The 54558-nt window shown below is 69.1% G+C and carries 58 protein-coding genes and 1 tRNA gene (2 of these 59 only partly in view); 20 read left to right on the top strand and 39 right to left on the bottom strand.

Features of this window, described 5'->3' with window-relative positions; all coding sequences use genetic code 11:
* On the top strand, positions 1 to 155 hold the 3' portion of the coding sequence (locus AC07M8_RS05020) for a transglycosylase domain-containing protein (protein WP_495173294.1). Its footprint begins 2023 nt before the window's first position; 155 of the gene's 2178 nt are visible here — the last part of the coding sequence; its start codon lies beyond the left edge, outside the window; its stop codon occupies positions 153 to 155.
* Here the strand turns inward: AC07M8_RS05020 and AC07M8_RS05015 are convergent.
* Genes AC07M8_RS05015 through AC07M8_RS05005 form a run of 3 tightly spaced genes read right to left on the bottom strand, consistent with a single transcriptional unit; the run spans position 131 to position 1828 of the window.
* Positions 131 to 802, bottom strand: a complete 672-nt coding sequence (locus tag AC07M8_RS05015) for a M48 family metallopeptidase (RefSeq protein ID WP_495173293.1) — start codon at positions 800 to 802, stop codon at positions 131 to 133. The genes AC07M8_RS05020 and AC07M8_RS05015 overlap by 25 nt on opposite strands.
* Before the next feature lie 10 nt (positions 803 to 812).
* Complete coding sequence (locus AC07M8_RS05010; protein ID WP_267394871.1) at positions 813 to 1241, bottom strand: YcgN family cysteine cluster protein; 429 nt, start codon at positions 1239 to 1241, stop codon at positions 813 to 815.
* Positions 1238 to 1828 carry an SCO family protein gene (locus AC07M8_RS05005; protein WP_495173292.1) on the bottom strand — a complete coding sequence of 197 codons (591 nt, stop codon included), beginning with the start codon at positions 1826 to 1828 and terminating at the stop codon, positions 1238 to 1240. Before AC07M8_RS05005 ends, AC07M8_RS05010 begins: the two co-directional genes overlap by 4 nt.
* 65 nt (positions 1829 to 1893) lie before the next feature.
* On the opposite strand from AC07M8_RS05005, the gene AC07M8_RS05000 reads away from it, so the two are divergent.
* A complete protein-coding gene (locus tag AC07M8_RS05000; protein WP_495173291.1) occupies positions 1894 to 2505 on the top strand; it encodes an ankyrin repeat domain-containing protein in 612 nt (203 codons plus the stop codon).
* A gap of 6 nt (positions 2506 to 2511) precedes the next feature.
* Here AC07M8_RS05000 and AC07M8_RS04995 read toward each other — a convergent pair whose 3' ends face one another.
* The 11 genes from AC07M8_RS04995 to AC07M8_RS04945 all read right to left on the bottom strand — a co-directional run bounded on the left by AC07M8_RS04995 (position 2512) and on the right by AC07M8_RS04945 (position 9454).
* The gene (locus AC07M8_RS04995; protein ID WP_495173290.1) at positions 2512 to 3003 is read right to left on the bottom strand and encodes an MmcB family DNA repair protein; all 492 of its coding nucleotides are present in this window, start codon (positions 3001 to 3003) and stop codon (positions 2512 to 2514) included.
* 50 nt (positions 3004 to 3053) lie between these two features.
* The gene (locus AC07M8_RS04990; RefSeq protein WP_495173289.1) at positions 3054 to 3722 is read right to left on the bottom strand and encodes a cell wall hydrolase; all 669 of its coding nucleotides are present in this window, start codon (positions 3720 to 3722) and stop codon (positions 3054 to 3056) included.
* A 153-nt stretch (positions 3723 to 3875) separates the two neighbouring features.
* On the bottom strand, positions 3876 to 4211 hold the full coding sequence (locus AC07M8_RS04985) for a DUF1491 family protein (RefSeq protein WP_495173288.1): 336 nt from the start codon (positions 4209 to 4211) through the stop codon (positions 3876 to 3878).
* Positions 4208 to 4684: a PaaI family thioesterase gene (locus tag AC07M8_RS04980; protein ID WP_495173287.1), complete on the bottom strand. Its 477-nt coding sequence runs from the start codon at positions 4682 to 4684 to the stop codon at positions 4208 to 4210. Before AC07M8_RS04980 ends, AC07M8_RS04985 begins: the two co-directional genes overlap by 4 nt.
* Positions 4674 to 5141, bottom strand: coding sequence for a PTS sugar transporter subunit IIA (locus AC07M8_RS04975; RefSeq protein WP_495173286.1), 468 nt, complete (start codon positions 5139 to 5141; stop codon positions 4674 to 4676). The genes AC07M8_RS04980 and AC07M8_RS04975 overlap by 11 nt, the downstream gene beginning before the upstream one ends.
* Before the next feature lie 54 nt (positions 5142 to 5195).
* Entirely contained in the window at positions 5196 to 5789 is a 594-nt protein-coding gene (hpf, locus tag AC07M8_RS04970; RefSeq protein WP_267394863.1) for a ribosome hibernation-promoting factor, HPF/YfiA family, read from the bottom strand.
* A 50-nt stretch (positions 5790 to 5839) separates the two neighbouring features.
* On the bottom strand, positions 5840 to 6535 hold the full coding sequence (gene dnaQ, locus AC07M8_RS04965) for a DNA polymerase III subunit epsilon (protein WP_495173285.1): 696 nt from the start codon (positions 6533 to 6535) through the stop codon (positions 5840 to 5842).
* 7 nt (positions 6536 to 6542) lie between these two features.
* Entirely contained in the window at positions 6543 to 7145 is a 603-nt protein-coding gene (gene coaE / locus AC07M8_RS04960) for a dephospho-CoA kinase (RefSeq protein WP_495173284.1), read from the bottom strand.
* The gene (locus tag AC07M8_RS04955) at positions 7142 to 7966 is read right to left on the bottom strand and encodes a shikimate dehydrogenase family protein (protein ID WP_495173283.1); all 825 of its coding nucleotides are present in this window, start codon (positions 7964 to 7966) and stop codon (positions 7142 to 7144) included. Before AC07M8_RS04955 ends, coaE begins: the two co-directional genes overlap by 4 nt.
* Positions 7963 to 8559: a Maf family protein gene (locus tag AC07M8_RS04950; protein WP_495173282.1), complete on the bottom strand. Its 597-nt coding sequence runs from the start codon at positions 8557 to 8559 to the stop codon at positions 7963 to 7965. The genes AC07M8_RS04955 and AC07M8_RS04950 overlap by 4 nt, the downstream gene beginning before the upstream one ends.
* A gap of 70 nt (positions 8560 to 8629) precedes the next feature.
* Positions 8630 to 9454, bottom strand: coding sequence for a pyruvate, water dikinase regulatory protein (locus tag AC07M8_RS04945; protein WP_495173281.1), 825 nt, complete (start codon positions 9452 to 9454; stop codon positions 8630 to 8632).
* 404 nt (positions 9455 to 9858) lie between these two features.
* On the opposite strand from AC07M8_RS04945, the gene hemE reads away from it, so the two are divergent.
* From hemE to AC07M8_RS04900, 9 genes are all read left to right on the top strand, one after another.
* On the top strand, positions 9859 to 10920 hold the full coding sequence (gene hemE / locus AC07M8_RS04940) for a uroporphyrinogen decarboxylase (protein WP_495173280.1): 1062 nt from the start codon (positions 9859 to 9861) through the stop codon (positions 10918 to 10920).
* Positions 10920 to 11366, top strand: a complete 447-nt coding sequence (locus AC07M8_RS04935; protein WP_495173279.1) for a CopD family protein — start codon at positions 10920 to 10922, stop codon at positions 11364 to 11366. The genes hemE and AC07M8_RS04935 overlap by 1 nt, the downstream gene beginning before the upstream one ends.
* Before the next feature lie 313 nt (positions 11367 to 11679).
* Entirely contained in the window at positions 11680 to 12936 is a 1257-nt protein-coding gene (gene rho, locus AC07M8_RS04930; RefSeq protein ID WP_267394855.1) for a transcription termination factor Rho, read from the top strand.
* A 167-nt stretch (positions 12937 to 13103) separates the two neighbouring features.
* The gene (locus AC07M8_RS04925; RefSeq protein WP_495173768.1) at positions 13104 to 13823 is read left to right on the top strand and encodes a TerC family protein; all 720 of its coding nucleotides are present in this window, start codon (positions 13104 to 13106) and stop codon (positions 13821 to 13823) included.
* A gap of 129 nt (positions 13824 to 13952) precedes the next feature.
* Positions 13953 to 15230 carry a tRNA uridine-5-carboxymethylaminomethyl(34) synthesis GTPase MnmE gene (gene mnmE / locus AC07M8_RS04920; RefSeq protein WP_495173278.1) on the top strand — a complete coding sequence of 426 codons (1278 nt, stop codon included), beginning with the start codon at positions 13953 to 13955 and terminating at the stop codon, positions 15228 to 15230.
* Between the two features lie 81 nt (positions 15231 to 15311).
* On the top strand, positions 15312 to 17150 hold the full coding sequence (gene mnmG, locus AC07M8_RS04915) for a tRNA uridine-5-carboxymethylaminomethyl(34) synthesis enzyme MnmG (RefSeq protein ID WP_495173277.1): 1839 nt from the start codon (positions 15312 to 15314) through the stop codon (positions 17148 to 17150).
* A complete protein-coding gene (gene rsmG, locus AC07M8_RS04910; RefSeq protein WP_495173276.1) occupies positions 17147 to 17752 on the top strand; it encodes a 16S rRNA (guanine(527)-N(7))-methyltransferase RsmG in 606 nt (201 codons plus the stop codon). Before mnmG ends, rsmG begins: the two co-directional genes overlap by 4 nt.
* Entirely contained in the window at positions 17749 to 18531 is a 783-nt protein-coding gene (locus AC07M8_RS04905; RefSeq protein ID WP_267394851.1) for a ParA family protein, read from the top strand. The genes rsmG and AC07M8_RS04905 overlap by 4 nt, the downstream gene beginning before the upstream one ends.
* Positions 18528 to 19424 carry a ParB/RepB/Spo0J family partition protein gene (locus tag AC07M8_RS04900; RefSeq protein ID WP_267394850.1) on the top strand — a complete coding sequence of 299 codons (897 nt, stop codon included), beginning with the start codon at positions 18528 to 18530 and terminating at the stop codon, positions 19422 to 19424. The genes AC07M8_RS04905 and AC07M8_RS04900 overlap by 4 nt, the downstream gene beginning before the upstream one ends.
* 158 nt (positions 19425 to 19582) lie before the next feature.
* Here AC07M8_RS04900 and holA read toward each other — a convergent pair whose 3' ends face one another.
* Genes holA through AC07M8_RS04880 form a run of 4 tightly spaced genes read right to left on the bottom strand, consistent with a single transcriptional unit; the run spans position 19583 to position 24113 of the window.
* Positions 19583 to 20602, bottom strand: coding sequence for a DNA polymerase III subunit delta (gene holA / locus AC07M8_RS04895; RefSeq protein ID WP_495173275.1), 1020 nt, complete (start codon positions 20600 to 20602; stop codon positions 19583 to 19585).
* Positions 20603 to 20620: 18 nt separating this feature from the next.
* The gene (lptE, locus tag AC07M8_RS04890) at positions 20621 to 21178 is read right to left on the bottom strand and encodes an LPS assembly lipoprotein LptE (protein WP_495173274.1); all 558 of its coding nucleotides are present in this window, start codon (positions 21176 to 21178) and stop codon (positions 20621 to 20623) included.
* A complete protein-coding gene (leuS, locus tag AC07M8_RS04885; RefSeq protein WP_495173273.1) occupies positions 21175 to 23667 on the bottom strand; it encodes a leucine--tRNA ligase in 2493 nt (830 codons plus the stop codon). The genes lptE and leuS overlap by 4 nt, the downstream gene beginning before the upstream one ends.
* An 8-nt stretch (positions 23668 to 23675) precedes the next feature.
* Positions 23676 to 24113, bottom strand: a complete 438-nt coding sequence (locus tag AC07M8_RS04880) for a DUF3576 domain-containing protein (protein ID WP_495173272.1) — start codon at positions 24111 to 24113, stop codon at positions 23676 to 23678.
* A 202-nt stretch (positions 24114 to 24315) separates the two neighbouring features.
* On the opposite strand from AC07M8_RS04880, the gene AC07M8_RS04875 reads away from it, so the two are divergent.
* Entirely contained in the window at positions 24316 to 25041 is a 726-nt protein-coding gene (locus AC07M8_RS04875; RefSeq protein ID WP_495173271.1) for a hypothetical protein, read from the top strand.
* 176 nt (positions 25042 to 25217) lie between these two features.
* On the opposite strand, the gene AC07M8_RS04870 is transcribed toward AC07M8_RS04875, so the two are convergent.
* On the bottom strand, positions 25218 to 25679 hold the full coding sequence (locus AC07M8_RS04870) for a thiamine phosphate synthase (protein ID WP_495173270.1): 462 nt from the start codon (positions 25677 to 25679) through the stop codon (positions 25218 to 25220).
* A 45-nt stretch (positions 25680 to 25724) separates the two neighbouring features.
* On the opposite strand from AC07M8_RS04870, the gene AC07M8_RS04865 reads away from it, so the two are divergent.
* The gene (locus AC07M8_RS04865) at positions 25725 to 26396 is read left to right on the top strand and encodes a YggS family pyridoxal phosphate-dependent enzyme (RefSeq protein WP_495173269.1); all 672 of its coding nucleotides are present in this window, start codon (positions 25725 to 25727) and stop codon (positions 26394 to 26396) included.
* On the top strand, positions 26393 to 27055 hold the full coding sequence (locus AC07M8_RS04860; RefSeq protein WP_495173268.1) for an HAD family hydrolase: 663 nt from the start codon (positions 26393 to 26395) through the stop codon (positions 27053 to 27055). The genes AC07M8_RS04865 and AC07M8_RS04860 overlap by 4 nt, the downstream gene beginning before the upstream one ends.
* On the opposite strand, the gene AC07M8_RS04855 is transcribed toward AC07M8_RS04860, so the two are convergent.
* From AC07M8_RS04855 to AC07M8_RS04825, 7 genes are all read right to left on the bottom strand, one after another.
* On the bottom strand, positions 27044 to 27592 hold the full coding sequence (locus AC07M8_RS04855) for a YdcF family protein (RefSeq protein WP_495173267.1): 549 nt from the start codon (positions 27590 to 27592) through the stop codon (positions 27044 to 27046). The two genes, AC07M8_RS04860 and AC07M8_RS04855, sit on opposite strands and share 12 nt — an antisense overlap.
* A gap of 16 nt (positions 27593 to 27608) precedes the next feature.
* Entirely contained in the window at positions 27609 to 28658 is a 1050-nt protein-coding gene (ribA, locus tag AC07M8_RS04850) for a GTP cyclohydrolase II (RefSeq protein ID WP_495173266.1), read from the bottom strand.
* Positions 28655 to 29446, bottom strand: a complete 792-nt coding sequence (locus tag AC07M8_RS04845) for an exodeoxyribonuclease III (RefSeq protein WP_495173767.1) — start codon at positions 29444 to 29446, stop codon at positions 28655 to 28657. Before AC07M8_RS04845 ends, ribA begins: the two co-directional genes overlap by 4 nt.
* A 244-nt stretch (positions 29447 to 29690) precedes the next feature.
* The gene (locus tag AC07M8_RS04840; RefSeq protein ID WP_495173265.1) at positions 29691 to 30326 is read right to left on the bottom strand and encodes a LolA family protein; all 636 of its coding nucleotides are present in this window, start codon (positions 30324 to 30326) and stop codon (positions 29691 to 29693) included.
* A 66-nt stretch (positions 30327 to 30392) separates the two neighbouring features.
* Positions 30393 to 32021: a Na+/H+ antiporter gene (locus tag AC07M8_RS04835; RefSeq protein ID WP_495173264.1), complete on the bottom strand. Its 1629-nt coding sequence runs from the start codon at positions 32019 to 32021 to the stop codon at positions 30393 to 30395.
* Between the two features lie 213 nt (positions 32022 to 32234).
* Positions 32235 to 32615, bottom strand: coding sequence for a glycine zipper 2TM domain-containing protein (locus AC07M8_RS04830; protein WP_495173263.1), 381 nt, complete (start codon positions 32613 to 32615; stop codon positions 32235 to 32237).
* A 272-nt stretch (positions 32616 to 32887) separates the two neighbouring features.
* On the bottom strand, positions 32888 to 35248 hold the full coding sequence (locus tag AC07M8_RS04825; protein ID WP_495173262.1) for an FtsK/SpoIIIE family DNA translocase: 2361 nt from the start codon (positions 35246 to 35248) through the stop codon (positions 32888 to 32890).
* Between the two features lie 271 nt (positions 35249 to 35519).
* Between AC07M8_RS04825 and AC07M8_RS04820 the strand changes: the two genes are divergently transcribed.
* The gene (locus AC07M8_RS04820) at positions 35520 to 36734 is read left to right on the top strand and encodes a UbiH/UbiF/VisC/COQ6 family ubiquinone biosynthesis hydroxylase (protein WP_495173261.1); all 1215 of its coding nucleotides are present in this window, start codon (positions 35520 to 35522) and stop codon (positions 36732 to 36734) included.
* A 59-nt stretch (positions 36735 to 36793) separates the two neighbouring features.
* Here AC07M8_RS04820 and AC07M8_RS04815 read toward each other — a convergent pair whose 3' ends face one another.
* The 7 genes from AC07M8_RS04815 to AC07M8_RS04785 form a co-directional block, all read right to left on the bottom strand.
* Entirely contained in the window at positions 36794 to 36964 is a 171-nt protein-coding gene (locus tag AC07M8_RS04815) for a Trm112 family protein (protein ID WP_267394832.1), read from the bottom strand.
* Between the two features lie 2 nt (positions 36965 to 36966).
* Positions 36967 to 37164: a hypothetical protein gene (locus AC07M8_RS04810; protein WP_495173260.1), complete on the bottom strand. Its 198-nt coding sequence runs from the start codon at positions 37162 to 37164 to the stop codon at positions 36967 to 36969.
* Positions 37161 to 37826: an LON peptidase substrate-binding domain-containing protein gene (locus tag AC07M8_RS04805; protein ID WP_495173259.1), complete on the bottom strand. Its 666-nt coding sequence runs from the start codon at positions 37824 to 37826 to the stop codon at positions 37161 to 37163. The genes AC07M8_RS04810 and AC07M8_RS04805 overlap by 4 nt, the downstream gene beginning before the upstream one ends.
* On the bottom strand, positions 37823 to 38716 hold the full coding sequence (locus AC07M8_RS04800; protein ID WP_495173766.1) for a tetratricopeptide repeat protein: 894 nt from the start codon (positions 38714 to 38716) through the stop codon (positions 37823 to 37825). Before AC07M8_RS04800 ends, AC07M8_RS04805 begins: the two co-directional genes overlap by 4 nt.
* Positions 38717 to 38813: 97 nt before the next feature.
* Entirely contained in the window at positions 38814 to 42224 is a 3411-nt protein-coding gene (locus tag AC07M8_RS04795) for an error-prone DNA polymerase (protein WP_495173258.1), read from the bottom strand.
* Positions 42221 to 43768 carry a Y-family DNA polymerase gene (locus tag AC07M8_RS04790; protein WP_495173257.1) on the bottom strand — a complete coding sequence of 516 codons (1548 nt, stop codon included), beginning with the start codon at positions 43766 to 43768 and terminating at the stop codon, positions 42221 to 42223. The genes AC07M8_RS04795 and AC07M8_RS04790 overlap by 4 nt, the downstream gene beginning before the upstream one ends.
* A complete protein-coding gene (locus AC07M8_RS04785; RefSeq protein ID WP_495173256.1) occupies positions 43677 to 44438 on the bottom strand; it encodes a hypothetical protein in 762 nt (253 codons plus the stop codon). Before AC07M8_RS04785 ends, AC07M8_RS04790 begins: the two co-directional genes overlap by 92 nt.
* 142 nt (positions 44439 to 44580) lie before the next feature.
* Here AC07M8_RS04785 and AC07M8_RS04780 point away from each other — a divergent pair.
* Positions 44581 to 44655, top strand: a tRNA-Gly gene (locus AC07M8_RS04780).
* An 86-nt stretch (positions 44656 to 44741) separates the two neighbouring features.
* Positions 44742 to 45533, top strand: a complete 792-nt coding sequence (locus AC07M8_RS04775) for a DUF72 domain-containing protein (RefSeq protein ID WP_495173255.1) — start codon at positions 44742 to 44744, stop codon at positions 45531 to 45533.
* A 26-nt stretch (positions 45534 to 45559) separates the two neighbouring features.
* Here the strand turns inward: AC07M8_RS04775 and AC07M8_RS04770 are convergent, their stop codons facing one another.
* The 5 genes from AC07M8_RS04770 to hemC all read right to left on the bottom strand — a co-directional run bounded on the left by AC07M8_RS04770 (position 45560) and on the right by hemC (position 50104).
* On the bottom strand, positions 45560 to 46321 hold the full coding sequence (locus tag AC07M8_RS04770) for a hypothetical protein (protein WP_495173254.1): 762 nt from the start codon (positions 46319 to 46321) through the stop codon (positions 45560 to 45562).
* Between the two features lie 203 nt (positions 46322 to 46524).
* Entirely contained in the window at positions 46525 to 47229 is a 705-nt protein-coding gene (locus AC07M8_RS04765) for a hypothetical protein (RefSeq protein ID WP_495173253.1), read from the bottom strand.
* A 280-nt stretch (positions 47230 to 47509) separates the two neighbouring features.
* Positions 47510 to 48457 carry a hypothetical protein gene (locus AC07M8_RS04760; protein WP_495173252.1) on the bottom strand — a complete coding sequence of 316 codons (948 nt, stop codon included), beginning with the start codon at positions 48455 to 48457 and terminating at the stop codon, positions 47510 to 47512.
* A complete protein-coding gene (locus AC07M8_RS04755) occupies positions 48454 to 49182 on the bottom strand; it encodes a uroporphyrinogen-III synthase (RefSeq protein ID WP_495173251.1) in 729 nt (242 codons plus the stop codon). Before AC07M8_RS04755 ends, AC07M8_RS04760 begins: the two co-directional genes overlap by 4 nt.
* A 10-nt stretch (positions 49183 to 49192) precedes the next feature.
* Positions 49193 to 50104 carry a hydroxymethylbilane synthase gene (gene hemC / locus AC07M8_RS04750; protein WP_495173250.1) on the bottom strand — a complete coding sequence of 304 codons (912 nt, stop codon included), beginning with the start codon at positions 50102 to 50104 and terminating at the stop codon, positions 49193 to 49195.
* 63 nt (positions 50105 to 50167) lie between these two features.
* Between hemC and tsaD the strand changes: the two genes are divergently transcribed.
* Genes tsaD through AC07M8_RS04735 form a run of 3 tightly spaced genes read left to right on the top strand, consistent with a single transcriptional unit; the run spans position 50168 to position 52702 of the window.
* Entirely contained in the window at positions 50168 to 51187 is a 1020-nt protein-coding gene (tsaD, locus tag AC07M8_RS04745; RefSeq protein WP_495173765.1) for a tRNA (adenosine(37)-N6)-threonylcarbamoyltransferase complex transferase subunit TsaD, read from the top strand.
* A gap of 10 nt (positions 51188 to 51197) precedes the next feature.
* A complete protein-coding gene (locus AC07M8_RS04740; protein WP_495173249.1) occupies positions 51198 to 52175 on the top strand; it encodes an NAD(P)H-dependent glycerol-3-phosphate dehydrogenase in 978 nt (325 codons plus the stop codon).
* Positions 52172 to 52702: a DUF1697 domain-containing protein gene (locus tag AC07M8_RS04735; RefSeq protein WP_495173248.1), complete on the top strand. Its 531-nt coding sequence runs from the start codon at positions 52172 to 52174 to the stop codon at positions 52700 to 52702. Before AC07M8_RS04740 ends, AC07M8_RS04735 begins: the two co-directional genes overlap by 4 nt.
* Positions 52703 to 52709: 7 nt before the next feature.
* On the opposite strand, the gene AC07M8_RS04730 is transcribed toward AC07M8_RS04735, so the two are convergent.
* A protein-coding gene (locus AC07M8_RS04730; protein WP_495173247.1) for an AsmA family protein crosses the window boundary here: on the bottom strand, positions 52710 to 54558 show its 3' portion. Its footprint extends 2 nt past the window's final position; 1849 of the gene's 1851 nt are visible here — the last part of the coding sequence; only part of the start codon is in view: it crosses the right edge, with 1 base visible at position 54558; its stop codon occupies positions 52710 to 52712.

Below are 54558 nucleotides of genomic sequence, written 5' to 3'. Positions count from 1 at the left end.
TCACCGGCCGCGATGCGCCGCGTGAACCGCTGGCTGCCGGTCGTCAGCCTGTCCAGCGCGACGAGCGGCCGCGCGATCTACAGTCCGGCCGCCAGCCGCCGCGGGACTCGCGCGACCGCAACCGCGATGATCAGGACGACCGCCCGACCCAGTGAAGCCCGGCGCCGTGACTGCGCAGCCAGGCACGCGCAGGGTTCGGATCGGCCCCGTAGAGCTCCGCGACCAAGGCGTGGAAGGCGGCGGAGTGGTTCATGTGGACGCGATGCGCGACCTCATGGGCGACGGTGGCGCGGCGCACCCAGCCGGGTGCGAGAATCAGCCGCCAGCTGTAGCGGATGATGCCGCTCGACGCGCAGCTGCCCCACCGCCCCTTGGCATCGCCGATCGCGACCCGGCTGACGGTTACCCCCGCCCTCGCTGCATATTCCGCGGTTTCCGCAGTGAGCAGCGCCAGCGCCTGGCGCTTGAGCCAGGCGTCGACGCGGCGCGGCAGCGTCTCCACCGGACCGGACAGCGACAGCATGCCCGGCCCGTGCTCGACCCGGCGGCTTGACCCCGGCACCCAGCCGATCGTCAGCAGCTCGTCGGCCACGGTGAGCGTCATGCCGGGCGCAAAGGGTTGCGGTTGCGGCAGGTGCGCGCGCTGTTCGGCGAGCCAATCGGCCTTGCCCTGTGCCCAGGCGAGCGCGGGCTTCAGCGCGGCACGGCGCGGCAGCACCAGTTTGGCGCGACCGCTGGCGGGATCGAGTGTCAGGCGGATGCGTCGCGCGGTGGGATGACGGACGATCTCGAGATCGGTCACGCCGCCGCGCTCACAGCTCGCGATCGACGATGTGGTTCTCGAAGTCGCCGACGTCATCCTCGCTGACGGTCCAGCCGCGCACCGATTGCTTGGCCTGGTGGACGCTCTCGCGGTCGCCCGACACGAGATAATGCCAGTCGGGCAGCGGCTCGCCGGCGGCGCGGAGGCGATAGGCGCAGGTACTCGGCAGCCAGTCGATGGTGCGGACGTTCTTCATCGTCAGCCGCACGCATTCGGGGACATAGGCATGGCGATGACGATAATCGGAGCAGAAGCCGGTGCGGCGATCGAGCAGGCGGCAGGCGATGTTGGTCGGCACCAGCTCGCCGGTGTCCTCGTCCTCGAGCTTGTGGATGCAGCATTTGCCACAGCCGTCGCACAATGCCTCCCACTGGCCGCGGTCGAGCTGCTCGATCGGCAGCTCCCAAAATTTGCTCATGATGCCCAATGCTTGATCTCGGCGGCCACGGCCTGTGGCCCCTGTTCGGTGGGCAGCAGCGCCAGCGGCCGCCCCTCGGGACTCATCAGATAGGCCTGCCGGCTGTGGTTCACCAGATAGCCGCCGCCCGGCGATGCATCGCCCTTGGCGGCATAGACCGCATATTCCTTGGTGACCCGCGCGATCTCGGCGGTCGATCCGGTCAGCCCGACCATGCGCGGATGGAAGGCAGCGACGAACGGCTTGAGCATTGGAGGGGTATCGCGCGTCGGATCAACGCTGACGAACACCGGCACGACCCGCTTAGCCAAGGCAGGATCACTTTTGTCGAGCTGGGCGAGCGCGGTGCCGATCACCTGCAGATCGGTGGGGCAGACGTCGGGGCAGAAGGTGTAGCCGAAGTACATGATCCGGTAGCGGCCGGCAAAAGCCCGATCGGTGACGGCATGGCCGTCCTGGTCGATCAGCGCGAACGGTCCGCCAATTGCCGCGCCGGCGAGCGGCGGCTGTTCGGCCGGCGTCGAACCACGGTTGCAGGCGGCGAGCAACACCGCGGCAACAAGCATGAGGCAGGAACGAAAGTTCATGACCGCGCCAGCCTTGATCTGTTACCGACGGCCACGCAAGCACCCGTTCCCCGCGAGGATAATCGATGTTCCGCCAGCGCTTCCTGATCGCCCTCACTCTTGCCCCGCTCGCGTTGCCGGCGGTGGTCGCTCCCGCCGCTGCGCAGCAGCAGTCCGAAGGCTATAAATTCCTTCAGGCGGTCGACAAGGAGGATGGCAAGGTTGTCACCACCATGATCGAGACGCCCGGCAGCACGATCATCAACACCAAGCAGGTGACCGGCGGCAAGGGCGCGCTCCACCTGTTGGTGTCGCATTCCAACTCGCTGTTCTTCCAGTATCTGCTGCAGAAGGGCGCCGATCCCAACCTTCGCGACAGTGCCGGCAACACCCCGCTGCTGCTCGCCGCTCAAGCCGGCCGCGAGGATCTGGTGCAGCTGTTGCTGACCTACAAGGCCAACATCAACCTTGCCAATTCCTCCGGCCAGACGCCGCTGATCGTCGCGGTCAACAACCGTGACGCGGCGGTGACGCGGCTGCTGCTCGACAAGGGCGCCGATCCTGACCAGACCGACAATCTCGCCGGCCTGTCGGCACGCGCCTATGCCACCCGCGACAGTCGCAATCCGGTGATCTCGGCGCTGTTTGCAGACCTGCCGAAGAAGGCCAAGCGTCAGGTCTCCGGGCCGAAGTTCTAGGCCGACCTAGATCGCCAGCGCGTCGGGATCGGTGAGTCCCACCACCCGGCGGGCGGCGCGGCGGGCAAAGGCAAGCGTGCAGCGTTTGCGGACATGGGCGGCGAGCGGCACGGTGTGCGCCTCGCGCAGGATCGCGGCATCGTAGCGATCGGCGACGATCACCCCGGTACGCTCGGGCAGAAAAGCGGCGCCATCAAGCGGCGTGGTGTCGAAGCCGGCCGGCACCGCCCAAAAATAGCGGTCGCAATGGGCGAGATAGTCGGGCCATTTGCCATCGCCGAGCAGATCGGCGCGCGACACCTTGATCTCGACGATGACGAGCTGGCCACGCGCATCGAGCGCCATCAGATCGGCACGGCGGCCGCCTTCCAGCGGCACCTCGGCAATCGCGGTGATATCGTGTCGGAGCAACATCCGCGTTACCCCGCGGGCGACATCGGCTGCGCACAGCAGCGGATTGTCCCCCTCCAAACAAGAAGCCGGCGCCACGTCTAGCATGGCGCCGGCATAGAACATTCAGCGAACAGGGCAAGCCCGCTCGTGAGCGATCAGCGATAGAAAACGTGGTTGCCGATCGCGGCGATCTTGACGACGCTGCCGCCAGGGCGACGGTTCGGGGTGTTGAAGTACAACGCCTTGGGGGCGGGGCTGTCCCACGCCGCCGCGAGCGCAACCTTGGCGACGGCGATCGCGGTGCGATAGCTGGCGCGCTGCTGATCGATGCTGGGAATCTGGCCGCCGCGCACGAAGCTGAACTGGCCGCGCTGGGTGACTACCGAGCAGACGTCCTTGGGGAAGCGGCCCGACTTGGAGCGGTTGATGATCACATTGGCGACCGCGAGCTGGCCGGCGAGCGGCTCACCCTTGGATTCGAAATAGACCGCGCCGGCGAGGCAGCGGACGGCGTCGTCGGCATCGTCCGCCTGCTGGGCGGCGACGGCATCAGCGAGGGTGTGGAAATCGTCGGCCTCGGCCACGGCCGGCTCGACCACAGCGTCCTGCGGCGTGACGCTCGCATCGGGCTGGGGAACAACGGCGGGAGTGAGGGTGTTATTGTCGGGCAGGATCGCTGCAGGAACGATCGAAGCAACGGCGCTCGGAGCGGTGATCGCGGTGCGATCGAGGTCCGAAGCCTTGCTGGGCGAGCTGGTGCCAATGAGCCCGGCCAAAGAAAAGGTCATCACCGCAATCGTTGCGGCGCGCTGCAAAACGGTCATCTACTTGATCATTATGCGGTTGGACCACGGACCCGATCGCCAGGCGATCGTCCGGGCATCCCCCCGACTGCGTCACCGACCCGGATCGCACCCAGGCAACGGCACAACGCTTATTCAACGTGCGTTCACCCTTTGCGGGGCAGCCTTGGGGTGTCAATCGACGAGGATTGTTTCAGCGGCGAACCGTTCGGCGTCTGCGATGTCCAGTTCAATTACCCACAAATCGGGGTCGCGCGACCGGCGCCGGCGCCAGTAATCTTCCATGCCTTGTGTGGAGTCGCGCGGCGTGGAGTCGATGAGCACCACCCGGCCATCCGGGCCGAACCCGCGTTCGATCGCGCGAGGCGGGCCGTAGCGGTCGTCGAGCAGGATCAGGATCGCGCCGCCCTGGGCATCGCCCGTTGCTCTGACCACGGCGAGGCCGCCGGCATCGTTGACCCGGCGCAGCAGCGCCGACACCAGCATGCCGCTCGGCAGCCGATCGCTCACGGCGCGCGATAGCCCGGCAAACCGGACAGGGTGATCTGCGAGCGCATGAAGGTGCCGGTGCCGCGCGCCGCTTCCTCGCCCTCGGCATCGATCAGCCGCGCATCGGCGACGAACACCCGGCGCTTGCCGCTGATCCAACGGCCCTCGGCGATCACCGGGCCGGCCTTGAGCGGCCGCGTCAGCAGCAGGTTGAACGCGGTGGTGAGCAGGAAACGATCGGTGACCAGGCTGTTGGCCGCGTAGAAGGCGGCATCATCGAGCATCTTGAAATAGCTGGTGCCATGCACCGCGCCGGCGGCGTGGAAATGACGCTCGTCGAGCTGGAAATGGATGCGCGCCATGCCCGCCGACATGATCTCGAGCCGCGACTCGAACAACCGGTTGATCGGAGCGGCGGCATAGAGCGATTCGAGCGCGCGGAAATGCGCTGTAGCGCCGTCACCGGCGGCAGCAACGACGGAATCAGGCGGCATCGCGCGCCGCATCGGCCGAGAACAGCGCGTAGAGCGCGTCGGGCGAGCCTGCCCCGCGCAGCTTGGCGAGGAACGGCCGATCGCGCATCCGCCGCGACACCCGGGCGAGCGCCTTGAGATGATCGGCGCCGGCCGCGGTCGGCGACAGCAGCATGAACACGAGATCGACGGGAAGATCGTCCACCGCGTCGAATTCGATCGGCTGGGCGAGGCGGACGAACACGCCTGCAACCGCGCCCTGGCCATCGAGCTTGGCGTGGGGAATGGCGACGCCGCCGCCGAAGCCGGTGGAGCCGAGCTTCTCGCGCGCGGCGAGCCGCTCGGCGACCAGCTTGGGGTCAGCCCCGAGCGTCTCGGCCGCGGTGGCGGCGAGTTGCTGGAACAGGTTCTTTTTGTTGGCCGCGGCGACGTCCTTGAGCACCCCCTCGGGTCGCAGCAGATCGCTTAAATCGTGCATTCGTCACTCGCGAGAGACCCGCCGGGCTCCTCGCGAGTCCGGCGGGCAGAAGGATCAGCTGGCGCTGGGCATGCGTTGCGGCTCCACCCAGCCGATGGTGCCGTCGCCGCGGCGATAGACCATATTGTAGGTGCCCGTCCCCGAATTCTTGAACAACAAGGCGGCGGTGTTGCGCAGATCGAGCATCATCACCGCATCCGAGACGCTGGCATCGGGAATGTCGACGCGCGTTTCGGCAATGATCAGCGGGGCGTCGCCCACGTCCTCCTCGGTGACCTGCTCCTGGAACAGCGTGTAGCCGGCATTGTCGTAGCCGATGCTCTCGGCCATCTCGATCGCCTGATCGGCGTTGCGATCCTTGAGGCGGCGCATGTAGCGGCGCAGCTGCTTTTCGATCTTGTCGGCGGCGCCGTCGAACGCGAGATGCGCGTCCTGCGCCTCGTGATGCCCCTTGAGCACCAGGCCCTTCATGACATGGGCGACGATATCGCATTTGAAACCGACATCATGCGGGCCCTTGCCGAAGGTGGCTTCGGCAGAGATGGTCCGACTGAAATACTTGTCGGCGATACCCTGAAGCCGGTCGCTCACATGATCCTTGAGCGCGTCGCCGGGTGCGACCTGATGACCAGAGATCCGGATATCCATTTCATTCTCCTTGGCTTTGGGCGGCACCTATTGGCCTCGCCCAGATGGCGTTATCCGAACGCCTCGACCCCCCACAGTGGATCCTCCAACTTCGAAACAAATGCCGCATGCGCTGCCCGTTCCGCGGCAGACGGAGCGAAAACGCGCGGTGGACGGACGCGGCTTGGCGCCCGCTGACTGGTCTGAAGGGCGTTCGCCACCACCCGATCGCTGACCAGACCGAGCCCGATCTGGCGGCCGCCCATCAGCTCGACATAGACCTGGGCAAGTAATTGGGCGTCGAGCAGCGCGCCGTGGAGCACGCGATGGCTGCGATCGACACCGAACCGCGAGCACAAGGCATCGAGGCTGTGCTTGGCGCCGGGATGGCGGGTGCGGGCGATCTGCAGCGTGTCGACGAAGCGGGTCTTCATGCAGATCGGATCGCGGCCGCAGCGGGCCAGCTCTCCGTTGAGGAAAGCGAAGTCGAAGCTGGCATTGTGCGCGATCAGCGGCGCATCGCCGAGGAACTCGATCAGCTCGTGGACGGCATCGGCGAACAACGGCTTGTCCGCGAGGAACGCCTCGGACAGGCCGTGCACCGCGAACGCCTCCTGCGGCATGCCACGCTCGGGGTGGTAATAGGCGTGGAAGGTGACGCCGGTCTCGCAGCGGTTGACCATCTCGACGCAGCCGATCTCGACCAGTCGGTCGCCGCCGGGGAAGCTGAGGCCGGTGGTTTCGGTGTCGAAGACGATCTCGCGCATCCAGCCTCTATCCGCCTGCCGCCGGGGTTAGGCAAGCGATCAGGCGGCGTACCGCATCGCGGGTCTCGTCGAGCGGGACGTCGGTGGCGACCACCCAGTCGGCGCGGGCGCGCTTGTCGGCATCGGGCAGCTGGCGGGCGAGGATGGCGGCAAACTTGGCCTCGGTCATGCCGGGGCGGGCGAGGACGCGCGCGCGCTGGACCCCGGCGGCGGCCGAGACCACGGCGACCGTGTCGACCAGGCGATCGCCGCCGGTCTCGAACAGGAGCGGGATGTCGAACACCACCAGCGCCGCCGTGGCATGGGCGGCGAGGAAGGCGGCGCGCGCCTGGGCGACGGCGGGGTGGACGATGGCCTCGAGCCGCGCCATCGCGGCATCGTCGGCGAGCACCCGGGCGGCGAGGGCAGGGCGATCGACGCCGGCCGGGCCAGTGGTGCCGGGGAAGGCCGCCTCGATTGCGGCGACGACGCGGCCGCCCGGGCCTTGGAGGCGGTGGACCGCGGCGTCGGCGTCGAACACCGGCAAGCCCTCGGCCGCGATCATCCCCGCCACCGTCGATTTGCCCATGCCGATCGAGCCGGTGAGGCCGAGGACGACTGGACGGGTCATGCCACCAGCAGGTCGCGCAGCTCGTCGTCGCGGTCGCGCGGGGGTTCGGCGCCGAAGAACAGCTCGAAGGCGAGCGCGGCCTGGCCGACCAGCATCTCGAGGCCATCCACCGTCTCGAGATCGCGGGCGCGCGCCGCGGCGAGCAGGGGGGTCTCCAAGGGCGCGTAGACGATGTCGTAGACCAGGCTATCTTCGCTAAGTTCGCGCATATCGATGTCGAGCGGGGGCTGGCCGACCATGCCGAGCGTGCTGGCATTGACCAACAGCGCCGAGGGCGGGACCACCGGGGTGAGCGGCAGGGCCTGGCCCTTGAGCCCGAACGCCGACAACAAAGCCATCGCTTTCAATGGGTTACGGTTCATCACCGTGACCGGACCGACGCCGAGGCGAGACAAAGCGAAGAGGATCGCGCGCGCGGCGCCGCCGGCGCCGATCACCGTCACCGGCTTGCCCGCCCAATCGAACCCGGCGATCGGCGCGTAGAAGCCACCGGCATCGGTGTTGGTGCCGACCAGCGCGCCATCCTCGGCGCGGATCACAGTGTTGATCGCGCCGATGCTGGCGCGGACGTCACCGCGATCCTCGACGGAATCGAGCGCGGCGATCTTGTGGGGGACGGTGATGTTGCAGCCGCGCCAGGCGGGATCGTCGCGCCGCGCGGCGAAATAGGCCGGCAGCTCGTCGGCGGTGACATGGGTCTTGCGATACTCGGCATCGATGCCGAGCGCGTCGAGCCAGAAGCCGTGAATCAGCGGCGACTTGGACTGGGCGATCGGATCGCCGATCACCTCGGCATAAGGCCGGGCGGAGAGGGTGGTCATGACGGGATCACTTCGCGAAGACGGAGATAATCGAGGACGTTGAGCAATGGCAGGCCGAGCACGGTGAACTGGCTGCCGTCGATGCGGGTGAACAGCTGCGCGCCCGGGCCCTCGATGCGGAAACAGCCGACGCAACCCGCGATCGCAGGCCATTCGGCATCGAGATAGGTCTGGATGAAGGTCGGCGACAGCGGACGGACGTGAAGCTTGGCGGCCTCGACATGGCGCCAGACCGCGGCGCCGCCCTCGGCGATCACCGCGGCGCTCCACAGCTCGACGCGGGTGCCGCTCATCCGCGCGAGATGGTCGGCGGCCTGGTCGCGGCTCTCGGGCTTGTCGAGCAGGGTGCCGTCGGCGAGGGCGACGATGCTGTCGCTGCCGAGCACCAGCGCCTGCGGCGCGCGCGCGGAGACCTTGAGCGCCTTCAGCTCGGCGAGCGCGTCGGCGAGATCGCGCGGGCGGAGGCCGGCGAGGCTGTGCTTGGCGGCCTCCTCGTCGACGCCGGCGGCGACCGCGTCGAACGGCACCCCGGCGGCGGTGAGCATGGCGCGGCGCGAGGCGCTTTGCGAGGCGAGGATGAAGGAGAGGATCATGCGACTACCGTTGCCCGGTCATCGCGGAGAGCCCAGACGATAGGGGAGAGGGATATCTGGCGAACTCGGCTCATGCGCCGGCGAGCTCGCTGCGGCGCTGGTTGGCGAGCGCGGTGATCGCCGCGGCGGTTTCCTCGATCGAGCGGCGGGTGACATCGATCACGGGCCAGCCATTGTCGGCAAACATCCGGCGGGCGAAGGCGATCTCACGGGTGACGGCCTCCTGCTCGACATAAGGGGTGTCGGGCTGCTGGTTGAGCGACAGCAGCCGGTTGCGGCGGACCTGGATCAGCCGATCGGCGCTGGTGGTGAGGCCGACGACCAGCGGCTTTTTGAGCGTGAACAGCACCGGCGGCGGCGGGCTTTCGACCACGATCGGGATGTTCGCGGTCTTCCAGCCGCGGTTGGCGAGATAGATGGAGGTCGGCGTCTTGGACGAGCGCGACACGCCGGCAAGGACGATATCGGCCTCTTCCCAATCCTCGGACGCGATGCCGTCGTCATGGGCGATGGTCCATTGGATCGCATCGACCCGCGCGAAATAGGCAGCGTCGAGGACGTGCTGGCGGCCTGGCCGCGCCTTGGCCTGCTGACCGAGCAGCCCCGACAAGGCATCGTTGACGGTATCGAGCGGGGCGACCGAGGGCAGGCCGAGCGCGGCGCAGCGCTGCTCGAGGATGCGCCGGTTGGCGGTGTTGACGAGCGTGAAGATCACCAGCCCGGGGTTCTGCGCGATCTCCTGGAGGATGCGCTCGAGATGCGCCTCGGTGCGCACCATCGGCCAGAAATGGCGGACCGTCTCAACGTCGTCATATTGGGCGAGCGCGGCCTTGGCGATGTTCTCCAACGTCTCACCGGTCGAATCCGAGAGCAAGTGCAGATGGAGCCGCATCATCGCCGCCTGTCCGGCGCCGCGACCGCCTGGCTGGACCGTTCTGTGGATAACATGCGGAGAAGGGCTAGCGTAACTCGGCTCCCCCGCCAAGCGACCGAGACGGCGTTGATAACTGCCCTTCTATCCACAATCCCGCGCACAGCCCGCGCATTCATCCACAGCCTGTGGATAACGGGGATAGCGAATCCCGAATCGGAGGGGTTCCGCCGCTCCTTGCCGGTCAAGCTGTTGGTGATTACGGGACGAATGACTTTACCCCGGCATCCACGTGCCAATCACTACAACATCCTCTTTTGAATCTTCTTTATATAGGAAGAAGGGCGCTGACCGACCGTCTCTCCACACCCGTTGCCGGCCCGCTTGTCGCCCCCCTTGTCGCTGACAAAGAAGGGGGCGATCAGGGCGTGCCCGTGGCGCCGCTGCTCGCGACGCTGAAGGGCCAGCGCCAGGCGGTGCCGCCGCTGTGGCTGATGCGGCAGGCCGGTCGCTACCTGCCCGAGTATCGCGCGCTCCGGGCAGAGAAGGGCGGCTTCCTCGCGCTTGCCACCGATCCCGCCGCGGCCGCCGAGGTGACGCTGCAGCCGATCCGCCGCTTCGGTTTCGACGGCGCGATCCTGTTCTCCGACATCCTGATGGTACCCTGGGCGTTGGGCCAGGATCTGAGCTTCGGGGTGGGCGAGGGGCCGCGGCTGGAGCCGGCGCTGGCCGGGCTCGAGGTGGATCATGCCCTGGAAGCCCTTCAGCGCGTCCCTGAGCGGCTCGAGCCGGTCTATGCGACCGTGGCGCAGGTGGCGGCGCATTTGGCCCCACAGACCACCTTCCTGGGCTTTGCCGGATCGCCGTGGACGGTCGCCACCTATATGGTCGCGGGTAGGGGATCGAAGGACCAGGGCGAGACCCGGCGCTACGCCTATCGCGACCCCGGCGCGTTCGCCGCGATCATCGCCGCGATCGTCGAGCTGACGATCGAGTATCTCGCGCGCCAGATCGAGGCGGGCGTGCAGGCGGTGCAATTGTTCGACAGCTGGGCGGGGAGCCTTTCGCCTGCGCAGTTCGAACGCTGGGTGATCGCGCCCAATGCGGCGATCGTCGCCGGGCTGCGCGCGCGCTGCCCGGGAGCGTGCATCATCGGTTTTCCCAAGGGCGCGGGCGGCAAGCTGCCGGCTTATGCGCGCGAGACCGGGGTCGACGCGCTGGGGCTCGACGAGACGGTGGACCCGGTGTGGGCAAACGACATGCTGCCGACCGGCATGCCGGTGCAGGGCAATCTCGACCCGCTGGCGCTGATCGCCGGTGGCGCTGCGCTCGACGAGGCGATCGACCGGATCCTCGCCGCCTTCCCCGAGCGGCCGCACGTGTTCAACCTTGGCCATGGCATCTTGCCGGATACGCCGATCGCGCATGTCGAGGCGTTGATCGCGCGGGTACGCGGCGAGACGATGGGCGGAGCAGGGAGCAAATGGTGATGGAATGGCTGGCGGGCGCCTATCTGTGGATCGTCGCGGCGCATGTGATCTTCGTGATTTTCTGGATGGCGGGGCTGTTCATGCTGCCGCGCTACCTGGTTTATCACCAGGAGGCGCTGGCCGCCGGCCGCGCCGACGAGGCGACCCTGTGGGTGGAGCGCGAGACCAAGATCCGCTCGATCATCCTCACCCCGGCAATGATCGTGGTCTGGGTGCTGGGGCTGACGCTCGCCACCGTCGGCCATCATTGGCAGGAGGGCTGGCTTCACGCCAAGCTGCTCTTCGTGCTGCTGCTGTCGGGCTATCACGGCTGGGCGGTGGGCTATGCCAAGAAGCTCGCGCGCGGCGCGCCGACGCTCGATGGACGGAAGCTGCGGATGCTCAACGAGGTGCCGGCGCTGATGGTGACGCTGATCGTGGTGCTGGTGTTCGTGAAGCCGTTCTGATGAGTGGGTGCGGTAGACACCTCTCCCACCCCCGGCGGTCATGCTGACCTTGGTTCAGCATCCATGGCCGAACGCCGCCCGGCGGACGCGCGGTGATGACGGGCCATGGATCCTGAAACGAGTTCAGGATGACGCAGGGGAGAAGGAAGCGGTTCCTCTCGTAACCGCTTGACGAAGCCGGCCGGGCTACTTACCTCCTGAATACGCGTAGAGCGGCGTCCTGCCGTTCCGCGTTCCTCTCCAGCTTATTGTCGCTGCGTTCCTTCGCCGACCAAGCTTACCCTCCCCCGACTATCCGCATCCGGAAATATCCATGCATCTTAAAGACTTAAAGAAAAAGACGCCCGCCGAACTGGTGAGCATGGCCGAAGAACTGGGGGTGGAGAGTGCGTCCACGCTCCGCAAGCAGGACCTGCTGTTCGCGATCCTCAAGGTCCAGGCCGAGAATGGCGACCAGATCTTCGGGCTCGGCACCATCGAGGTGCTGACCGACGGCTTCGGCTTCCTGCGCAGCCCCGAGGCCAATTACCTCGCCGGCCCCGACGACATCTATGTCTCGCCCAACCAGGTCCGCAAGCACGGCCTGCGCACCGGCGACACGGTGGAAGCCGAGATCCGCGGGCCCAAGGATGGCGAGCGCTATTTCGCGCTGACCAAGCTGGTCTCGGTCAATTTCGACGATCCCGACGCGGTGCGCCACCGGGTCAATTTCGACAATCTCACCCCGCTCTATCCCGAGCAGAAGCTCACCCTCGATCCGTTCGACCCGACCCAGAAGGACAAGTCGGCGCGGGTGATCGACATCATCTCGCCGCAGGGCAAGGGCCAGCGCACGCTGATCGTGGCGCCGCCGCGGGTGGGCAAGACGGTGATGCTGCAGAACATCGCCAAGGCGATCACCGACAATCACCCCGAGGTGTTCCTGATCGTGCTGCTGATCGACGAGCGGCCCGAGGAAGTCACCGACATGCAGCGCTCGGTGAAGGGCGAGGTCGTCTCCTCGACCTTCGACGAGCCGGCGACCCGCCACGTCGCGGTCGCCGAGATGGTGATCGAGAAAGCCAAGCGCCTCGTCGAGCACAAGAAGGACGTGGTGATCCTGCTCGATTCGATCACCCGCCTCGGCCGCGCCTACAACACCGTGGTGCCGTCGTCGGGCAAGGTGCTGACCGGTGGTGTCGATGCCAATGCGCTGCAGCGGCCGAAGCGCTTCTTCGGCGCCGCGCGCAACATCGAGGAAGGCGGCTCGCTCTCGATCATCGCCACCGCGCTGATCGATACCGGCAGCCGCATGGACGAGGTGATCTTCGAGGAGTTCAAGGGCACCGGTAACTCGGAAATCGTGCTCGACCGCAAGGTCGCCGACAAGCGCGTGTTCCCAGCGCTCGACGTCGGCAAGAGCGGCACCCGCAAGGAGGAGCTGCTGGTCGAGAAGGACAAGCTCTCCAAGATGTGGGTGCTGCGCCGCATCCTCATGCAGATGGGCACGATCGATTCGATGGAGTTCCTGCTCGACAAGATGAAGAACTCGAAGACCAACGAGGATTTCTTCGATTCCATGAACCAGTAAGGCACCGGCCGGCGCGGGTCGCCAGCCGTGTGACGAATGATGAACGGGGCAGCGGCCTCGTGATGACGGCGTGGGCGTTGCTCGCGCCGTTGTTGTATGGAACGACCATCGAAGGGGCGTGGCGTCGCCCCTGACTGCCGGGAGCAACGCTTTTGACCATCCTCACCATGCTCGCCGCGGCCGCGGCGACCGTTAGCGGGCCGGGCTCGCCCGCCGAAATCTGGCAGCATATCGTCAGCGACTTTTCCAACCTCACCGATCCTGCCGCGCTCGCCGCGTTCGGCTCGGTGCTGATGATCGATCTCGTCCTCGCCGGCGACAATGCGATCGTCGTCGGCGCGCTGGCGGCGGGTCTGCCCGCCGAGCAGCGCAAGAAGGTGATCCTGATCGGCATCGGCGCGGCGCTGGTGCTGCGGATCTTCTTCGCGCTGATCGTCACCTGGCTGATGGGCATCGTCGGGCTGATCTTCGCCGGCGGGTTACTGCTGCTGTGGGTGAGCTGGAAGTTCTGGCGCGAGATCCGCGCCGGCGCGCACAGCCCGGGATCGGACGAGATCGCCGGCGACGAGCATACCGGGGTGACGGCGGCGCGCAGCCTCGCCGGCGCCGCCTGGGCGGTAACGATCGCCGATGTGTCGATGAGCCTCGACAACGTCCTCGCCGTCGCCGGCGCAGCGCGCGAGCATCCCGGCATCCTCGTGGTCGGGCTGCTGCTGTCGGTGGCGCTGATGGGGGTGGCGGCGAACTTCATCGCCCGGATCATCGATCGCCATCGCTGGATCGCCTATATCGGCCTCGCCGTGATCCTCTTCGTCGCGGGTAAGATGGTCTATGAAGGCTGGAACGGGACCGGGCAGACGCTGGGGATCGTCAGCCTGTTCGGCTGACCTGCCGCTCTTGCTGGAGCCGATGACGGCCCGCTCTCCCGCCAGGGGAGGGCGGGCCGTTTGCGTTGCGGTGGCTCGCCGCGATGGGTGGGGCTATGCGGCGGCGACCGCGGTGGGAGTGATGAGACGATGGACACGATCTTTGCGGTATCGAGCGGCCGGCCGCCAGCGGGGATCGCGGTGATCCGGATCAGCGGGGCCGGCGCGATCGCCGCGGCGATGCGGCTGGCGGGGAGCGTGCCGGCGCCGCGGGTCGCGGGGCTGCGGGCGCTGCGTGACCACGCGGGTGGCCTGCTCGATCGCGCGCTGGTGCTGGTGTTTCCCGGGCCAGCCACCGCCACCGGCGAGGATCTCGCCGAGCTGCACTGCCATGGCGGCCAGGCGGTGGTCGCGGCGGTCGAGCGGGCGCTCGCGGCGCTGCCGGGGTTGCGGCGCGCTGACCCGGGCGAGTTCACCCGGCGCGCGCTGATCAACGGCCGGATCGATCTTGCCGAGGCCGAGGGGCTCGCCGACCTGCTCGGCGCCGAGACCGAGCGGCAGCGGCTCGCGGCGCTGAGCGCGGCCGAGGGGGTGGTCAGCCAGCAGGTGCGCGCGTGGATGGTCCGGCTGGCGATGCTCGGCGCCGCGGTCGAGGCCGAGCTCGACTTTGCCGATGAGGATGATGTCGCGACCGGCGGTGGCGATCGGCTTGGCGAGGTCAGGCGCGGGATGGCGATGCTGGCGGCAGAAATTGCGGCGGTGCTCGACAACCCGCCGGTCGAGCGGCTGCGCGATGGCATCCGCGTGGTGCTCGGCGGGCCGCCCAACAGCGGCAAGTCGACGCTGATCAATGCGCTCAGCCAGCGCGACGTCGCGATCGTGTCGCCGATCGCGGGGACGACGCGCGACCGGGTCGAGGCGGCGGTGACGCGCGGCGGGCTTGCCTATGTGCTGACCGATACTGCCGGGCTGACCGACACGGAGGATCGCATCGAGGCGATCGGAGTGGAGCGTGCCGAGGCGGCGATCGCGGCGGCGGACGTGCTGCTGTGGCTCGGCGACGACGCGCCACCGCGCGAGGCGGTCTGGGTCCATGCCCGGGCGGATCAGCCGGGTCGCGCGGCGCTGCCGCCGGGTCGGGCAATCTCGGTGGCGGCAGGCCGCGTCGCGGAGGTCGAGCGGCTTTGGGAGCTGATCGAGGCAGCGGCGGCGGGGTTGCTGCCGCGGGTCGATGCGATTGTGCTGCACCAGCGGCAGCGCGCCGCCGCGGCGGTGGCGGTCGCGCAGTTGCAGGAGGGAGCGGCGGATGCGCTGATCATGGCCGAGCAGCTGCGGGCGAGCCGGGTGGCGCTGGGGACAATCCTTGGGCTGGATGCGACCGACACCATGCTCGATGCGCTGTTTGGACGGTTCTGCATCGGCAAATGATGTTCCACGTGAAACATGCTCCGCTGGTGTTTCACGTGAAACAATTTTGACCGCATCGGCCACAGGCGATAGGCGGCGATCATGTATGACGTGATAGTCGTCGGTGGAGGGCATGCCGGCACCGAAGCCGCCGCGGCGGCGGCACGCCGCGGCGCGACCACCCTGCTGCTCAGCTTCGACCGCGCCAAAATCGGGGCGATGTCGTGCAACCCGGCGATCGGTGGGCTGGGCAAGGGACATATCGTTCGCGAAGTCGACGCGTTCGACGGGCTGATCGGCCGGGCGGCCGATGCCGCGGCGATCCATTATCGCATGCTCAACCGCTCCAAGGGGGCGGCGGTGCAGGGCCCGCGGGTACAGGCGGATCGTCGCCATTATGCCGCGGCGATCCAGCGGCTGCTGGGCGAGCTGCCGACGCTGACGATCGGCGAAGGTGAGGCGGAAGCGCTGGTGATCGACCGCGGCCGGGTAACAGGCGTAGTACTCGGCGACGGCAGCCGGATCGCGGCGCGGAGCGTGGTGCTGGCGACCGGCACCTTCCTGGGCGCCAAGCTGTTCCGTGGCGACGAACGCGACGAGGGCGGGCGCATCGGCGAGCGGCCGGCAACGCAATTGGCCAGCCAACTTCGGGCGCTCGAGCTGCCGATGGCGCGGCTCAAGACCGGGACACCGCCGCGGCTGGATGGCCGCACGATCGACTGGGCACGGCTCGCCGAGCAGCCATCCGACCCCGAGCCCTGGACGATGTCGCCGCTCACCGCCGCCCGGCCTCTGCCGAGCATCGCTTGCGCGATCACCCGCACCACCCAGGCAACACATGATGTGATCCGCGCCGGTCTCGACCGATCGCCGCTGTTCAGCGGCGCGATCGGCGCGCCGGGGCCGCGTTACTGCCCGTCGATCGAGGACAAGGTCCATCGCTTCGGTGACCGTGACGGTCACCAGATCTTCCTCGAACCCGAAGGGCTGAACGACCCGCTGATCTATCCCAACGGCCTGTCGACCTCGCTGCCGACCGACGTCCAGCAGGCGATGGTGGCAAGCATCGAGGGGCTGGAGCGGGCGGTGATCGCGGTCCCGGGCTATGCGGTCGAGTATGACTATCTCGACCCCCGCGCGCTGGATGCGACCATGGCGCTGCAGGCGCTGCCAGGGCTGTATTGCGCCGGGCAGCTCAACGGCACCACCGGTTATGAGGAAGCCGCAGGGCAGGGGCTTGTGGCGGGGCTCAACGCGGCCGCTCATGCCTGTGATCTGGCACCGGTGATCCTCGATCGGGCATCGAGCTATATCGGGGTGATGATCGACGACCTGGTGCTCCAGGGGGTGACCGAGCCCTATCGGATGCTCACCGCGCGCGCCGAATATCGGCTGTCGCTGCGCGCCGACAATGCCGAGACCCGGCTGGGGCCGATTGCCGCTGCGGCAGGATGTCTCGGCGCCAAGCGGCTTGCGCATCAGCAGCGTCGAAGCGACGGCTTGAAGGCCGTCCGTGCCGGGCTGGAGCATTCGCTGACCGCCTCCATCATCGCCGCACGCGGCGGGGTGGTGACGCAGGACGGCAGCCGCCGCACCGCCTTCGAGTGGTTGCGGACCAGCGGCATCGGCTTCGATCAGGTTGCGCCCGAGGGCGAGCATGACTGGCCGGCCGCGCTGATCGACGAGGTGGTCGAGGACGCGCGCTATGCGCCGTATCTCGAGCGCCAGGCGGAGGAGGTGGCGAAGATGCGTCGCGACGAGGCGGTGCCGCTGCCGTCGGATCTGCGGTTCGCGTCGGTGCCGGGGCTGTCGGCAGAGATGATCGACCGGCTGTCGATCGCGCGGCCGGGATCACTGGCGGCGGCGTCGCGGGTGCGCGGCATCACCCCTGCGGCGCTGTCGGCGATCTATCTCTATACCCAGCGCAAGGCGGCGGCATGACCGAACAGGAGGCTCGCCAGTGGATCGTCGATCAGCATGGCGCCGAACGCGCGGAGCGGGTCGAACGATTTCTGGCCATGGTCGCGCAGGAAAATGAACATCAGAATCTGATCGCGCCATCGACGGTGGCGACGATCTGGCAACGCCACGCCTTGGATTCAGCGCAGCTGCTCGCGCTGGCCCGTACAGGCGCCAAGAGCTGGATCGATGTCGGCACGGGAGGTGGCTTCCCCGGCATGATCGTCGCGCTTCTGTTTGACGGCAAGGTCGCGCTGGTCGAACCCCGGCGGCGGCGAGCCGACTTTCTCGAACGGGCGGCCGATGCCTGCGCGCTCACCAATGTCGCTGTCTATGCGGCAAAGATCGAGCAGGTCGACGCGATCGCCGACATGATCTCGGCACGGGCGGTGGCATCCGTCGAAAAGCTTTTGCAAGCGACCGCGCATTGCGCCACACCGACGACGCGATGGATCTTGCCGCGGGGCCGGCTGGATCCTGATCAGCTGAACAGCTTGAGATGCAACCGCCGCATGATGTTTCACGTGGAACACAGCCTGACGGATCCGGCCTCATCGATCCTGGTCGTGGAGAAGAAGCGATGACGTGCATTGCCGTAGCGAACCAGAAGGGCGGGGTTGGCAAGACCACCAGCGCGATCAATCTCGGCACCGCGCTTGCGGCGACCGGCAAGAGGGTCCTGCTGATCGACCTCGACCCGCAGGGCAATGCCTCGACGGGGCTAGGCATCGGCCACAACCAGCGCCAGCAATCGAGCTATCACGTGCTGCTCGGCGAGGCCGAGGTCGACGATGCGGTGATGCAGACCAAGGTGCCGCGGCTCGATCTACTGCCGGCGACGCAGGACCTGTCCGGCGCGGAGATCGAACTGGTCGAGTTCGAGGCGCGTACCCACCGCCTCGATCATGCGATCGCGCGGTCGACGGGCACCTGGGACATCATCCTGATCGATTGCCCGCCGTCGTTGGGATTGTTGACGATCAACGCGATGGTCGCCGCCAATGCACTGCTGGTGCCGCTGCAATGCGAGTTCTTTGCGCTCGAGGGCTTGTCGCAGCTGCTGACCACGGTGGAGCGGATCCGCGAGCGGTTCAATCCGGGGCTGGCGATCCTCGGCGTGGCCCTGACCATGTATGATCGTCGCAACCGGCTGACCGACCAGGTGTCTGCCGATGTTCGCGCCGTGCTCGGCCAAGTGGTGTTCGAGACGGTGATCCCGCGCAACGTGCGCCTGTCCGAAGCGCCGAGCCATGGCCTGCCGGCGTTGATCTACGATTATCGCTGCTCGGGCTCGCAAGCCTATATCGATCTGGCGCGCGAGCTCATCCAGCGCCTGCCGCAGCAGACCGCGGTGGCGGCATGACCGACGCCAAGCGTGGGGGCCGCCCCGGCGGCCTGGGCCGTGGCCTTAGCGCGCTGCTCGGCGACATGACCGCCGAGGCGCCGATCGCGCCGGGCGCGGCCAAGCCGCCAGGCGTGCGGATGCTGCCGGTCAGTGCGCTGTCGCCGCATCCCGGCCAGCCGCGCCGCCACTTCGACGAGGCCTTACTCGACGAGCTCGCCGCCTCGATCGCGGCGCGCGGGTTGATCCAGCCGATCGTGGTGCGGCCGCACGGCCACGACTATCAGATCGTCGCCGGCGAACGCCGCTGGCGCGCGGCGCAGCGGGCGCGGCTGCACGAGGTGCCGGTGGTCGTCCGCGACTTCAACGATACCGAGACGCTTGAGATCGCGCTGATCGAGAACATTCAGCGCCAGGACCTCAACGCGATCGAAGAGGCGCAGGCCTATCAACGGCTGGCGGGTGATTACGGCCATACCCAGGAAGCGCTGGCCAAGATCGTCCACAAGTCGCGCAGCCATGTCGCTAACCTATTGAGATTGCTAGAACTTCCCGACGGTGTTCAGGCACTGGTGACCGATGGCTCACTGTCGATGGGCCATGCCCGGGCGCTGCTAGGTGCGCGTGATGTCGAGGTGCTGGCGGGCCAGGTGGTGCGCAAGGGCCTGTCGGTGCGCGACACCGAGAAGCTCGCGCGCGGCGCCAAGCCCGAGCGCAGCGGTGGCCGGCCGCGCAATCCGCCACCCGCTGCCGATCCGGACATTGCGGCGCTGGAAACGCAATTGTCGGACCTGCTCGGGCTCAACGTGCGGGTGAGCCATGGCGCCAATGGCGCGGGCGTGCTGACGCTGGCCTATTCGACGCTCGACCAGCTCGACATGGTCTGCCAGCGACTGACCGGGGATAACATCTGAGGCTGGGCGGCCGGGCTGTTGTTCAGCGTAATGCCGACGTTGACTTCCGCCGGCATTCGGACTGGTTCAGCATCCGCGACCTGAGAGCGTCGGATCAGGCGGGACCGTTTGGCCATGGATGCTGAAACAAGTTCAGCATGACGGCGGTGGAGATGGCGTCAGCCGCGGCGTTCGACGCTGCGGGTGAGCTCGGCGATGGCATGATCGGCGAGCACGGTGCCGGCATTGGCGCTGGCCATCACCGCGCGCTCGGCGTGGCGGACGCGGGCGAGCGCGGTGGCGAGCATCGGCGCGCTCCAGCGGCGCAGCGCCTGGCCGGTTGCAGCCTCTTCGCGAAAGAACACGCGGTGGCGCTTGAGCACGCCGTCCAGCGCGTCGCCACGATCGAGATCGGCGCGCATCTCGGCCAGCGACATCAGCCGACGGGCGAGCTGACGCAGCCAGGGGATGGGCGAGGTACCGGCCTCGGCGAAGCGGCCGAGTTCGGCCCCGAGCATCGCGGTGCGGCCGGCGATCACCGCGTCGATCAACGGGCCGAGTTCGGTGTCGCCCAGATCGGCGCCGACCGCGTCGAGTGCAGCGGGATCGAGATCCTGGGGGCGATCGGGCGCGGCATCGAGATAGAGCGCGAGCTTCTCGATCTCGCGGGTCAGCACCGCGCGGTCACCCGCGGCCGAGGCGGCGAGCCGCTGCGCGGTATCGGCGAGCGGGCGCAGGCCGTGGTCGCGCGCGATGGCGACCGCGAGCTTCTCGAGATCGGCGGCGCTCGGTTCAAAGCAGGCAAAGGCCATCGCCCGCGGCGACTCGAGCGCGAGCTTGACGATCTTGGCGGTGGATTTCACCGTCGGCGCGAGCGCAACCACCGGGTTGCCGGCCTGGCTGGCGGCGAGCAGCGTGGAGAAGGCCTCGAGGCATTCCTCACCCGCGGGCGAGACGCGGATGAAGCGCGCGCCGCCGAACAGCGACAGCGAGCCGGCCTCGTCGGTGAGGCGGGCGGGGTCATTCTTGAGCTGAGCGCCGTCGAGATCGATCCGCTCTGCGTCGGCGCCCATCGCGGTGCCGAGGCGGGCGGCGAGTTCGGCGGCGGCGGAGGCGTCGGGGCCGTGGAGGAGGTAGAGCCGGTAATCGGGGGAGGGACGCTCCATCGCGGCACGAATATCGCGCGCATTGGCCTTCATCGCCTCACCCCTGCGCGTTCATGGCTGTACCGGAGCCGCCGGCGATGGCTGGACCGGCGCTGCTGACGACGGCTGGGCCGCCTTGGCGCGGCTACGGGCGTAGGTGGCGAGGCGGGCGATGATCTGGTCGGCAACGATGCCCGACAGCCGCTCCAGCGCCGTATTTTCGGCGGCGATGGTGGCATATTCTGACTGGACGACGTCGATCCCGGCATCGGAGCCGGCGGTGGCGTCGAGCAGCACGGTGCCGTCGGTGAGATCGACCAGCTGGTAGCGCGCCTTCAGCGAACGCCGCTCGCGGGTGACGCTGTCGTCGCGGCGGACGCCGAGCCCGGCGATCTCGTCCTGGAGGCGCACGTCGAGCCGGTATTGCGCGGTGCCGCTCGCCGACAGGCGATCGCGCAGCGCGTTGCTCATCAGCCAGCCGGACTTGCCCTCGATCGGGGCGACCTCGATCTGGGTCAGCGCGTTCGCCACCGGGCCGCTGCCGCCACCGGCGTAGAGCGGGTGAAGGCCGCAGCCGGGGAGCAGCAACAGCAGCGCGGCGGGAGCGAGCAGGGTGGCGAGGCGGTTCATGCGACGATGTTGACCAGCCGGCCGGGAACCACAATCACCTTCTTGGGCGGCTTGCCATCGAGCAGACGGACGACCTTGTCGCTGGCAAGCGCGGCGGCTTCGAGCGCCTCGCGCGAGGTCTCCGCCGGCAGCACCAAGGTGTCGCGGAGCTTGCCGTTGACCTGCACCGCGATGGTCGCCTCGTCGGCGACGAGCAGCGCCGGATTGACCTCGGGCCAGGCGGCGTCGGCGATCAGCCCGTCGAAGCCCTTGGCGGCCCAGGCCTCCTCGGCGACGTGCGGCACCATCGGCGCGACCAGCAGCATGAGATCGCGGATCGCGGTGGTGCGCGACTGGCTGGGCTGCGCCCGCTCGATCGCGGTGCACAGCTCGTAGAGCTTGGCGACCGCCTTGTTGAAGGCGAGCGCCTCAATGTCGAGGCCGATGCCGTGGATGGTCTGGTGGAGCTTGCGATCGAGCGCCGCGTCCTGGCCCTCGCCGGCGGTGTCGCCGTCGAACAGCCGCCACAGCCGCTGGACGAAGCGCCAGGCGCCCTCGATGCCCGATTCGGACCAGGGCAGGTCGCGTTCAGGCGGCGAATCCGACAGCATGAACCAGCGCGTTGCGTCCGCACCATATTGGTCGACGATCGGTTCGGGATCGACGGTGTTCTTCTTGGACTTGGACATCTTCTCGACGCGGCCGACCGCGACCGGCTTGCCGCTGGCGATCTCGAGCCCGTCGCGGACGTCGTCGGGGCTGAGCCAGCGATTGTCCCAGCTCTTGTAGGTCTCGTGGGTGACCATGCCCTGGGTGAACAGCCCGGTGAACGGCTCGGCGATGTCGAGGGCGCCGATGTGCTTTAAGGCGCGGGTCCAGAAGCGCGCGTAGAGCAGGTGAAGGATCGCATGCTCGACCCCGCCGATATATTGGCCGACTGGCAGCCAGCTCTCCGCGGTGGCGCGATCGAACGGCTTATCCTTGGGCTGGCTGGCGAAGCGGATGAAATACCAGGAGGAGTCCGCGAAGGTATCGAGCGTGTCGGTTTCGCGTACCGCCTCCCCGTGGCACGACGGGCAGGCGACGTGCTTCCAGGTCGGGTGGCGATCGAGCGGGTTGCCGGGGATGGCGAAGCTGACGTCGTCGGGCAGCACCACCGGCAGCTGGTCGGCGGGCACCGGCACCGCGCCGCACGCCTGACAGTGGATGATCGGGATCGGCGTGCCCCAATAGCGCTGGCGGCTGACGCCCCAGTCGCGCAGGCGGAACACGGTGGAGCCCTTGCCCCAGCCGCCAGCCTCGGCGCGGGCGATCACCGCGCGCTTGGCATCCTCGATGTCGAGGCCGTCGAGGAACTGCGAATTGACCAAGGCGCCGGCGCCCGAATAGGCCTCGTTGCCCGCGAACACGGGATCGGTGAGATCGCCGTCGGCGACGACGCGATGGACCTGCAGATCGTATTTGCGTGCGAAATCGAGATCGCGCTGGTCGTGCGCGGGGACGCCCATGACGGCACCGGTGCCATAGTCCATCAGCACGAAATTGGCGATGTAGATCGGCAACCGACAGGTTGCGTCAAACGGATGGGTGGCGGTGAGGCCGGTATCGAAGCCGAGCTTTTCCTGCGTCTCGAGCTCGGCGGCGGTGGTGCCGCCCTGCTTGCAGCGCTCGATGAACGCGGCAACCGCGGGGTTGCCGTTGAGGCTTTGTGCGATCGGGTGATCGGCAGCGACGGCGACGAAGCTCGCGCCGAAGATCGTGTCGGGCCGGGTGGAGAAGACCTCGACGGTGTCGCCGGTGGAGGTGGCGAAGCCGAAGGTCAGCCCCTGGCTCTTGCCGATCCAGTTCTCCTGCATCAGCTTGACCTTGTCGGGCCAGTGCTCGAGCTTGCCGAGGCCGGCGAGCAGCTCGTCGGCGAAGTCGGTGATCTTGAGGAACCACTGGGAGAGCTTGCGCTTCTCGACCAGCGCGCCCGAACGCCAGCCGCGGCCGTCGATGACCTGCTCGTTGGCGAGCACGGTCATGTCGACCGGGTCCCAATTGACCGACGATTCCTTGCGATAGACGAGGCCCGCGGCGAACATCTGCAGGAACAGCGCCTGTTCGTGGCCGTAATAATCGGGTTCGCAGGTCGCGAGCTCGCGCGACCAGTCTAGCGCGAAGCCGAGCCGCTTCAACTGCGCCTTCATCGTCGCAATGTTGGCGCGGGTCCAGGTGCCCGGATGGACGCCCTTTTCCATCGCCGCATTCTCGGCGGGCATGCCGAACGCGTCCCACCCCATCGGGTGGAGCACCTCATGGCCGCGCATCCGCCGGAAGCGCGCGAGCACGTCGCCCATCGTATAGTTGCGGACGTGGCCCATGTGGATGCGCCCCGACGGATAGGGGAACATCTCGAGCACGTAGCTCTGCGGCTTACCGCTGTGATCCTTGGCGGCAAAGGTCTGGCGATCGTCCCAGACCTTCTGCCAGGCCGAGTCCGCCTTCAGCGCGTTGAAACGCGATGCCATGGTGGTGATTACCCCGCGATCGAGGCGCGGCGCAGATCGCGGGCCTTGGTGAGGATGATATCCTCGAGCTTCTGGATGGTCGCGGCCTGAACCGGCGCGGCGACCCACTGGCCGCCCTGGTTAACCTGGCGCAGCGCCGCGACGCGGACCGCGTCGGCGCGCAGATCCTGGTCGAGGATCGACACGGTGACCTTCATCCGCTCGGTTGGCGACTGCGGGTTGATATACCAATCGGTGACGATCACGCCGCCGTTGGAATCGGTCTGGACCAGCGGCATGAACGACAGCGTGTCAAGCGTCGCGCGCCACAGATAGGCGTTGACGCCGATCGTGGTGACCTTGGAGGCGGCGAGATCGGTCTTGGCGGTGCCATCGCGGCCGCCGCAAGCGGCGAGCGGCAGGGCAATGGCGGCGACCATGAGGGCGGTGCGCAACGGGCGGATCATGGGCGTGTGGTCCTGCGAGAGAAAGCTGCCGTTGCTCTATAGTGACGCCGCACTGCCCGCAAGCAGCGCTTGGGTAAGACCAATATGTGTGCAGATTGCCACAGTCGGACAAAATCCCGCATTCCCCCCATGTTGTAGCTGGTTGGCGCGGGGCGATTCCATGGTAGGCGCGTTGCTGCCGGAATCGAGAGAGGGACTGGTTGTGTTCGCTACGCGTGCGATGGTCGGGATGGTTGCTGGGGCGCTTGTCGCTACCGCTGCCCTCGTCGCGCCCGCGTTCGGCCGGGTCGAGCAGCCGGGCACCGTCCGCCGCGCGCCGAGCGCGTCGCCGGCGCGGTTCACCGGGTCGTTCACGCCCTCCGCCGCCGATCCCCGGCTCGCCGCCTTGCTCGCCAAGGGTGGCCTCGACGCCGACGGCTTCCGCTTCACCCCCGCCGAATCGAGCCGCGACAAGCGCGCGGTGACGGTGGCGGTCCGGGCCCGGTCGAGCCGCACCGCGCTGGCCTCGGCCGACAACGTCCGCGCCGCGCCGACCCAGGCGCCGACCGTCGGCATCGCGCCGATCGCCTACAACCTTGGCGTGTCGGTGGGCTGGAAGCGGTTCGCGGTGTCGGGCAACGTCAACCGCCTTGATCTCGGCCCGCAGCCGGGCAGCCGCGAGTCGGCCGATGTCGCGGTCACCTATCGCGCCGGCCGCGCCAGCAGCCGCCTCGCCGCGACCACCGATCGTCCGCTGACGGGCGCCAACCGGCTGGTCGAGGATACGCCGAGCTATTCGGTTGACATGTCCAGCTCCTATTCGCTGACGCGCAACCTCAACGTGACCGCGGGCGTGCGCTATCGCTCGGATCGCGAGCGGATCGCACGGCTGGATGATGATCGCCGCGACAGCCAGTCGGTATATCTCGGGACGGCGTTCCGCTTCTGAGTGGGCGCGGTGGCTCGAGCCGCCGGATGATGATCCACATTTCCATGTCCTGCCGTCATGCTGAACTTGTTTCAGCATCCATGGCCGACATGCCCCCCGGGCCTGCCGTTCGTGCGGATCATGGATCCTGAAAAGAGTTCAGGATGACGAGATCTAGGGGATGTCGGCACATCCTCTCACGGCGTCAGCGCGTCGACCCCCGCCCAGCCGGTGAAGCCGAGATGACGCAGCCGGCGCCAGCGGCGGGCGTCCATGCCGCCGAGTGCAATAATTTCGACGCCGAGGCCGCGGGCGACCGTAGCGGCCTTGCCTGGGCCGAGCGCGGGGGCGTCGGGGTGCGAGCGGGTCGGGTAAATCGGTGAGACGAATAGATAGCGGGCGCCGGCACGGGCGGCGGCGATCGCCTCGCGGCGGTCGTGCGCGGCGGCGGTGAAGGGAGTGCGGCCGCCGTGTTGCGCGCCCCACAGCCCGACCGCACTCACCGTCAGCCGGCGAGCCTGGGCGATCCGGCGGATGCGCCGCAGCAGCGCCCGGCGCTCGGCCGCGGGCAGGCTGCGGTGGCGGACCACCACGCCGCTGCCCGGCGGCAGCCGGCGCAACGCGATCCATAAGCGCTCGCCCATCCGCTCGTCGGTCATCAGCCAAGGGTTCCGATCAGCCACCGCGACGCTATAGCGGCGCGCATGACCCAGGGAACACCACTCGCCGACGTCGCGGCCCGGATCGCGCGCGCCGCCGCCCTTGCCGGGCGCAAGCCCGAGGCGGTGACGCTGATCGCCGTCTCGAAGACCCACCCCGCCGACGCGATCGCGCCGCTGCTCGAGGCGGGGCACCGCGTGTTCGGGGAAAATCGTGTCCAGGAGGCGGCGACGAAATGGCCGGCGCTGCAGGCGCGCTTCGCCGACGTGTCGCTGCACCTGATCGGCCAGCTGCAATCGAACAAGGCCGAGGAGGCGGTGGCGCTGTTCGACGCGATCCACGCGGTCGACCGTCCGTCGCTGGTGACCGCGCTGGGCGCCGCGATGGCGAAGACCGGCCGGCGACCGGCCTGCTTCATCCAGGTCAACATCGGCGACGAGCCGCAGAAGGGCGGTTGTGCGATTGCCGACCTGCCGGGGCTGCTGGCGCAGGCGCGTGACGCCGGGCTGCCGGTCGCCGGGCTGATGTGCCTGCCGCCTGCCGATGTCGAACCGGCGCCCTATTTTGCCTTGCTCGTCAAGCTCGCGCGCGACCAGGGACTCGACCAGCTCAGCATGGGGATGAGCGCGGATTACGAAACGGCGGTGACGCTGGGGGCGACCCATGTCCGCGTCGGCAGCGCGCTGTTCGGCGCGCGCGAAGGAGCGACGGCATGACATTCGACGCATTGCTGTTCGACTTCGACGGGGTGCTGATCGAGAGCGAATATGCCGGCAATCGCCAGATCGCCGAGTGGCTGACCGCCGCCGGGCGCCCGACCACGCCGGCCGAATCGATGGCGAACTTCATGGGGCTGGCAGGGCATGATTTCCTTGCCGCGGTGGAGCGCTGGCTCGGCACGCCGATCCCCGACAGCTTCCACGCGGCGCGGCGCGCCGAGGACGAGCGGGCGATGGCGGAGGGGATCGACGAGGTCGCCGGGGCGGTCGCTTTCGTCCGCTCGCTGCCCGCGGACCTGCCCAAGGCGGTGGTGTCGTCGAGCCCGACCAGGTGGATCCGGCGGCATCTGGCGCATATCGGCCTTGCCGACGTGTTCGGCGAGCATCTCTACAGCGGGCGCGAGCATGTCACGCGCGGCAAGCCGGCGCCTGACCTGTACCTCTATGGCGCGGCACAATTGGGCGTGGCCATCGAGCGCTGCGCGATCCTTGAGGATTCGCCGGTCGGCGCGACCGGCGCGGTGGCATCGGGCGGCTATGTGATCGGCCTGTGCGCGGGGACGCATTGCGCGATCGGCCATGACCAGCGGTTGCTTGCGATTGGGGTCGACGCGGTCGCGCACGACTTCGCCGAGGTGGCGCGGCTACTCGCCTGAGCGGCGGCGCCAGCGGTCGCGCAGCGCGGCGCTGCCGCCGGCGACGAGATCATAAGGCAGCGCCAGCGCCTCGCGCGCGTGCATCCGCGCCACCGCGCGGCGGGTGCCACGGATGGTGAAGGGGATGGCGCGGGCGCGGATCCCGTAGAGCGCGAACAGCATGCGCACGCGCGGCTGGTGATAGCCGTCGGTGCAGCTCCAGCAGCGGCGCAGGCCGCGCGCGCGCATGAAGCGCGCGGCGGCGCGGACCGATTGCAGGGTATCGACGCTGTCCTCGTCGAGGTGAAGGCGATCGGCGCCGAGCTGCGGGGCGAGCAAAGCCGCCATCACCGCGGCTTCGGACGGGCCGTGGCGGCCGACCGCCCCGGAGAGGAACAGGGTGGCGTCGGGATGCGCCTCGGCGGTGGCGAGCGCATAGCCGATCCGGCGCGCGAGCGCGGGGCTCGGCACCCCGCCGGCGCGGACCGCGGCGCCGAACACGACAATGATGCTCGAGGGCGTACCGGTGGGCAGCGCCGCGTTGAGCGCGGTGCCCAAGGGCGTGCCGGGCGCATCAGAGCTGATGGCCGGTCCGATCGCGCTTGGTGGCAAGATAGCGCTCGTTGTGCGGGTTGGCGGGCAGGACGTGCGCCACGCGCTCGACCACCGTGACGCCGGCGCCCGCGAGCGCGGCGACCTTGGCGGGGTTGTTGGTGAGCAGGCGGATGGTGTGCTGGCCGAGCAGCTCGAGCATCCGCCCGGCGACGCCGAAATCGCGCGCGTCGACCGCAAACCCCAGCCGGGTGTTGGCGTCCACCGTGTCGAAGCCCTGATCCTGCAGCGCATAGGCACGCAGCTTGTTGACCAGGCCGATGCCGCGGCCCTCCTGGCGCAGGTAGAGCAGGATCCCCCAGCCGCTTTGCTGGATGGCGTGGATCGCGGCATGGAGCTGCGGGCCGCAATCGCATTTGAGGCTGCCGAGCACGTCGCCGGTGAGGCATTCGCTGTGCAGCCGCACCAGCGGCGGCTGGCCGTTGGGCTGGCCGATCAGCAGTGCGACATGCTCGTCGGCGCTCTCGGGCGAGCGGAAGGCGACGATCTCGGCATCCTCGGCGCCGTCGACCGGCAGCCGCGCACGGGTGGCGATGGCAAGGCGGGTGGCGTCTTCATGCGCGTCGATGTCGGCGCCCGTGATATGGTCCTCGGCGTCGCTGCCGCCGACGAAGAAGGCGGGGAGCAGCCCAGCGATGCGCGCGAGGCGCAGCGCCGCGGCGGCGGCGGCCGGGTCGTTCGCAGGAACGGTGCGGAACGGACCCTTGAGCGGCGTGGCGAGATCGAGCTGGGGGTCGGCGAGCGCGGTGGCGGCGGCGAAATCGATCCATGGCGCGCGCTCGATCAGCACCGGCGCGTCGGGCACCGCGGCGTCGAGCTGGTTGGCGAGCTTGAGCGTCGCGGCACGGCCGGCGGAGATCAGCACCCCCGCGGTGGCGGCGGGATCGAATGCGGCGAGCCGCGCGGCATCGGCGGTCTCGACCGCGAGCAGGGTCAGCCCGTCGATCGCGACCGGCCAGCCGCGGCGCAGCGCATCGATCGCGCGCGCGGCGGCACGGGGCCGGGCGGTCAAAAGGCGAACTCTGTCATGATCGGCACGTGGTCCGACGGCTTGAGCCAGCTGCGGCATGATTCGAATACGGTGTGGGCGGTCGCCTGCGCGGCGACATCGGCGGTCGCCCACATGTGATCGAGCCGGCGGCCACGGTCATTCTTGGTCCAGTCGGCCGAGCGATAGCTCCACCAGGTGTGGAGCCGCGCCGGGGCAGGGTAGAAATGACGGCCGAGATCGACCCAGTCGTTCGACGCCTGCAAACGATCCAGCGCCTCGACCTCGATCGGCGTGTGGCTGACCACCTTGAGCAGCGCCTTGTGGCTCCACACGTCGCTCGGCAACGGCGCGACGTTGAAGTCGCCGGTGATGATGGTCGGGCCGGCGAGCGACTGCGACCAGGCGGTCATCCGCTCGAGGAAGTCGAGCTTCTGGCCGAACTTGGGGTTGATCTCGCGATCGGGCTCGTCGCCGCCGGCGGGTACGTAGACATTCTCGAGGCGGACGCCGCCCGGCAGGCGGATGCCGACGTGACGCGCCTCGCGGTTGGCCTGCCAGTCGAACCGGTCGTCCTCAACGATCGGCACCCGGCTGAGGATGGCGACGCCGTGGTGCATGCGCTGGCCATGGATGACGATATGCTCGTAGCCGAGCGCACGAAAGCCGTCGAACGGGAAGTCCGCGTCGATCACCTTGGTTTCCTGGAGGCAGAGCACGTCGGGCTCGGCCTCGCGCAGGAACTGCTCGACGATGGCGAGGCGGAAGCGGACGGAGTTGATGTTCCAGGAGGCGATCTTCACGCGCGCCATGTAGCGGTGCAGCGAGGCGCGAACAAGGAAGCGGGTGCGGGCCCGCCCCAGCGCGGCAGGGGCCAAAAGAATGGCCCCCGCTCCGGGGGCATGGAGCGAGGGCCGGACTAGCGTTCGTCACGCAGGCGGAAGCGAGGAACACGCTCGAGCAACAGGGGGAAAAATCCCGAACGCCCCACATCCGCGAGGCCTTCACTAGGCCTCGCAACCTGTCGCCCGGATGAATGGGCAGATGAAAAACCGTTCAGTTTCGCCCGCCGCTTCTCCGCGGGTCGTTCCAGCGGAACGTGTTGTCGCTTACCGGCACGCCGAACTTCTGGCCGGAGAGGCGGATGGTGGTGCGGTTGTTCTGGCTGTCGAGCGCGACCCAGCCCTGCAGCATCAGCCCGGCCGGCGCGGCGGGGTCGCGCGCGAAGACGAGGGTGATGCGGCCATATTCGGGATGCTTTGGATCGTTGGCCTCGACCGAAACCACGCGATCGTTGCCGGTGGGGATCACCTTGGCATAGCGGCCGATGTCGCGGTCGGGATCGAGCAGCACGCCGAGCGGCGAGTTCTTGATCGGCCAGCGCTGCACCTGGCGCACCGAATAATCGATAAAGGTCAGCGCGCCGCCTTCGGCGACGATCAGGATCGGCACGCCCTTTTCATATTGGAAGCGCAGCTTGCCGGGCTTCTTGAGGGTGAAGGTGCCGGTGAGCACCTTGCCGTTGCGATCGGTCTGGCTGAACTCGGCGGTCATCGTCGTCAGCGATTGGAGGTGGCGCTGGACCGCGGCGAGATCACCGGTCGCCTGGGCGACGGCGGGTGCCGCGAGCGGGACGGTGGCCAGCACCGGCGCGAGCACGGCAAGAGCGAGGGGGGCAATACGGGGCAGCATCGTCTTCTCCTTGACCGGCGCGATGGCCGACCGGGCTTGAACGGATAGTGAATTGACGCCGGCGGGTCAGCTTCTGAAGCGGACCTCGGCGAAATCGAGCTCGCGGACCAGCTTGGCGGCGATCTCGCTGCCGACCGCGCGGGTGCGCGCGAGCGCGAACACCGCGTTGCGCTCGGCGCGGAGACCCGCGAGGCGCAGCTCGCGCTCGATCTTGTCCTCGCGGCGCGCCTCGGCGGCAGCCTCGCCCTGCTGGCTGCGGCTCTCGATGCGGTCGCGATAGAGGTCCATGATCCGGTTGCCGGCGGCGGTGTAGAGATCGGCATCGTTGCGGCCCTCGGCCATCGCATGCTGCGCCTCCTCGATCGCGCGGATCGCGGCCTCGGCGGCGGCGACGCGAGCCTCATTCTCCTCGGCCTGGCGCGAGGGCTCGGGTGGCATCGTCAGGCCCTTGAGCAGCAGCGGCAGCACCAGGCTGGCGGCGACCAGCGAGACGATGATCACCCCGGCAGCGAGGAAGATGGCGAGATCGCGTGCCGGAAAGGGGGTGCCGTCGGCGAGCGCGAGCGGCAGGGTAAGCACGCCCGCAAGGGTGAGCGCACCGCGGACACCGGCGACCGACATCGCCGCGAACAGCCGCCAGTTCGGCACTCGCCGATCTTCGCCGCGACGCAGCAGGGTGAGGCGGAAGGAGACCCACACCCAGGCGAAGCGGAGCAGGGCGAGACCGGCGGCGATCGCGATCACATAGGCGCCGAGCCACCACGGCGACTGGTGGCCGGTGGTCCGCACCGTCTGCGCAGCGCCGGTGAGGATCAGCGGCAATTGCTCGCCGAGGAGCACGAAGATGATGCCGTTCAGCGCATATTGGATCGTGTCCCACACCGAGTTGCGGCGCATCCGGGTGACCGGCAGCGCCTGGCGGGCGACCTCGGCGAAGCTCATCGTCACGCCGGCGGCGACCGCGGCGAGGATGCCCGAGGCGTGGAGATGCTCGGCGAGCAGATAGCAGCCGAACGGGATCAGCAGGCTGATCAGGATCTGCGAGCCGGTTTCCTCGCCCAATCGCCGTGAGATCCAGGCCTTGGCGCGGGTAACGACCAGCGTCACCGCGGTGCCGATCGCGAGGCCGCCGCCGGCAACCCACAGGAAGCTCGCCGCGGCGCCGGTGGGGGAGAAGCTGCCGGTGAGCGCGGCCGCGATCGCGAAGCGCAGGCAGACCAGCCCCGAGGCGTCGTTGAGCAGCGATTCGCCCTCGAGGATGTGCATCATCCGCTTGGGGATCGGCACCCGCGCGGCGATCGCGGAGACCGCGATCGGATCGGTCGGCGATACCACCGCGGCAAGCGCGAAGGCGACCGCGAGCGGCATCGCGGGAATCATCCAGTGAATGAACAATCCCATGCCGATCACCGTCATCAGCACAAGGCCCAGCGCGAGCTCGACCACGGTGGAGATGTCGCGGAACAGCTCGTCCTTGGGGATCCGCCAGCCATCGAGGAACAGCAATGGCGGCAGGAACAGGAACAGGAACAGCTCGGGCTCGAGATCGACGCGATAGTTGGTGGAGAGGCCGATCACGCCGCCAAAGGCGATCTGCACCAGCGGAGTGGGAATCGAGACCGGCAGCAATCGCGACAGCGAGCCGCTGACGACGACCGCCAACAGCAGGATGAGGACGATCGTGACGGATTCCAAGGGGCTCTCCGGGTAAGGGGGCCGGCCAGTTTAGGGGTTGGCGGCGCCGAAGTCAGTGGCTGCGGCGGTCGCGCAATCCTTCGTCACCCCCGACCGGGTCTGCGGTGACGAGGGAATGGCCGCCACAACGGCAAACGCGCCGACGAGGGATCCCGTCGACGCGTTGCGGACGCCTGTCGCCGGCATGCCGGCGTTCAGCGACTCAGGGCCGGATCAGCGGCACTTCACGTTGCCGCGATCGACCGAGCGGCCGAGCAGCGCGCCGCCGCCGGCACCCGCGAGCGTGCCGAGCGTGCCGCCGCCGACCAGATTGGCAAGCAGGCCACCGCCGACGGCGCCGATCACCAGACCGGTGGTGCCGTCGCTGCGGCGGCAATAGGCGCGGCCGTCACGGCCCTTGTAGATGCGGTCGTTGCGGCCGAGGTTGCGGGCGCGATGGTTGCCGCCCTGACGATAGCTGCTCGACGGATCCCAATTGTCACCACGGTCGCCCTGCCAGCGGCCGTCGTCGTGGCGCTGCGCCATCGCGGGCGTCGAGACGACGGGGGTGGCGAGCACGGTCAGCGCCAGTGCGGCGATCAGCGACTTCTTCATAACGCTACTCCTCGGATTAGAGCTGCCAGAACGCCCCGGCGGCGGGAGAGTTCATTTCGGCTGCGATATGGCGAAGGAGAGGCTTGCGGCGGGCAGGTTTGGCGACGTCAGTGGCAACGAACGGGGGGGGGGGAACCGCCGGGCCCGCCTTCGTCATGCTGAACTTGGTTCAGCATCCAAGGCCTGCACGACCGCCAGGCTTGCGGGCAGCGTCGGGCCATGGATCCTGAAACGAGTTCAGGATGACGACGTGTGGAACGGCGCGTGCGAAATCAGATCGCGTGGCCCTCGGTATCGCGCAGCACCTCGCGGCGGCCGACATGGTCGGGGCGGCTGACGATGCCGTCCTTCTCCATCTTCTCGATCAGCCGCGCCGCCGAATTGTAGCCGATGCGCAGCTGGCGCTGGAGCCAGCTGGTCGAGGCCTTCTGCGATTCGCACACCAGCTGGATCGCGGCGCGATATTGCTGGTCCTCGGCCGAATCCTCGCCGGTCGGCGCGCCGTCGAGCGCGAAGCTCTCGGCGGGCTCCTCGGTGACCGAGGAAATGTAGTCGGGTCGGCCCTGCGAGCGCCAGTGATCGGCAACGGCGCGCACCTCGTCATCGGACATGAAGGGGCCATGGACGCGGACGATGCCCTTGCCCCCTGGCATGTAGAGCATGTCGCCGCGGCCCAGGAGCTGCTCGGCACCCTGCTCGCCGAGGATGGTGCGCGAATCGATCTTGCTGGTGACGTGGAAGGAGATGCGCGTCGGCAGGTTGGCCTTGATCACGCCGGTGATGACGTCGACCGACGGGCGCTGCGTCGCCATGATCAGGTGGATGCCGGCGGCGCGCGCCTTCTGGGCGAGGCGCTGGATCAGGAATTCGACCTCCTTGCCCGCGGTCATCATCAGATCGGCGAGCTCGTCGACGATCACCACGATCTGCGGCAGCGGTTCGTAGTCGAGCTTTTCCTCCTCGTAGAGCGGCGCGCCGCTTTCCGGGTGATAGCCGGTCTGAACGCGGCGGCCGAGCTGCTGACCCTTGGCCTTGGCGGCGCGGACCTTGTCGTTGAACCCGGCGAGGCTGCGCACACCGACCGACGACATCTGCCGATAGCGATCCTCCATCGTCTCCACCGCCCATTTGAGCGCGCGCACCGCCTTGGCGGGATCGGTGACGACCGGCGAGAGCAGGTGGGGGATGTCGTCGTACATGCTCAGCTCGAGCATCTTGGGATCGATCATGATCATCCGGCACTGGTCCGGCGTCAGCCGGTATAGCAGCGACAGGATCATCGCGTTGAGGCCGACCGACTTGCCCGAGCCGGTGGTGCCGGCGACGAGCAGGTGCGGCATCGGCGCGAGATCGGCGATCACCGGATCGCCGGCGATGTTCTTGCCGAGGATGATCGGCAGCTGTGCTGCCTGATCCTCGAAGGTCTGGCTGCCGACCAGTTCGTGCAGCGACACCGTCTCGCGCTTGGCGTTGGGCAGCTCGATGCCGATGACGTTGCGGCCGGGGATCACCGCGACGCGCGCCGAGATGGCGGACATGTTGCGGGCGATGTCGTCGGCGAGCGCGATCACCCGGGTCGCCTTGATCCCCGGGGCGGGCTCGAGCTCGTACATCGTCACCACCGGGCCGGGGCGGACTTCGGTGATCGCGCCCTGGACCTTGAAATCGTCGAGCACATTCTCGAGCAGGCGGGCGTTGCGCTCGAGCGCCGCCTTGTCGATCGTGCCCTTGGGCTGCGGCGGCGAGGGCACCAGCAGGTCGAGCGGCGGCAGCTTGTAGGTGTGGCCGAGATCGAGCTGCTGCTGGTGCGGCTTGGGCCGCGCGGCCGACGGCGCAACGCCGCGATCGGCGATCACCGGTGCCGGGCGCGGATCGGGCGCGGCGAGCGCGCGCGGCTGGATCGCGCGGCCGGCGAGCGTCAGCGGCTCGTCATCCTCGTCGTCCTCATCGTCGAGGTCGTGCACGTCATAATCGGCATCGAACCCGCCCCTGTCGGCGACACCGGCGTCGGCAAAGGCGGCACGGCGGCGCAGGCCCCATTGGCGCTCGCCGAGATCAATCTCGAGGCTTTTCGCCCAGATGATGATGCCGGCGACTCCGGCGACGACGCCGAGCCCGCGCTGCGTCCACAACGCCACGCCCGGGTTGCCGATGAATGCCAGCGCCCAGCCGACCAGCCGGGCGAGGCCGAGGCCGACCACACCGCCCCAGCCGGCCGGCAGCGCCAGCACCGAGGAAGCCGAGACGAAGGCGAGCGCGGTCGCGATCAGCGCGAGGCCGAGCAAGGCGTTGCGCAGCATCTTGATCCAGCGGCCGGCAGGCTGGCCCCGCCACAGCCGCATTGCCACGATCGGACCGACCGGGAGCAGCAGCGCGACCACCGGGCCGAGCAGGGTGAGCGCGATATCGGCGAGCCAGGCGCCCGGCGGGCCGGCGAGATTCTGCACCGCGCCGCCCGAGGCGGTGTTGAGCGCGGGATCGCTGGCGTGATAGCTGGCGAGCGCGAGCACGATCAACGCGGTGACGAGGAAGATCGCGAGCGCGGCGATCAGCGCGCCGCTGCGCACCGCGCCGGCCTTCACGGTCTCGCGCCACAGCCCGTTAGTCTGGCCCGCCTGTGCCCGGCTCGCCATCGCCTGATCCTTCAATGTCCGAATATGCCGGGGAATCATCGGGCTTGGCGTGGCCGGCGTCAAGCTGAGGGGAAGGATCCGACCCCGCCCAGACGCACTTCTCCTTGTTCGTCATGCTGAACTTGTTTCAGCATCCATGGCCCGGACTGCCCGTGGGCAGTCGATGAGCGTTGGGTCTTGGATCCTGAAACGAGTTCAGGATGACGAGAAGTAGTGATCGAGACCAAGCGTGGTGGTTTGCACGCCCGCGCTGCGGGCGTAGAGGGGCGGCATGGATACAGACGTCATCATCCTCGGCGGTGGCCTGGTCGGCGCCACGCTGGCCCTCGCCCTGGACGCGCACGGCCTGTCGAGCATCGTGGTCGATCCCGCCGATCCGGCGGTGACGCTCGCGCCCGGGTTCGACGGCCGGGCGTCGGCGGTGGCGAGCGCGAGCGGGCGGATGCTCGACGCGATCGGGGTGGGCGGCGACCTTGCCGGCCATGGCTGCGCGATCCGCCACATCCGGGTGAGCGACGGGCTGGAGCCGGGCAAGCTCGATTTCGTGCCCGATGCCGGCGATGGCGCGCTCGGCACGATGTACGAGAACAAGCGGCTACGCACGGTGCTGTTCGAGCGCGCAAGCGCGGCGGCGCATGTCGATCTGAGGATGCAGACCCGCGCCACCGTCGTGGACCGCGGCGAGTTCGCGGTTACCGCGACGCTCGATTCGGGTGCGGTGATCAAGGCGCCGCTGCTGATCGCCGCTGAGGGCCGCCATTCGCCGACCCGCGAGGCGGCAGGGATCACCGTGGCGCGGTGGAGCTATGATCACGCCGCGATCGTCGGCGCCTTTCACCATGAGCGCAGCCACGAGAATATCGCGTTCGAGATCTTCTACCCGAGCGGGCCGTTCGCGCTGCTGCCGCTGCCCGACGATGAGATCGGTCACCGCTCGGCGATCGTCTGGTCGGTGCACGCCAGGGATGGCGCGGCGATGCTCAAGCTCGGCGATCGCGCCTTCCTCGCCGAGGCGGAGAAGCGGATGGGCGGGTTCCTCGGTACGCTGTCGGCGGCCAGCCCGCGGGCGAGCTATCCCTTGGGCTTCCACCATGCGGCGCGGATCACCGCGCAGCGGCTGGCGCTGATCGGTGACGCCGCGCACGGTATCCACCCGATCGCAGGCCAGGGGCTCAACCTCGGCTTCCGCGACGTCGCGACGCTTGCCGAGGTGCTGGTCGAGGGCAAAAGGCTCGGGCTCGATCTCGGCGATCCGGCGCTGCTCGCGCGCTACCAGCGCTGGCGCGGGCTCGACACCTTCACCGTCGCGGCGGCGACCGACACGCTGACCCGGTTGTTCGGCATCCCCGGCAAGACCGCGAGCGCGGTGCGGCGGTTCGGCATCTCGGCGGTGGACAAGCTGCCGCCGCTCAAGAACCGGTTCATGGCCGAGGCGCGCGGCGAGAGCGGGACGCTGCCGAAGCTGCTGCAGGGATTGATGATCTAGCGCCGCGTCTGGTGGCGTTGAACCGTCATCCCGGCGACAGCTGAGGTAACGGAAGGTGGCTAGAGCCGCCGCGCTTCGTCGGGCAGCATCACCGGCACGCCGTCGCGGATCGGATAGGCAAGACCCGCCGCGTCGGAGACCAGTTCCGCCGCGGCCTCGTCATAGCGCAGCGGCTGGCGCGTCACCGGGCAGACCAAGCGCTCGAGCAGCCAGGGGTCGAGGGTCGGCATGATCAATGGTCCTTGGGCGACGCCGGGGCGGTGGCCGCGCGGGCGGTGCGCCACGCGTCGCTGCCGACCCGATTCTGGGTGTCGATCTGCTCGATCGCGGCGGCCTTCTTGGGCTCGAACAGATTGGCGAAGAACAACCAGGCCATCATCGCCGCACCATGGCGGCGGCCTTTGCGTGACTTGGGCGCCGGCGCGCTCATTGCAGCGTCACCTTGTCCTCGCCGTCGTGGCGACCGAAGAATTGCATCAGCTGGATGATCAGCTCGGCGCGCGTCTCGATATCGGGGGCCTCGAGCAGCGCCTGCTTGGCGGCGGCGTCGAACGGCGCGATCTGGGCGATGCCGTTGACCAGGCTCTCGTCGTCGAGCCGCTCCACCGCATCCCAGTCGACCGTATAGCCCTGCGCCTCCGCATAGCGGCGCGATTCGAGTTCGAGCGACGAGCGGTGGCCGAGCGACAGCGTCTCGTCATCCAGTACCGGCAGCAGCTCGGCCTCGACCTGGCGGAAGGCGGTGGTGACGTCGAGCTCGCGGACGATGCGGAACAGCGCGACGCCTTCGAGCACTAGGTTGAATCGGCCGTCCTCCAGCGCCTCGACCTCGGCGATCCGGCCGACGCAGCCGATGTCGTAGAGCTCGGGCCGGTCGTCGCCAGCCGTGCCGTTCGCGCCCGGCTCGGCCGGGGCACCCTGCAGGCGCGGCTGGATCATGCCGATCCGCCGATCGCGCGCCATCGCGTCCGACACCATCGACCGATAGCGTGGCTCGAAGATGTGCAGCGGCAGGTGCATGCCCGGAAAAAGCAGCGCGCCGGGCAGCGGAAACACCGAGAGCCGCGTGGTCTGGCGCGCGTCTTGGGTCATCCGAACAGGATCGCGGAGAGGCGCCGGCGCTGCGCTGAGACCCAGGGGTCCTCGAGCCCGACGGCTTCGAACAGCTTGAGCAGCTGGGCGCGGGCGGCGCCCTCGTTCCAGGCGCGGTCGGCGGCGACGATGTAGAGCAGATTGTCGGCGGCGCCATCACGGTCGCCGGCGGCCATCTGCGCATTGGCGAGCGCGAAGCGGCGCTCGTGGTCGTCAGGGTTGTTGGTCACCTCGGCGGCGAGTGCGCTGAAATCCTCCACCGGCTGGGCGGACTGGGCAAGCGCCAGCGTCGCCTTGGCGCGATCGATGCCGGCGTCCTTGAGATCGGCGGGCAGCGCGTCGATCGCGGCCTGCGCCTCGTCGTTGAGCCCGGCGGCAACCAGCGCGCGGATGCGGCCGGCAAGCACCGCGGGATGCTCGGGCGCCATCTCGGCGAGCTGGTCGTAGATGGATAGCGCGCGCTCCGCATCGCCCTGGGCGAGCACGTCCTCGGCCATTGCGATCAGCGGCTCGAGCTCGGCCTCGACGCTCGCAGCCTCCGACTGGATCGGCAGCTGCTTGAGCAGCTGGTCGAGCGTGACGCGCAGCTGCGATTCGGTGCGCGCGCTGGTGAGATCGGCGACGAGCTGGCCCTGGAACATCGCATAGACGGTCGGGATCGACTTGATCTGGAATTGCGCGGCGATGAACTGGTTCTTGTCGGTATCGATCTTGGCGAGGATCACGCCCTTGTCGGCATAGGCCGCCGCGACCTTTTCCAGCGTCGGCCCGAGCGCCTTGCACGGCCCGCACCATTCGGCCCAGAAATCGATGATCACCAGGCTCGTCATCGACGGTTCGACGACGTCGCGACGGAAGGCCTCGACGGCTTCCTTCTCGGCGGGGGACATGCCTAGCGTGGCCAAGTGGTGCTCCTTTGCTTGTGGGGCCCATGTGGGGCGGAATGGGCGCCGCGCCAAGCCCGTCGTTGCGTGCGCGGCGGCAGGATCAGTGGAAGTCGCGCGAGGGCGGCATGATGCGGACGTCGCGCGGGTGCTGCGGGCGGGGGTGCTGGGGGCGGATTGAGCGGGCGTCCTGGGCGACGATCGGCTTGGGGCGGATCACCGCCTCGGCGGGCGCGGCGGGCGGATCGGCCGGGTGATCGGCGGAGTGATCGGACGAGAGGCGGCCGAGCTCGTCGGTGCGATCCTGGACGCGCACGGTCATCAGATGGACGACGCCTTCCTCGCTGCGCTGGATCACCCCCTCCATCACCAGCAGCCGCGCCGCCATCACCGCGCGGCGATTGGCTTCGAAGTCGCGCGCCCACAGCAAGGCGTTGGTTACCCCGGTCTCGTCCTCGATGGTGACAAAGATGGCATTGCCCTTGCCGGGGCGCTGGCGGACCAGCACCACGCCGGCCACCTTGGCGCGGCGGCCGTCCTTGGCCGCGCTCGCCTGGGCGCTCGACAGCACGCCCTCGGCGGCGAACACCGGGCGCAGGAACGCCATCGGATGGCCTTTGAGCGACAGGCGCGTGGTCTGGTAATCGGTGGCGACCTGTTCGGACAAGGGCATCGCCGGCAGCGCAGCGTCTGGCTCCTGGCCAAGCTCGGGGGCGTCGGCGGCGGCGAACAGCGGCAGCTGCGCGGGCGGGGTGCGGCGCACTTCCCACAGCGCCTCGCGGCGGCCTTGCGCAAGTGAGCGGAACGCATCGGCATCGGCGAGCAGGTTGAGCGCGCGGGTGGGCAGGCCGGCGCGGCGGGCGAGGTCCTCGATCGAAATGTAGGGACTGGTGCGGGCTTCGGTCAGCTTGATCGCCCAGGCTTCGTGGAAACCGTCGATCTGGCGCAGGCCGAGGCGGACGGCGTGGGGGTGGGCGCCCGAGGGCTCGGCCGATTCGATCCCATGGTCCCAGGCGCTCGCGTTGACGTCGATGTCGCGGATCTCGACGCCGTGCTCGGCGGCGTCGCGCACCAGTTGCGCCGGCGCGTAGAAGCCCATCGGCTGCGAATTGAGGATCGCCGCGCAGAAGATTGCGGGGTGGAAGCATTTGATCCACGACGAGACATAGACCAGCCGCGCGAACGACAGGGCATGGCTTTCGGGAAAGCCATAGCTGCCGAAGCCCTCGATCTGCTTGTAGCAGCGCTCGGCGAAATCTCGCTGATAGCCACGCGCGACCATGCCGCCGACCAGTTTCTCGTAGAAATTGGTCATGCCGCCGACGTTGCGGAACGTCGCCATCGCCTTGCGCAGCTGGTTGGCCTCCTCGGGCGTGAACTTGGCGGCGACCATGGCGAGCTTCATCGCCTGTTCCTGGAACAGCGGCACGCCAAAGGTTTCGCCGAGCAACTGCTTCAATTCGTCGGCGGGGCCGTGGTTGGGATGGGGCGAGGGGTATTCCACCACCTCCTTGCCCGAACGCCGACGCAGGTACGGGTGGACCATGTCGCCCTCGATCGGCCCGGGGCGGACGATTGCGACCTGGACGACGAGATCGTAGAGCTTCCTGGGCTTCAGGCGCGGCAGCATGTTGATCTGGGCGCGGCTTTCCACCTGGAACACGCCGATGCTGTCGCCCTTGCACAGCATGTCATAGACGATCGGATTCTCGTCAACCGCCAGCGTGTCGAGCTCGTGACGGCCGAGGCCGTGGCGCTCCATCAGGTCGAATGCCTTGCGGATGCAGGTGAGCATGCCGAGCGCGAGGATATCGACCTTCATCAGCCCCAGGCAGTCGATGTCGTCCTTGTCCCATTCGATAAAGGTGCGGTCCTTCATCGCGCCATTGTGGATCGGCACCATTTCGTCGAGCCGCCCCTGGGTGAGGACATAGCCGCCGACATGCTGCGACAGGTGGCGGGGGAACTGGAGCAATTGATCGACCATGTCGCGCAGCCGGAGGATCTCGGGATTATCGGGGTCGAAGCCGGTTTCCTTGAGCCGTTCCTCCTCGAACTTGCCGGCGAAGCTGCCCCAGACGGTGCTGGTCAGCCGCTGGGTGAGATCCTCGGTGAGGCCCAAGGCCTTGCCGACCTCGCGCACCGTGCTGCGCGGGCGGTAATGGATCACTGTCGCCGCGATCGCGGCGCGGTGGCGGCCATAGCGCCGGTAGATATACTGCATCACCTCCTCGCGCCGCTCGTGCTCGAAATCGACGTCGATGTCGGGCGGCTCGTCACGCTCGGCGGACACGAAGCGCGAGAAGAGGAGATCGTATTTGAGCGGATCTACCGAGGTGATGCCGAGCAGATAGCAGACCACCGAATTGGCCGCCGAGCCGCGCCCCTGGCACAGGATCGGCGGCTCCACCGAGCGGGCGAAGTGGACGATGTCGTGCACGGTGAGGAAATAATGGGCGTAACGGCGGTCCTCGATCAGCCTGAATTCCTCGTCGAGCAGCGCGGTGATCTTGGCGGGAATGACACCGCCGTATCTCTTGAACGCGGCCCGGTGGACCAGCTCCTGGAGCCAGCCTTGCGCGTCCCAGCCCTCGGGCACCGGCTCGTGCGGATATTCGTAGCGGAGCTGGTCGAGGGTGAAATCGATCCGGTCGAGCAGGTCGAGGCTGGCCGCGAGCGCCTGAGGCCAGCCGGCGAACAGCCGCGCCATCTCGTCGGGCGGCTCGAGGTGGCGCTCGGCATTGGCGGCGAGGCGGCGGCCGGCGCGCTGGATGGTGACGCCCTCGCGGATACAGGTGACGATGTCGTGGAGCGCGCGCTGGTCGGCATGGGCATAATGGGCATCGGTGGTGGCGAGCAGCGGCACCCCGGCGGCATCGGCGAGGCGGGCGAGGCGGATCAGCCGGCGCTGGTCGCGGCCGGCGCGCGGCATGGTGACGCCGAGCCACACCCGCCCCGGCGCGCGGGCGGCGAGCAGCGGCAGAGTGGCGGCGAGGCCGGCATCGGCACGCGCCGGCGGCAGCATCGCCTCGGGCGCCGGCTCGGCGGGGCGGGCGCTGCTGTCGGGCAGCGCGATCAGCAGCAGGTCGTCGGCATGGCGCTGGAGATCGCCGAGGCCGAGGATGCAGCCGCCCTTGATGGCACGGCGGTTGCCGAGCGTGAGCAGCCGGGTGAGCCGGCCCCAGCCGTGGCGGGTGGTGGGATAGGCGACGATATCCGGCGTGCCGTCGGCGAACACCAGCCGGGCACCGACCGCGAGCTTGAAGTCGATCGGCGGCAGCTGCGCGCCGACCAGGCCGATCTTGGCGCGGTTGAGCGCGTCATGCGCGCGGACCACGCCGGCGACTGTGTTGCGGTCGGCGATGCCGATCCCGGCGAGCCCGAGCTCGATCGCGCGGCTGACCATGTCGAGCGGGTGGCTGGCGCCGTGGAGAAAGGAATAATTGGTCGCGGCGACCAGCTCGGCGAAGCGGGGCGCGGGAACCGGTTCGGCCGAGGCTGGCACCGCCGTCACGCGAACAGCCCGTGGAGGTACCAGCGCGGGCGCTCGGTCTCGACATACAGCCCGTGGCGGAAGATCCAGAAGCGGCGTCCGCGCTGGTCCTCGATGCGATAGTAATCGCGGGTCGGGATCGCGGCATCGTGGCGGCGCCACCATTCGCCGGCGATCCGCTCAGGGCCTTCGGCGCGCGCGACCTCGTGGACGCGGCGGCGCCAGCGGAAGCGGTGGGGCGGCCCGTCCGGCACCTCGGCGGCGATCGATTCGATCGGCTGCGGCGGATCGAACAGGTAGATCGGGCGCTGCGGCGGCTCGCCCTCCTCGGTCGCGCGCCAGGCGGCGGCTTGGGCGGGCGGCGGCGCGGTGGCGGGAAGCATCAGCTCGGCCTGTTCGGGGATGTGGCTGTCGCGCGCTGCGAACCGGCGCACCCGGCCGCGGCCGAGTCGGGTCGCGAGCTGGTCGACCAATTGGGTCATGCCCTCTCGTTCCTGCTGCGCGGCGCCGCCCTCCAGCTTCAGCTGCGCGGCATCGAGCCGCTCGGCGAGCATCACGTCGAGCCGCACCAGATCATAGCCGAAGCCGGGATCGAGCGGGTCGGCGAGGCTGTCGATCCGCTCGCGCAGCAGCCGGCCGAGCAGTGCCGCGTCGCGGGTCGGCTGGCCGGTCTCGACGCGCAGGCTCTGGACGTGGCCGTCGGCGCGGAACAGCCGCGCTTCCCAGCGGCGGCCGCCTTGGTGGCGCTGTTCAAGCGTGGTGGCGGCCTCGGCGATCAGCTCGGCGATGACGTCGAGCACATAATCGGTGCGCGCGACCGGTTCAGCAAAGCGGCGCTCCACCACCACCGGGGCGACGCGCTGGCGTGCCCGCACCGGCGCGGCGGCCTCGCCGGCGAGTTGGCGGATCGCGGTCACGGCGTCCTCGCCGAACCGCGCGGCGATGCTGGCGAGCGGCCGCGCCATCACCTCGCCGACCGTCTTGAGCCCGGCGCGGGTGAGCGCGATGGTCTCGTCCTCGCCGAGATCGAGCGCCGCCACCGGCAGGCGGCGCACCGCGCGCTTCTCGTCGGGCGCGGGCGCGCCGGCGAAGCGCGCCAGGGCGCGGGCGATCGCGGGGGTGTCGCCAAACGCATGGCGGACGAGCAGGCCACGCCGTGCCATTCGCCCCTCGACATCGGCGGCCAGCGGGCGCTCGCCGTCAAAGGCGTGGGTGCAGCCGGCGATATCGAGGATCAGCGTATCGGGCGGCTCGAGCGCGACGATCGGGGTGTAGCGCGCGCAGCCGTCGGCGAGCCGCTCGAGCCAGTCGAGATCGGCATGGGGATCATGGGGGAAGACCTCGAGCTCGGGGACGCGGGCGCGGGCATCGGCGAGGGTCAGCCCCGGCTGCAGCCCGGCCTGCGCCGCGGCGAGACCGAGTGCGGTCAGCCGGACGGCGTTGCCGACCGTCTCGGTAAAGGCGACCGGCGCCTCATCCCGCCCGACGAACAGGTGCGGCCTGGTGGCGCGCAGCCGCTCGATCGGCAGCCAGGGAAAGACCAGCGCCAGATAGCGGCGTTCCACGGAAACTCTTGGCATCACGATCCCATTCCACGCGCCATCGCGTCCCCGCGGGGCCCCCGCGACGGCGCAAGCATTCGATGTCGAAGGCGGGGAAGCCCGGCGCATTGGCGTCGAGCGCGGTTGACGGCACCGCCGCGACGCCCCAGCGGGTTGCCGCTGCGCTCGGGCTGGGCTGGGCGCCGACGCGGACGCTGAGCACGGTGACCCCCGAGGCTTCGGCGGCGAGCATCAGCCGGCGGGTGGCGGTGAGATCGAGTCCGCGCGCTGCGCCGGCGCTTTCGATCAGCAAGGTGCCAAGCCCCGGGAAGCGCGCGGCATCGGCGGCGGCGCGGAGCAGCGCGGCCTCGTCCGCCACCACCGCGAGCACCAGTGAATCGGCAGGCAGGCCGAGATCGGCGAGGCCGCCGGCATGCGGCCGGCCGATTGCGCGCTCGCACCCCTCGGTGCGGAGCCACAGCAGCGGCACTGCGCGTGCGGCCAGCGCGAGGGCGATGCCAAAGCCGATCCCGCTCGGCCCGTCATCGGCTTCGAGCGCATAGATTTCATGGAGTTGCGCCCGGGCCAGGCCCTCGCCAAGCCACGCATCCGCTGCCCGCGGGTCGGCTTGCGCAGGGCTTCCGGCAGCGGCAAGGCCACGTAGCCGGGCAATCAGGGCGGTCGAGTCGCTCACGAATGTTCTTGTAATGTTCTTATGGTTGAGTCGCCAAGCTAAATTCTTGCACGCAAAGGCTTGCCGTCCCGAAACCTCCGGGCTAATAGCGCGCCTCACCCCGCCCGGTGGCCGCTTCGGCAGCCGGGCATTAGGCGCCAGAGCGGGCGTAGCTCAGGGGTAGAGCACAACCTTGCCAAGGTTGGGGTCGAGGGTTCGAATCCCTTCGCCCGCTCCAGCCGCGTTGCCGCGCGGCCATCCACCAGCAGCATCTGCACTGGCCGAGCGTGACGCGAGGTCACCGGCTTGGCTATAGCCATACCCATGACCATTCGAATCGGAATCGGCGGCTGGACCTACGAGCCGTGGCGCGGGACCTTCTATCCCGAGAAATGGCCGCAGAAGCGCGAGCTGGAGTATGCCGCCGGCAAGGTCACCGCGATCGAGATCAACGGCACCTATTATTCGAGCTTCAAGCCGGCGAGCTTCGCCACTTGGGCAGGCGCGGTGCCGGATGGCTTCGTGTTCGCGCTGAAAGCATCGCGCTATTGCACCAACCGCAAGGTGCTCGCCGAGGCGGGCGAATCGGTCGAGCGGTTTGTCGGCCAGGGGATCGTCGAGCTCGGCGACAAATTGGGCCCGATCCTGTGGCAGTTCATGGCGACCAAGAAGTTCGATGCCGACGACATGGCAGCGTTCCTGGCGCTGCTGCCCAAAAGCCATGCGGGCGTGACGCTGCGCCATGCGGTGCAGGTGCGCCACGAGAGCTTCGCGGCGCCGGCGTTCGTCGCGATGGCGCGCGCGGCGGGGGTGGCGATCGTCTATGCCGATTCGGCGGATTATCCCGCGATCGCCGACGTCACCGGCGACTTCGTCTACGCGCGGCTGGAAGCGGCGGAGGAGGCGCATCCGGCCGGCTATGCACCCGCTGCGCTCGACCGCTGGGCCGCGGCGGCGCAAACCTGGGCAGCGGGGGGACGGCCCGAGGGGCTGCCTTATGTCGATGACACCGCGCCGGTGAAGCAGGCACGCGACACCTTCGTGTTCTTCATCAACGGCGCCAAGGTGAGGGCACCGCAGGGCGCGATGGCGCTGATCGAGCGGGTGTCGGCCTAGCGAGGGGTTGGTCTTCTCACGCCCACTTAAGCCAGCGGCAAGGCATGGGCGTCGGCTGGCGTTATGTAACCATAGGTCACCAGGAATGATCGCAGCGCGGCTGGGTAGCCTGCCGGCTCATGCCGATAGTGGGATAGCATCACGTGCCAGGCTGACGGCGCTTGCCCCAGCCGGGCGGCGTCGGCAACGAAGGCGGCGCAGCTGCCATTGCGCTCCCTAACATCGGACACGCAAATGCGGCGATGCGCGGGCAGGTCGCGCGCGAACAGCGGCCGCACAGCAGGATCGTCCGAGACGTCGACACTGCGCCCGTCGCGGACGGTCAACACCAGCGGTACGCCGCGCGTACAGGCGTTGCACTCGCCCGAATAATCAAACCCGGGCGCCTCGAGCACAAAGCCGGGTTGGCTATCTCTGGATAGACTGTGGGGGAACACGCTTGCCTCGCCAATCAACTCGGCGCTGCCGCGATACTGTAGGGGCACCGCATGGAAGCTGCCGACCGATGGCTCGATCACCGTAACAGCGGTGAAACCGCCGGATCCGCCCCACTGATTGTCCACCACCAATCCCGCATGTCCCCGCCCAGGTGCAAGGCGTACGACGGCCACTCGCACGAACGAGGCTTGGCTATCGCTCGTCATGCGGAACGGTGGCAATCCCGGCCGGCTGACCGACACGATCGCTTGATTGCTTATGCCGTCGAACCTGCACCCCTCGTTCTTTGCCGGCACGGCACAGGGCGTGGCTTCGACCTTCACCGTCAGGCCACCTGCGACGAACGACAAGGGCGCTCCCGGATGTATTCCCCAGGTTCGGAACGCGCCTATCGGAACCGTTGCCAGTGGCGGTGGGGCTGCACCGAGCAGGAGGACGGGCAACAAGCGGGCAGGCAGGCGCATCATATCTTCTCCCCAATGGATCTGAGGGTCGGACTGCACGACCTGGCCAGCGATCATGCTACTGCAAAACCAGAAACTTCGCAGCGATGTCAGTAGCCGGTTTCTAACGTCACGAACGTCAGCCGGCCTTTGATCTTGCCAACCAAGGTCACATTGCCGCCCGGCCAGTCGGGGCCGTTCATCGCCATTATGGCGCTGGACGTCATTTGGGCCGTAAAAAGCGGTTGGAACGTCGTTGCTCCAGGCGCGGTAACGATGGTGGTCTTTGTACGGTCATCGACCCAAGCCCCATAGCCCCAAGCGGTCCCGATCAGTCGTAACGCGTGATTTGAAGGTGGCGCCGGAGGCATCGGTTCATCGGACGTCCGCTGCTCCTCACATCCCACGGTGCGCAGCCGGCCATTAGACAGCGTGCCTCCCTTATAATCGGCTTGGAGCGAGTAGCAGCGGCCATCGCTCAAGGAGAGGGTAACGGGCAGAAAACCGGAAGACCACGCCGCAACGACCTGGACTTTGCTCGTTTCAGCTATCGCAAATGCGCCAACAATCTTGGCATGGCCCACAGCCGAGCCGCGCCTGTAGGTCGGATCGACGTGGATCAGGCTCGACACCACCGTATCAGGAATGCGGGTTAGTGGTGGTGCACCGGGGTCTGAGGGCACCGCGACACTTGGTCGTGATCCATCGTCACCGTATCCAGCGGGCGGGACGAACTGCGCATGAGCGCTGATCGCCGAAACTGCGATCGTGATGCCCACGCTTACGCAGGTTAATGCTGACGCCTTGTTCTTCATCGGCTGACCCCTACCGGGGCAGCGTACGACCGTGACAGTAAAGCGCTAGCTAGGAAATCAGGCGCTAGGTTGATGTAGGCACTACAAGTCCTGCATCGATCAACCAAGCGGCGGAAAACGGCATGAGCCGCCGATACAACACTGATGTGTCCCCGTTTAATGTACGCTTGTCACGCGATGATACGCGCCAAAGCGGCCGTTTCGCTGTCCACCGCTTTCAGACGCCTGGGTCAGGTCATGCCGACACCATTCCGGCATGACGACGCACAGGAGTGCTGCCCTAGACGCCAGGGGCGATGCCCGGAGTCTCGTCGCTGCCGCTGTCGGTGGTGATGCCGGAGTCCGCCGGTGTGGCGACAGGGGGCGGGGCGGGTTGATTGCCCTGGCCGAGGATCGCGGCATTCTCGATCTGGTCGAGCGCGGTGCGCGCGGTCACGTAGCGGTTAGCGGCTTCCATCCAGTTGCCGGCGTCGCGGGCGCCGGGCAGGCGGGCGATCTCGGCGCGGGCGGCCTCGACCTGGCCGCCCTCGAGCAGCCGCTTGGCGCGCGCCATGCGATCGGCGGGGAGCGTCGAGGGAGTGCCGGCCTTGCGCAACACCACGAGGTTGCCGAGCTGGCGACGGATTGCGGTAAACCAGCCATCGCTGCTGATGGTGTTGAGATCGGGCGCGATCGCATCGAGCCCCTGCCGCAGATCCTCCAGCGTCACCGGCTGGCGCGCCGCCTGGATCACGGTGGTCACCGCGCGCGGCTGGCTGGTGCCGAAGCGGGTGCGCAGCTGCTCCTCGAGATAGCCGAGGCCGAGGCCGCGATCGAGCGCGCGGCGTGCGGCGAAGGCGACGAGCATGCCTTCGGCGCGGGTCGCCTGGTTACCGGCAACGGTGGCGGTCGCGGTTACCGTGGCGGTGCGGGCCTCCAGCGCGGCGAGCTGCGCGGCGAGCGCCGCCTCGCGCGTCACCAGTGTCGCGGTATCGGTGACGGGCGCCTCGCCGTTGGCGTTGAGCGGCTGGGCAGGCGAATAGCCGGCGGCCGCCTTGTCGCGATCCGCGGCGGCGCTGGCGGCGGAGACATGGGCGGTGCCGGGCGTGCCGCCGAGCCAGGGCAGCCGCTTCATCATCACCCCCATCAGCGCGAGGCCGGCGATAAAGGCGAGCGCGACCAACGCGATGATCACGCCGGTCCGCGGTCCGCGCGTGCGTGTCGCAGAGATCGGCACAAATTCTGTCATGGCCTCTTATCCCCGGCGCCCGACGCATGGTCAATCGCCGGTTGATCGGCGAGCGCGAGCGCGGCGGCGACCAGCGCCTGATCGCTGGGCATGGCGCTGCTTGCCGCGATCCGCCAGCCGGTTCCGGCGGCGGCACGCACCGCCGGGCTGAGCGCGACGAGACCGATGCGCCGGCGATCGAGGCCGGCGTCGTCGACCAGCGCGGCGAAGCGGCGCGCGGCACGGGCCGAGTGAAGCAGCACCAGCCGGTCGATCGCCGCGGCGAGGGGCGCCGGTGCGATTTGCAGCGGCTCGCTGGCATAGACGACCCGGCGATCGGCGACAGCCGCCGCCGTGCCGGGGTCATGGTGGCGCCCGGCGAGCCAGAGCAGGCGGGTGAGGCCGTGGCGCCGCGCGCGCGCGATCGCGGCGATGGCATCGGCCTCGCCGGTAACAGCAACGGTGAAGCCTGCGGCTACGGCGGCGGCGGCGGTGGCCTCGCCGACCGCGACCACCGGCAGCGCGTGCAACGCGGCAAGCGCGTCGCCACCGTGGTGGACGGCGTTGGCGCTGGTGAGCAGCAGCGCATCGAACGCGTCGGGGGCTAGGGCCTGCCAGGCGACGGGGACGACCGCGAACAGCGGCAGTTGCACCACGTCGCGCCCGACGCCGGCGCGCTCGCGCAGGCGCGCCGCGGTGCGGCCGTTGCCGGGCTCGGGCCGCGCCACCAGCCATCCGCGGATCATCGCCGCGCGCCTATGGCTGGAACAAGCGCCGCACCGGCTCGGGCGCGGCGGCGAGCAAGGCGGCGGCGAGCGTGGCACCGACCAGGCAGCCGTCGATGCCCTCGGCCTGATCGGCGACATGGCATTGGCCGTCCTCGGCGATCAGCTCGGCGCGCAGCGTCAGCGTCTCGCCCGCCAGCGCGGCAAGCGCGGCGACCGGCGAGTGGCAATCGGCGCCGAGCCCGCCCAGCAAGGCGCGCTCGGCATGGACGCAGCGGCTGGTGGCGGGATCGTCGATCGCGCCGACGATCACCGCGGCGGTGTCATCGGCGGCGCGGACCTCGATGCCGACCGCGCCCTGGGCGGGAGCGGGAAGCATGACGTCGGTCGGAATCGCGACGCCGATGCCGTCGCGCCCGAGTCGATCGAGCCCGGCGGCGGCGAGTAGCGTGGCGTCGGCGTCGCCAGCGGCGAGCTTGGCGAGGCGGGTGTCGACGTTGCCGCGGAACACGATCACCTGGAGATCGGGGCGCAGCCGCAGCAATTGCGCGCGCCGCCGCGGCGAGCTGGTGCCGACCACCGCGCCCGGGCGCAGCGCCGCAATCGAGTCCGCGCCGATCAGCCGGTCGCGGACGTCGGCGCGCGGCAGCATCGCGGCGATCTGGATCGCCCGCGGCCGGATCGTCTCGACGTCCTTCATCGAATGAACGGCCGCGTCGATCTCGCCGTCGAGCAGCGCGCGATCGAGCTCCTTGGTCCACAAGGCCTTGCCGCCGATCTCGGCGAGCGCGCGATCCTGGACGCGATCGCCGGTGGTGCGGATCACGACCAGCGCGACCTCGTCCTCGGCCCAGCCATGCGCGGCGCACAAGGCGGTGCGGACCATGTTCGCCTGAGTGAGCGCCAGCGGCGAGCCCCGCGTGCCGAGCCTGAACCGGATCATCGCCGCGCCATGGCGCAACCCGCAGGCTTCGACAAGCGCGGCGCGTGCCGGTACAGCGGCGCGATGATCATCCTCGGACTCGAATCCTCCTGCGACGAGACTGCCGCCGCGCTCGTCACCGGCGATCGCCAGGTGCTTGCCCATCGGCTCGCCGGCCAGGAAGCGGAGCATCGGCCGTTCGGCGGCGTGGTGCCCGAGATCGCGGCGCGCGCGCATGTCGAGGCGCTCGAGCCACTGGTCGCGGCCGCGCTCGCGGATGCCGGGTTGCGGCTGGATCAGGTGGACGCGGTCGCGGCGACGGCGGGGCCGGGGCTGATCGGCGGGGTGATGGTGGGCCTCGTCACCGGCAAGGCGCTGGCGCATGCCGCGGGCAAGCCGCTGGTCGCGGTCAATCACCTCGAGGGCCACGCGCTGAGCCCGCGGTTGTCGGATCCGAGCCTCGACTTCCCCTATCTGCTGCTGCTCGTATCGGGCGGCCATTGCCAGTTGCTGCTGGTGGAGGGCGTCGCCCGCTACCGGCGGCTGGCGACCACGATCGACGACGCCGCCGGCGAGGCGTTCGACAAGACTGCCAAGCTGCTCGGCCTCGGCTTTCCCGGCGGGCCGGCAGTGGAGCGCGCGGCGGCGCTCGGCACCGCCAACGTGCCGCTGCCGCGGCCGCTCAAGGGCTCGGCCGAGCCGCATTTCTCGTTCGCCGGGCTGAAGAGCGCGGTGGCGCGCGCCGCGGAGCATCATGCGCCAGAGGATATCGCGGCCTCGTTTCAGCTTGCGGTGGTCGATTGCCTGATCGATCGCACCGCCAAGGCGCTGGCGGGCGTGGAGGCGACCGCCTTGGTGGTCGCGGGCGGCGTCGCGGCCAATCAGGCGGTGCGCGGCGCGCTCGAGCAACTGGCGCAGGCGCATGGCCTGCGCTTCGTCGCGCCGCCCCTGTGGTTGTGCACCGACAATGCGGCGATGATCGCCTGGGCCGGCGCCGAGCGATTCGCGGCTGGGCTCACCGACCCGCTCGACGTCGCGGCGCGGCCGCGCTGGCCGCTCGACCCCGCCGCCGAGCCGGTGCGCGGGGCAGGGGTGAAAGCATGAGGATGAAGGCATGAAGATCGGCGTGATCGGCGGCGGCGCCTGGGGCACCGCGCTGGCGCAGGTAGCGGCGCACCGCGGCGACGAGGTGCTGCTGTGGGCGCGCGAACCCGAGGTGGTGTCGGGGATCAACGAGCGTCACGAGAACGCGCTGTTCCTCGCCGGCACGCCGCTCGCGCCGACGATTTGCGCCACCGCGACGTTGGGCGATCTCGCGACCAGCGAGGCGATCCTGGTGGTGGCGCCGGCACAGCATGTCCGCGCGGTGCTGAGCGCGATCGAACCGGGGACGACGCCGCTGGTGCTGTGCGCCAAGGGCATCGAGGCGGGCACGCGGATGCTGGTGGGTGAGGTCGCGCGCCAGGTTCACCCCCAGGCGCCGGTGGCGGTGCTCTCCGGCCCCACCTTCGCGCATGAGGTGGCCGCCGGGCTGCCGACCGCAGTAACGCTGGCGGCGACGGACGACGGCCTGCGCCAGGCACTGACCGACAGGCTCGCGGCGCCGCATTTCCGCCCCTATGCGTCGAGCGACGTGATCGGTGCCGAAATCGGTGGCGCGGTGAAGAACGTGCTGGCGATCGCGTGCGGCGTGGTCGAGGGCGCGGGGCTCGGCCAGAATGCCCGCGCGGCATTGATCGCGCGCGGCTTTGCCGAAATGACCCGGTTCGGGCTGGCGCGCGGCGCACGGGCGGAGACGCTCGCCGGGCTGTCGGGCCTCGGCGATCTGGTGCTGACCTGCTCGTCGACGAGTTCGCGCAACTTCTCGCTCGGCGTCGGCCTCGGCAAGGGCGGTGCCGCGAGCGACCTGCTCGCCGATCGCCGCACCGTCGCGGAAGGCGCCTTCACCGCGCCGGTGCTCGCCGAGGCGGCGCGCGAAGTGGAGGTCGACATGCCGGTGACGACCGCAGTGTGCCGGCTGCTCGCGGGCGAGCCGGTGGCGGGGGTGATCGGCGCGCTGCTTGCCCGGCCGCTGCGCGACGAAGGCCGGTGAGATGGGCGGCGTTGCTGCGCGGCGTCAACGTCGGCGGCAACCGCAAGCTGGCGATGGCCGATCTAGCCGCCTTCATGCGTGCCGAGGGTCATGACGGCGTCGCGACATTGCTCGCCTCGGGCAATGTGGTGTTCGACGCCGACGAGGTTGATGCCGCAGCGCTGGAGACTCGCCTCGCCGCCGCGGCGCGGGCGCGGCTGGGCCTCGATACCGACTGGTTGCTGCGGCGCCATGCCGAGCTTTCCGCGGTGATCGCGAACAATCCTTATCCCGATGCGGCGGCGGAGCGCCCCAACCATCTGCTGGTGACGTTTCATCGCGACCCGGTGCCAGCGGCGCTGGTGGCGGCGGTGCCGGTCGCCGGCCCCGAGCGCCTGCAGGCGGCAGGCCGCGAGCTGTATGTCGATTACGCCGCCGGCGTTGGTCGATCGACGCTGCCGGCGACGATGGCGAAGCTCAAGTTTCCGCGCCTGGCGACGGCGCGCAACTGGAACACCGTCACCAAGCTCGCGGCGCTCACCGCCTGATCGAGCGTTAGCGCAGCGCGCGGGCGGCGAGTGCGGCGCAGTTCGCATCGCTCGCCTGCGGGCCCTGGCGGCCGGTGATGGCGCGGCCGAGCGCCTTGAAGATGTTGCCGGCCGAACGGATCTCGGGCGGGATCACCAGCGCCGGATCGCTGAGCGTGCCGCGCACGAACACCGCGCCGGGGACACGCAACAGGCTGTGGCGCTTGGGGGCGCCGGTGAAGCGCAGGTCGAGCGTCTCGCCGGGGAAGGACAGGCGGCCTTGGCCGGTCAGCTGGCTCTCGCTGGTGTCGACGATCAGCGGGCTGGCGCGGCCCTGGCCGTTCGCGATCGGCATGGTGAGAATCAGGCAGCGCAGCGAGGCCGAGTCGTTCTTGCCGGCGAGCAGCACCCGCCCGGCATCGAAGCCGGCCGCCGCGGCATAGCGCGCGGGCAGCGCGCCATCACGCACGGTGAAGCCGAGCCGGCCATCGGCCCGCGCGATCGCGGCGCGGATGGTGTCGCCGCGGCCGCTGAGCTGGGCATGCGCCTGGACCCGCCCGGTGAAGCTGCCGCCGGCACCGGCGAACGCCTCGACACGGCTGCCGGTGAGGCGAAGATCGAGACTGAGCCGCGGCAATGCCGCGCCGCCGCGCTGGTCGACGGTCGCGGTGCCGCGGATCACCCCGCTCGGCAGCGCGACGGCGAGCGGCGCCACGGTGAGCCGCTGATGATCGAGCGTCGCGGTGCCGCGCACGCCGATGATCGAGCTGTCGCCCGAGCCGCTGAACACATGGGCGATGCGGAAGGCGAGCACGCCATCGGTGGTCTTGATGGTGGCAAGGCTGATTCGCGTGTCGGGCACGATCCGCGGACCGATCCGCCGTTCGAGCGCCGCGCCGCGGGCGCGTCCCTCGTCCGACGACAGATCGGCGAAATCGAAGCGCTGCGCGGCGATCGCGCCATCAAGCTTGGTGCGCCCGTCACGTTTCTTGACGGTGAGGTGCCCGGCGATGTCGGAGCGGCCGATCGTGCCCTTGAGCGCGGTGATCGTCCAGTCGGGCGCGTCGTGGCGGACGTGTGCGGCGAGCGTCACCGGCTGGGTGCCGAACAGCCCCGCCTCGATCACCGCGTCGATCAGCCGCAGATCGGCGGCGCGCGCGGTGACGTCGAGCGTCATCGCATCGGTATCGAGCGGGCGATCGGTAGTGCCGCGCGCGACCATAGCCAGCCGGGCGCCGTCGAGTCGCGCGACGAACGGCCAGGGGCCGGGCTGCGGCCGGTCGACCGGCGCACCGGTAAAGCTGATCCGTACCGGCGCGCCACGAACCACGCCGCTGCCGGCTGCCCGCACACCGTGGCTCGCATCGGACGAGAAATTCAAAGCAACCGAACGGTTGCGCTTGGCATCCTGATAGGCAATCGTCGAGTTGCTGATCGTCAACCCTTTGAGATCGGTCGAGGCGCCGCCGCTTTCCGGCTTGCCCGGGCGCGACCAATTGGTGCGCCCATCCTTGGTACGGACCAGCGCCAGCGCCAGCCGGTCGACGCGCAAATTGCGGGGACGGAAGCTGCCGCCGAGCAGCGGCCATAGCGGGAAGGTCACTTCGGCGCGGCCGAGGCGGACGAAGTCGCCGGGCCCGGCCCAGCCCGGCTGCGGGATGCGCACGCCGGCGACGGCGATCGTCGGGCGGAAGCCAAATCGGTCCACCCGCGTCATCTGCTCGATCACCACCGGCCGGCCGAAGCGCTGCGCCAGCCGGTTGGCGACCACGCCCTTGAGCACGCCCCAGGGAAAGGCCGCCGCGATCAGCAGCAACAGGAGCACCGCCGCGATGGCGATCATGAGGATGGTGCGCCAGCGCCGCGCCAGAAAGGTC

Source organism: Sphingomonas sp. GW821-FHT09E03 (assembly GCF_059416225.1).
The sequence above is the reverse complement of the archived record's forward strand: the minus strand, read 5'-3'. Positions and strand labels throughout refer to the sequence as shown.

What these genes read in the sequence shown, in the direction of transcription:
- AC07M8_RS04975 (WP_495173286.1), bottom strand. Translation starts at nt 5,141, where the DNA reads ATGCACGATTTAAGCGATCTGCTGCGACCCGAGGGGGTGCTCAAGGAC.
- rho (WP_267394855.1), top strand. Translation starts at nt 11,680, where the DNA reads ATGCATCTTAAAGACTTAAAGAAAAAGACGCCCGCCGAACTGGTGAGC.
- dnaQ (WP_495173285.1), bottom strand. Translation starts at nt 6,535, where the DNA reads ATGCGCGAGATCGTCTTCGACACCGAAACCACCGGCCTCAGCTTCCCC.
- hemC (WP_495173250.1), bottom strand. Translation starts at nt 50,104, where the DNA reads ATGATCCGGTTCAGGCTCGGCACGCGGGGCTCGCCGCTGGCGCTCACT.
- coaE (WP_495173284.1), bottom strand. Translation starts at nt 7,145, where the DNA reads ATGACCCGTCCAGTCGTCCTCGGCCTCACCGGCTCGATCGGCATGGGC.
- AC07M8_RS04955 (WP_495173283.1), bottom strand. Translation starts at nt 7,966, where the DNA reads ATGACCACCCTCTCCGCCCGGCCTTATGCCGAGGTGATCGGCGATCCG.
- rsmG (WP_495173276.1), top strand. Translation starts at nt 17,147, where the DNA reads ATGACCGAACAGGAGGCTCGCCAGTGGATCGTCGATCAGCATGGCGCC.
- holA (WP_495173275.1), bottom strand. Translation starts at nt 20,602, where the DNA reads ATGAAGGCCAATGCGCGCGATATTCGTGCCGCGATGGAGCGTCCCTCC.
- AC07M8_RS04845 (WP_495173767.1), bottom strand. Translation starts at nt 29,446, where the DNA reads ATGGCGCGCGTGAAGATCGCCTCCTGGAACATCAACTCCGTCCGCTTC.
- AC07M8_RS04755 (WP_495173251.1), bottom strand. Translation starts at nt 49,182, where the DNA reads ATGATCCGCGGATGGCTGGTGGCGCGGCCCGAGCCCGGCAACGGCCGC.
- mnmG (WP_495173277.1), top strand. Translation starts at nt 15,312, where the DNA reads ATGTATGACGTGATAGTCGTCGGTGGAGGGCATGCCGGCACCGAAGCC.
- AC07M8_RS04860 (WP_495173268.1), top strand. Translation starts at nt 26,393, where the DNA reads ATGACATTCGACGCATTGCTGTTCGACTTCGACGGGGTGCTGATCGAG.
- AC07M8_RS04810 (WP_495173260.1), bottom strand. Translation starts at nt 37,164, where the DNA reads ATGAGCGCGCCGGCGCCCAAGTCACGCAAAGGCCGCCGCCATGGTGCG.
- AC07M8_RS04925 (WP_495173768.1), top strand. Translation starts at nt 13,104, where the DNA reads ATGCTCGCCGCGGCCGCGGCGACCGTTAGCGGGCCGGGCTCGCCCGCC.
- lptE (WP_495173274.1), bottom strand. Translation starts at nt 21,178, where the DNA reads ATGAACCGCCTCGCCACCCTGCTCGCTCCCGCCGCGCTGCTGTTGCTG.
- AC07M8_RS04825 (WP_495173262.1), bottom strand. Translation starts at nt 35,248, where the DNA reads ATGGCGAGCCGGGCACAGGCGGGCCAGACTAACGGGCTGTGGCGCGAG.
- AC07M8_RS04820 (WP_495173261.1), top strand. Translation starts at nt 35,520, where the DNA reads ATGGATACAGACGTCATCATCCTCGGCGGTGGCCTGGTCGGCGCCACG.
- AC07M8_RS04800 (WP_495173766.1), bottom strand. Translation starts at nt 38,716, where the DNA reads ATGTCCCCCGCCGAGAAGGAAGCCGTCGAGGCCTTCCGTCGCGACGTC.
- AC07M8_RS04950 (WP_495173282.1), bottom strand. Translation starts at nt 8,559, where the DNA reads ATGATCCTCTCCTTCATCCTCGCCTCGCAAAGCGCCTCGCGCCGCGCC.
- AC07M8_RS04760 (WP_495173252.1), bottom strand. Translation starts at nt 48,457, where the DNA reads ATGACAGAATTTGTGCCGATCTCTGCGACACGCACGCGCGGACCGCGG.
- hpf (WP_267394863.1), bottom strand. Translation starts at nt 5,789, where the DNA reads ATGGATATCCGGATCTCTGGTCATCAGGTCGCACCCGGCGACGCGCTC.
- AC07M8_RS04980 (WP_495173287.1), bottom strand. Translation starts at nt 4,684, where the DNA reads ATGCCGCCTGATTCCGTCGTTGCTGCCGCCGGTGACGGCGCTACAGCG.
- AC07M8_RS05000 (WP_495173291.1), top strand. Translation starts at nt 1,894, where the DNA reads ATGTTCCGCCAGCGCTTCCTGATCGCCCTCACTCTTGCCCCGCTCGCG.
- AC07M8_RS04945 (WP_495173281.1), bottom strand. Translation starts at nt 9,454, where the DNA reads ATGATGCGGCTCCATCTGCACTTGCTCTCGGATTCGACCGGTGAGACG.
- AC07M8_RS04805 (WP_495173259.1), bottom strand. Translation starts at nt 37,826, where the DNA reads ATGACCCAAGACGCGCGCCAGACCACGCGGCTCTCGGTGTTTCCGCTG.
- tsaD (WP_495173765.1), top strand. Translation starts at nt 50,168, where the DNA reads ATGATCATCCTCGGACTCGAATCCTCCTGCGACGAGACTGCCGCCGCG.
- AC07M8_RS04775 (WP_495173255.1), top strand. Translation starts at nt 44,742, where the DNA reads ATGACCATTCGAATCGGAATCGGCGGCTGGACCTACGAGCCGTGGCGC.
- AC07M8_RS04765 (WP_495173253.1), bottom strand. Translation starts at nt 47,229, where the DNA reads ATGAAGAACAAGGCGTCAGCATTAACCTGCGTAAGCGTGGGCATCACG.
- mnmE (WP_495173278.1), top strand. Translation starts at nt 13,953, where the DNA reads ATGGACACGATCTTTGCGGTATCGAGCGGCCGGCCGCCAGCGGGGATC.
- leuS (WP_495173273.1), bottom strand. Translation starts at nt 23,667, where the DNA reads ATGGCATCGCGTTTCAACGCGCTGAAGGCGGACTCGGCCTGGCAGAAG.
- AC07M8_RS04905 (WP_267394851.1), top strand. Translation starts at nt 17,749, where the DNA reads ATGACGTGCATTGCCGTAGCGAACCAGAAGGGCGGGGTTGGCAAGACC.
- AC07M8_RS04830 (WP_495173263.1), bottom strand. Translation starts at nt 32,615, where the DNA reads ATGAAGAAGTCGCTGATCGCCGCACTGGCGCTGACCGTGCTCGCCACC.
- AC07M8_RS04815 (WP_267394832.1), bottom strand. Translation starts at nt 36,964, where the DNA reads ATGCCGACCCTCGACCCCTGGCTGCTCGAGCGCTTGGTCTGCCCGGTG.
- AC07M8_RS04990 (WP_495173289.1), bottom strand. Translation starts at nt 3,722, where the DNA reads ATGACCGTTTTGCAGCGCGCCGCAACGATTGCGGTGATGACCTTTTCT.
- AC07M8_RS05010 (WP_267394871.1), bottom strand. Translation starts at nt 1,241, where the DNA reads ATGAGCAAATTTTGGGAGCTGCCGATCGAGCAGCTCGACCGCGGCCAG.
- AC07M8_RS04995 (WP_495173290.1), bottom strand. Translation starts at nt 3,003, where the DNA reads ATGCTAGACGTGGCGCCGGCTTCTTGTTTGGAGGGGGACAATCCGCTG.
- AC07M8_RS04935 (WP_495173279.1), top strand. Translation starts at nt 10,920, where the DNA reads ATGGAATGGCTGGCGGGCGCCTATCTGTGGATCGTCGCGGCGCATGTG.
- AC07M8_RS04870 (WP_495173270.1), bottom strand. Translation starts at nt 25,679, where the DNA reads ATGACCGACGAGCGGATGGGCGAGCGCTTATGGATCGCGTTGCGCCGG.
- AC07M8_RS05005 (WP_495173292.1), bottom strand. Translation starts at nt 1,828, where the DNA reads ATGAACTTTCGTTCCTGCCTCATGCTTGTTGCCGCGGTGTTGCTCGCC.
- AC07M8_RS04740 (WP_495173249.1), top strand. Translation starts at nt 51,198, where the DNA reads ATGAAGATCGGCGTGATCGGCGGCGGCGCCTGGGGCACCGCGCTGGCG.
- AC07M8_RS04840 (WP_495173265.1), bottom strand. Translation starts at nt 30,326, where the DNA reads ATGCTGCCCCGTATTGCCCCCCTCGCTCTTGCCGTGCTCGCGCCGGTG.
- AC07M8_RS04865 (WP_495173269.1), top strand. Translation starts at nt 25,725, where the DNA reads ATGACCCAGGGAACACCACTCGCCGACGTCGCGGCCCGGATCGCGCGC.
- AC07M8_RS04880 (WP_495173272.1), bottom strand. Translation starts at nt 24,113, where the DNA reads ATGATCCGCCCGTTGCGCACCGCCCTCATGGTCGCCGCCATTGCCCTG.
- AC07M8_RS04900 (WP_267394850.1), top strand. Translation starts at nt 18,528, where the DNA reads ATGACCGACGCCAAGCGTGGGGGCCGCCCCGGCGGCCTGGGCCGTGGC.